The sequence below is a fragment of the Citrobacter sp. Cf136 genome (genome assembly GCF_030333815.1).
GTDB lineage: Bacteria > Pseudomonadota > Gammaproteobacteria > Enterobacterales > Enterobacteriaceae > Citrobacter > Citrobacter freundii.
Genome location: NZ_JAOWFE010000032.1, coordinates 1 through 55,410, shown reverse-complemented (window position 1 = coordinate 55,410; position 55,410 = coordinate 1). Strand labels below are relative to the sequence as shown.

At 53.7% G+C, this 55,410-nt stretch carries 59 protein-coding genes, 6 tRNA genes and 3 other RNA genes (1 of these 68 only partly in view); 25 read left to right on the top strand and 43 right to left on the bottom strand.

Going from position 1 to position 55,410, the window contains the following annotated elements:
• A protein-coding gene (gene glk, locus OGV98_RS04585) for a glucokinase (RefSeq protein ID WP_138828762.1) crosses the window boundary here: on the bottom strand, positions 1-185 show its start. Its footprint begins 781 nt before the window's first position; 185 of the gene's 966 nt are visible here — the first part of the coding sequence; the start codon lies at positions 183-185; its stop codon lies off the left edge, out of view.
• Between the two features lie 204 nt (positions 186-389).
• Between glk and OGV98_RS04580 the strand changes: the two genes are divergently transcribed.
• Complete coding sequence (locus OGV98_RS04580; protein WP_016150726.1) at positions 390-1,625, top strand: ion channel protein; 1,236 nt, start codon at positions 390-392, stop codon at positions 1,623-1,625.
• Here the strand turns inward: OGV98_RS04580 and OGV98_RS04575 are convergent, their stop codons facing one another.
• Positions 1,626-3,278: an alpha-keto acid decarboxylase family protein gene (locus tag OGV98_RS04575; protein WP_202581124.1), complete on the bottom strand. Its 1,653-nt coding sequence runs from the start codon at positions 3,276-3,278 to the stop codon at positions 1,626-1,628.
• Positions 3,279-3,459: 181 nt separating this feature from the next.
• Between OGV98_RS04575 and mgrA the strand changes: the two genes are divergently transcribed.
• Together mgrA and ypeC are read left to right on the top strand one after the other, a co-directional pair.
• Positions 3,460-4,449, top strand: coding sequence for an L-glyceraldehyde 3-phosphate reductase (gene mgrA / locus OGV98_RS04570; RefSeq protein WP_003845004.1), 990 nt, complete (start codon positions 3,460-3,462; stop codon positions 4,447-4,449).
• 137 nt (positions 4,450-4,586) lie between these two features.
• On the top strand, positions 4,587-4,919 hold the full coding sequence (ypeC, locus tag OGV98_RS04565) for a DUF2502 domain-containing protein YpeC (protein WP_003839243.1): 333 nt from the start codon (positions 4,587-4,589) through the stop codon (positions 4,917-4,919).
• 32 nt (positions 4,920-4,951) lie between these two features.
• On the opposite strand, the gene OGV98_RS04560 is transcribed toward ypeC, so the two are convergent.
• Both OGV98_RS04560 and OGV98_RS23585 read right to left on the bottom strand, forming a co-directional pair.
• Positions 4,952-6,190, bottom strand: coding sequence for an Nramp family divalent metal transporter (locus OGV98_RS04560; protein WP_003028272.1), 1,239 nt, complete (start codon positions 6,188-6,190; stop codon positions 4,952-4,954).
• On the bottom strand, positions 6,187-6,261 hold the full coding sequence (locus OGV98_RS23585; RefSeq protein ID WP_418219455.1) for a hypothetical protein: 75 nt from the start codon (positions 6,259-6,261) through the stop codon (positions 6,187-6,189). The genes OGV98_RS04560 and OGV98_RS23585 overlap by 4 nt, the downstream gene beginning before the upstream one ends.
• A 272-nt stretch (positions 6,262-6,533) precedes the next feature.
• Here OGV98_RS23585 and nupC point away from each other — a divergent pair, with 272 nt between their 5' ends.
• On the top strand, positions 6,534-7,736 hold the full coding sequence (gene nupC / locus OGV98_RS04555; protein ID WP_003028275.1) for a nucleoside permease NupC: 1,203 nt from the start codon (positions 6,534-6,536) through the stop codon (positions 7,734-7,736).
• 145 nt (positions 7,737-7,881) lie between these two features.
• Here nupC and OGV98_RS04550 read toward each other — a convergent pair.
• Positions 7,882-7,957 (bottom strand) — tRNA-Ala (locus OGV98_RS04550).
• 42 nt (positions 7,958-7,999) lie between these two features.
• Positions 8,000-8,075, bottom strand: a tRNA-Ala gene (locus tag OGV98_RS04545).
• Between the two features lie 221 nt (positions 8,076-8,296).
• Here OGV98_RS04545 and OGV98_RS04540 point away from each other — a divergent pair.
• Positions 8,297-8,659: a YfeC-like transcriptional regulator gene (locus OGV98_RS04540; protein WP_003028277.1), complete on the top strand. Its 363-nt coding sequence runs from the start codon at positions 8,297-8,299 to the stop codon at positions 8,657-8,659.
• Position 8,660: 1 nt separating this feature from the next.
• On the top strand, positions 8,661-9,053 hold the full coding sequence (locus OGV98_RS04535) for a MerR family transcriptional regulator (protein ID WP_003028279.1): 393 nt from the start codon (positions 8,661-8,663) through the stop codon (positions 9,051-9,053).
• A gap of 56 nt (positions 9,054-9,109) precedes the next feature.
• Here OGV98_RS04535 and gltX read toward each other — a convergent pair whose 3' ends face one another.
• Entirely contained in the window at positions 9,110-10,525 is a 1,416-nt protein-coding gene (gene gltX / locus OGV98_RS04530) for a glutamate--tRNA ligase (protein ID WP_003845002.1), read from the bottom strand.
• A 258-nt stretch (positions 10,526-10,783) separates the two neighbouring features.
• Between gltX and OGV98_RS04525 the strand changes: the two genes are divergently transcribed.
• The 7 genes from OGV98_RS04525 (at position 10,784) to OGV98_RS04495 (ending at position 11,652) form a co-directional block, all read left to right on the top strand.
• Positions 10,784-10,859, top strand: a tRNA-Val gene (locus tag OGV98_RS04525).
• 46 nt (positions 10,860-10,905) lie between these two features.
• Positions 10,906-10,981, top strand: a tRNA-Val gene (locus tag OGV98_RS04520).
• A 47-nt stretch (positions 10,982-11,028) separates the two neighbouring features.
• Positions 11,029-11,104, top strand: a tRNA-Val gene (locus OGV98_RS04515).
• Positions 11,105-11,108: 4 nt separating this feature from the next.
• Positions 11,109-11,184: transfer RNA gene (locus OGV98_RS04510), tRNA-Lys, on the top strand.
• Between the two features lie 29 nt (positions 11,185-11,213).
• Positions 11,214-11,340: non-coding RNA, RtT sRNA (locus OGV98_RS04505), on the top strand.
• Between the two features lie 29 nt (positions 11,341-11,369).
• Positions 11,370-11,496: non-coding RNA, RtT sRNA (locus OGV98_RS04500), on the top strand.
• 29 nt (positions 11,497-11,525) lie between these two features.
• A non-coding RNA gene (locus tag OGV98_RS04495) (RtT sRNA) lies at positions 11,526-11,652 on the top strand.
• A 137-nt stretch (positions 11,653-11,789) separates the two neighbouring features.
• Here the strand turns inward: OGV98_RS04495 and OGV98_RS04490 are convergent.
• The 3 genes from OGV98_RS04490 to xapA all read right to left on the bottom strand — a co-directional run bounded on the left by OGV98_RS04490 (position 11,790) and on the right by xapA (position 14,919).
• Positions 11,790-12,674 carry a LysR family transcriptional regulator gene (locus OGV98_RS04490; protein WP_003838579.1) on the bottom strand — a complete coding sequence of 295 codons (885 nt, stop codon included), beginning with the start codon at positions 12,672-12,674 and terminating at the stop codon, positions 11,790-11,792.
• A gap of 98 nt (positions 12,675-12,772) precedes the next feature.
• On the bottom strand, positions 12,773-14,029 hold the full coding sequence (locus tag OGV98_RS04485; protein WP_003838577.1) for a nucleoside permease: 1,257 nt from the start codon (positions 14,027-14,029) through the stop codon (positions 12,773-12,775).
• A 56-nt stretch (positions 14,030-14,085) separates the two neighbouring features.
• Positions 14,086-14,919, bottom strand: a complete 834-nt coding sequence (xapA, locus tag OGV98_RS04480) for a xanthosine phosphorylase (RefSeq protein WP_049014868.1) — start codon at positions 14,917-14,919, stop codon at positions 14,086-14,088.
• Between the two features lie 291 nt (positions 14,920-15,210).
• Between xapA and OGV98_RS04475 the strand changes: the two genes are divergently transcribed.
• Complete coding sequence (locus OGV98_RS04475) at positions 15,211-15,552, top strand: FlxA-like family protein (protein ID WP_003038109.1); 342 nt, start codon at positions 15,211-15,213, stop codon at positions 15,550-15,552.
• Here OGV98_RS04475 and OGV98_RS04470 read toward each other — a convergent pair.
• Positions 15,543-16,469 (bottom strand): LysR family transcriptional regulator, encoded by a 927-nt coding sequence (locus OGV98_RS04470; protein WP_046670126.1) that lies wholly within the window; start codon positions 16,467-16,469, stop codon positions 15,543-15,545. The two genes, OGV98_RS04475 and OGV98_RS04470, sit on opposite strands and share 10 nt — an antisense overlap.
• Positions 16,470-16,558: 89 nt before the next feature.
• Here OGV98_RS04470 and OGV98_RS04465 point away from each other — a divergent pair, with 89 nt between their 5' ends.
• Complete coding sequence (locus OGV98_RS04465; protein WP_003038103.1) at positions 16,559-17,557, top strand: bile acid:sodium symporter family protein; 999 nt, start codon at positions 16,559-16,561, stop codon at positions 17,555-17,557.
• Here OGV98_RS04465 and OGV98_RS04460 read toward each other — a convergent pair.
• The 3 genes from OGV98_RS04460 to zipA all read right to left on the bottom strand — a co-directional run bounded on the left by OGV98_RS04460 (position 17,554) and on the right by zipA (position 20,868).
• Positions 17,554-17,772 carry a DUF3820 family protein gene (locus OGV98_RS04460; RefSeq protein WP_003038102.1) on the bottom strand — a complete coding sequence of 73 codons (219 nt, stop codon included), beginning with the start codon at positions 17,770-17,772 and terminating at the stop codon, positions 17,554-17,556. The two genes, OGV98_RS04465 and OGV98_RS04460, sit on opposite strands and share 4 nt — an antisense overlap.
• A gap of 1 nt (position 17,773) precedes the next feature.
• Positions 17,774-19,789: an NAD-dependent DNA ligase LigA gene (ligA, locus tag OGV98_RS04455; RefSeq protein WP_032949736.1), complete on the bottom strand. Its 2,016-nt coding sequence runs from the start codon at positions 19,787-19,789 to the stop codon at positions 17,774-17,776.
• A gap of 71 nt (positions 19,790-19,860) precedes the next feature.
• Complete coding sequence (gene zipA / locus OGV98_RS04450) at positions 19,861-20,868, bottom strand: cell division protein ZipA (protein ID WP_048217287.1); 1,008 nt, start codon at positions 20,866-20,868, stop codon at positions 19,861-19,863.
• 230 nt (positions 20,869-21,098) lie between these two features.
• On the opposite strand from zipA, the gene cysZ reads away from it, so the two are divergent.
• The 5 genes from cysZ (at position 21,099) to crr (ending at position 25,959) form a co-directional block, all read left to right on the top strand.
• On the top strand, positions 21,099-21,860 hold the full coding sequence (cysZ, locus tag OGV98_RS04445; protein WP_171862620.1) for a sulfate transporter CysZ: 762 nt from the start codon (positions 21,099-21,101) through the stop codon (positions 21,858-21,860).
• A 163-nt stretch (positions 21,861-22,023) separates the two neighbouring features.
• Positions 22,024-22,995: a cysteine synthase A gene (cysK, locus tag OGV98_RS04440; RefSeq protein WP_003038091.1), complete on the top strand. Its 972-nt coding sequence runs from the start codon at positions 22,024-22,026 to the stop codon at positions 22,993-22,995.
• 383 nt (positions 22,996-23,378) lie between these two features.
• The gene (gene ptsH / locus OGV98_RS04435) at positions 23,379-23,636 is read left to right on the top strand and encodes a phosphocarrier protein Hpr (RefSeq protein WP_003038086.1); all 258 of its coding nucleotides are present in this window, start codon (positions 23,379-23,381) and stop codon (positions 23,634-23,636) included.
• A gap of 45 nt (positions 23,637-23,681) precedes the next feature.
• Positions 23,682-25,409 carry a phosphoenolpyruvate-protein phosphotransferase PtsI gene (gene ptsI, locus OGV98_RS04430; protein ID WP_003038080.1) on the top strand — a complete coding sequence of 576 codons (1,728 nt, stop codon included), beginning with the start codon at positions 23,682-23,684 and terminating at the stop codon, positions 25,407-25,409.
• A 40-nt stretch (positions 25,410-25,449) separates the two neighbouring features.
• Entirely contained in the window at positions 25,450-25,959 is a 510-nt protein-coding gene (crr, locus tag OGV98_RS04425) for a PTS glucose transporter subunit IIA (protein WP_000522253.1), read from the top strand.
• Between the two features lie 61 nt (positions 25,960-26,020).
• Here crr and OGV98_RS04420 read toward each other — a convergent pair whose 3' ends face one another.
• Positions 26,021-26,260: a hypothetical protein gene (locus OGV98_RS04420; RefSeq protein ID WP_049000840.1), complete on the bottom strand. Its 240-nt coding sequence runs from the start codon at positions 26,258-26,260 to the stop codon at positions 26,021-26,023.
• Complete coding sequence (gene pdxK / locus OGV98_RS04415) at positions 26,257-27,123, bottom strand: pyridoxine/pyridoxal/pyridoxamine kinase (protein ID WP_286551061.1); 867 nt, start codon at positions 27,121-27,123, stop codon at positions 26,257-26,259. Before pdxK ends, OGV98_RS04420 begins: the two co-directional genes overlap by 4 nt.
• Before the next feature lie 82 nt (positions 27,124-27,205).
• Here pdxK and ptsJ point away from each other — a divergent pair, with 82 nt between their 5' ends.
• Both ptsJ and OGV98_RS04405 read left to right on the top strand, forming a co-directional pair.
• Positions 27,206-28,498: a MocR-like B6 salvage transcription factor PtsJ gene (gene ptsJ, locus OGV98_RS04410; protein ID WP_200003016.1), complete on the top strand. Its 1,293-nt coding sequence runs from the start codon at positions 27,206-27,208 to the stop codon at positions 28,496-28,498.
• A 13-nt stretch (positions 28,499-28,511) separates the two neighbouring features.
• Positions 28,512-29,228: a type 1 glutamine amidotransferase gene (locus OGV98_RS04405; RefSeq protein ID WP_003838553.1), complete on the top strand. Its 717-nt coding sequence runs from the start codon at positions 28,512-28,514 to the stop codon at positions 29,226-29,228.
• A gap of 91 nt (positions 29,229-29,319) precedes the next feature.
• On the opposite strand, the gene cysM is transcribed toward OGV98_RS04405, so the two are convergent.
• The 10 genes from cysM to OGV98_RS04355 all read right to left on the bottom strand — a co-directional run bounded on the left by cysM (position 29,320) and on the right by OGV98_RS04355 (position 37,722).
• Entirely contained in the window at positions 29,320-30,231 is a 912-nt protein-coding gene (gene cysM / locus OGV98_RS04400) for a cysteine synthase CysM (protein WP_003838552.1), read from the bottom strand.
• A gap of 67 nt (positions 30,232-30,298) precedes the next feature.
• Positions 30,299-31,396, bottom strand: a complete 1,098-nt coding sequence (gene cysA / locus OGV98_RS04395) for a sulfate/thiosulfate ABC transporter ATP-binding protein CysA (RefSeq protein ID WP_003038066.1) — start codon at positions 31,394-31,396, stop codon at positions 30,299-30,301.
• Positions 31,386-32,261: a sulfate/thiosulfate ABC transporter permease CysW gene (gene cysW, locus OGV98_RS04390; RefSeq protein WP_003038064.1), complete on the bottom strand. Its 876-nt coding sequence runs from the start codon at positions 32,259-32,261 to the stop codon at positions 31,386-31,388. Before cysW ends, cysA begins: the two co-directional genes overlap by 11 nt.
• A complete protein-coding gene (cysT, locus tag OGV98_RS04385; RefSeq protein ID WP_003038061.1) occupies positions 32,261-33,094 on the bottom strand; it encodes a sulfate/thiosulfate ABC transporter permease CysT in 834 nt (277 codons plus the stop codon). The genes cysW and cysT overlap by 1 nt, the downstream gene beginning before the upstream one ends.
• Positions 33,095-34,111 carry a thiosulfate/sulfate ABC transporter substrate-binding protein CysP gene (cysP, locus tag OGV98_RS04380; protein ID WP_003038059.1) on the bottom strand — a complete coding sequence of 339 codons (1,017 nt, stop codon included), beginning with the start codon at positions 34,109-34,111 and terminating at the stop codon, positions 33,095-33,097.
• A gap of 157 nt (positions 34,112-34,268) precedes the next feature.
• A complete protein-coding gene (ucpA, locus tag OGV98_RS04375) occupies positions 34,269-35,060 on the bottom strand; it encodes an SDR family oxidoreductase UcpA (RefSeq protein WP_003038057.1) in 792 nt (263 codons plus the stop codon).
• A 172-nt stretch (positions 35,061-35,232) separates the two neighbouring features.
• Positions 35,233-36,132, bottom strand: a complete 900-nt coding sequence (gene yfeX / locus OGV98_RS04370; protein WP_003838547.1) for a porphyrinogen peroxidase — start codon at positions 36,130-36,132, stop codon at positions 35,233-35,235.
• 93 nt (positions 36,133-36,225) lie between these two features.
• Entirely contained in the window at positions 36,226-36,801 is a 576-nt protein-coding gene (locus tag OGV98_RS04365; protein ID WP_003838545.1) for an RpoE-regulated lipoprotein, read from the bottom strand.
• Between the two features lie 59 nt (positions 36,802-36,860).
• Positions 36,861-37,310, bottom strand: a complete 450-nt coding sequence (locus tag OGV98_RS04360; protein ID WP_003847269.1) for a DUF2919 domain-containing protein — start codon at positions 37,308-37,310, stop codon at positions 36,861-36,863.
• Entirely contained in the window at positions 37,297-37,722 is a 426-nt protein-coding gene (locus OGV98_RS04355; protein ID WP_003038048.1) for a GNAT family acetyltransferase, read from the bottom strand. The genes OGV98_RS04360 and OGV98_RS04355 overlap by 14 nt, the downstream gene beginning before the upstream one ends.
• A 212-nt stretch (positions 37,723-37,934) precedes the next feature.
• Here OGV98_RS04355 and amiA point away from each other — a divergent pair, with 212 nt between their 5' ends.
• Together amiA and hemF are read left to right on the top strand one after the other, a co-directional pair.
• A complete protein-coding gene (gene amiA, locus OGV98_RS04350; RefSeq protein ID WP_003038046.1) occupies positions 37,935-38,804 on the top strand; it encodes an N-acetylmuramoyl-L-alanine amidase AmiA in 870 nt (289 codons plus the stop codon).
• Positions 38,805-38,806: 2 nt separating this feature from the next.
• Complete coding sequence (gene hemF / locus OGV98_RS04345; RefSeq protein ID WP_003038044.1) at positions 38,807-39,706, top strand: oxygen-dependent coproporphyrinogen oxidase; 900 nt, start codon at positions 38,807-38,809, stop codon at positions 39,704-39,706.
• 122 nt (positions 39,707-39,828) lie between these two features.
• Here the strand turns inward: hemF and eutR are convergent, their stop codons facing one another.
• The 17 genes from eutR to eutS all read right to left on the bottom strand — a co-directional run bounded on the left by eutR (position 39,829) and on the right by eutS (position 54,704).
• Entirely contained in the window at positions 39,829-40,881 is a 1,053-nt protein-coding gene (eutR, locus tag OGV98_RS04340; protein ID WP_003038041.1) for an HTH-type transcriptional regulator EutR, read from the bottom strand.
• A 48-nt stretch (positions 40,882-40,929) separates the two neighbouring features.
• A complete protein-coding gene (locus OGV98_RS04335) occupies positions 40,930-41,475 on the bottom strand; it encodes an ethanolamine utilization microcompartment protein EutK (protein WP_202581122.1) in 546 nt (181 codons plus the stop codon).
• 11 nt (positions 41,476-41,486) lie between these two features.
• On the bottom strand, positions 41,487-42,146 hold the full coding sequence (gene eutL / locus OGV98_RS04330) for an ethanolamine utilization microcompartment protein EutL (RefSeq protein ID WP_003838537.1): 660 nt from the start codon (positions 42,144-42,146) through the stop codon (positions 41,487-41,489).
• 9 nt (positions 42,147-42,155) lie between these two features.
• Positions 42,156-43,046, bottom strand: a complete 891-nt coding sequence (eutC, locus tag OGV98_RS04325; protein ID WP_202581121.1) for an ethanolamine ammonia-lyase subunit EutC — start codon at positions 43,044-43,046, stop codon at positions 42,156-42,158.
• 20 nt (positions 43,047-43,066) lie between these two features.
• A complete protein-coding gene (gene eutB / locus OGV98_RS04320; RefSeq protein WP_003038029.1) occupies positions 43,067-44,428 on the bottom strand; it encodes an ethanolamine ammonia-lyase subunit alpha in 1,362 nt (453 codons plus the stop codon).
• A gap of 11 nt (positions 44,429-44,439) precedes the next feature.
• Positions 44,440-45,843 carry an ethanolamine ammonia-lyase reactivating factor EutA gene (eutA, locus tag OGV98_RS04315; protein WP_016150737.1) on the bottom strand — a complete coding sequence of 468 codons (1,404 nt, stop codon included), beginning with the start codon at positions 45,841-45,843 and terminating at the stop codon, positions 44,440-44,442.
• A complete protein-coding gene (eutH, locus tag OGV98_RS04310; protein WP_003038023.1) occupies positions 45,840-47,072 on the bottom strand; it encodes an ethanolamine utilization protein EutH in 1,233 nt (410 codons plus the stop codon). Before eutH ends, eutA begins: the two co-directional genes overlap by 4 nt.
• Positions 47,073-47,191: 119 nt before the next feature.
• The gene (eutG, locus tag OGV98_RS04305) at positions 47,192-48,379 is read right to left on the bottom strand and encodes an ethanolamine utilization ethanol dehydrogenase EutG (protein WP_057102385.1); all 1,188 of its coding nucleotides are present in this window, start codon (positions 48,377-48,379) and stop codon (positions 47,192-47,194) included.
• Positions 48,369-49,208: an ethanolamine utilization protein EutJ gene (gene eutJ / locus OGV98_RS04300; RefSeq protein WP_003838530.1), complete on the bottom strand. Its 840-nt coding sequence runs from the start codon at positions 49,206-49,208 to the stop codon at positions 48,369-48,371. Before eutJ ends, eutG begins: the two co-directional genes overlap by 11 nt.
• Before the next feature lie 12 nt (positions 49,209-49,220).
• Positions 49,221-50,624 carry an aldehyde dehydrogenase family protein gene (locus OGV98_RS04295; protein ID WP_044714144.1) on the bottom strand — a complete coding sequence of 468 codons (1,404 nt, stop codon included), beginning with the start codon at positions 50,622-50,624 and terminating at the stop codon, positions 49,221-49,223.
• An 11-nt stretch (positions 50,625-50,635) separates the two neighbouring features.
• Positions 50,636-50,923 (bottom strand): ethanolamine utilization microcompartment protein EutN, encoded by a 288-nt coding sequence (eutN, locus tag OGV98_RS04290; RefSeq protein ID WP_003038011.1) that lies wholly within the window; start codon positions 50,921-50,923, stop codon positions 50,636-50,638.
• A 114-nt stretch (positions 50,924-51,037) separates the two neighbouring features.
• Positions 51,038-51,331, bottom strand: a complete 294-nt coding sequence (gene eutM, locus OGV98_RS04285; protein ID WP_003835054.1) for an ethanolamine utilization microcompartment protein EutM — start codon at positions 51,329-51,331, stop codon at positions 51,038-51,040.
• A 37-nt stretch (positions 51,332-51,368) separates the two neighbouring features.
• Positions 51,369-52,385 (bottom strand): phosphate acetyltransferase, encoded by a 1,017-nt coding sequence (gene pta / locus OGV98_RS04280; protein WP_202581120.1) that lies wholly within the window; start codon positions 52,383-52,385, stop codon positions 51,369-51,371.
• Positions 52,382-53,185, bottom strand: coding sequence for an ethanolamine utilization cob(I)yrinic acid a,c-diamide adenosyltransferase EutT (gene eutT / locus OGV98_RS04275; RefSeq protein ID WP_003838524.1), 804 nt, complete (start codon positions 53,183-53,185; stop codon positions 52,382-52,384). Before eutT ends, pta begins: the two co-directional genes overlap by 4 nt.
• A gap of 9 nt (positions 53,186-53,194) precedes the next feature.
• Positions 53,195-53,899 carry an ethanolamine utilization acetate kinase EutQ gene (gene eutQ / locus OGV98_RS04270; RefSeq protein WP_003847253.1) on the bottom strand — a complete coding sequence of 235 codons (705 nt, stop codon included), beginning with the start codon at positions 53,897-53,899 and terminating at the stop codon, positions 53,195-53,197.
• Entirely contained in the window at positions 53,877-54,356 is a 480-nt protein-coding gene (eutP, locus tag OGV98_RS04265; protein WP_003037998.1) for an ethanolamine utilization acetate kinase EutP, read from the bottom strand. The genes eutQ and eutP overlap by 23 nt, the downstream gene beginning before the upstream one ends.
• A 12-nt stretch (positions 54,357-54,368) precedes the next feature.
• Positions 54,369-54,704, bottom strand: a complete 336-nt coding sequence (gene eutS / locus OGV98_RS04260; protein ID WP_003037995.1) for an ethanolamine utilization microcompartment protein EutS — start codon at positions 54,702-54,704, stop codon at positions 54,369-54,371.
• Between the two features lie 386 nt (positions 54,705-55,090).
• On the opposite strand from eutS, the gene OGV98_RS04255 reads away from it, so the two are divergent.
• On the top strand, positions 55,091-55,410 hold a 320-nt coding region (locus tag OGV98_RS04255), incomplete at its 3' end, for a contractile injection system protein, VgrG/Pvc8 family (RefSeq protein ID WP_286551056.1).

Genomic DNA, 55,410 nt, shown 5'->3' with positions numbered 1-55,410 from the left:
GCAATGCAGCCATCTTCGACGCTGACGCTATGCTCATCCAGGTACACGCGCACCACGTCTTCCAGACTGGGGTAATCAAGCCCGGAATAGGTTTTTGCCTGCGAAATCTCGCCGCTGGCAATATCGCACAGAGCAAGACGCGCGTTGGTGCCGCCAACATCCCCTACTAAAGCATATTTTGTCATTCTTCCACTGCTCCGCTAAAGTCAGATTAAATCTTTGCCACACTGTAAATTCATGGGGACATAACAACAACGGTCTGAAGGCTGATGCCCGTGGAAAATCGATCCAGATCACACAATTACTTTATCGTTTCAGCACCATTTGCAGCGATGCCGTCAGGCATGCTGTGCAAACTATGGCTATGACTCTGTTTTAAGGAATACAAAATGCTCCATCCGCGAGCCAGAACGATGCTCTTGCTATCAACCCCAGCGCTAATCATTGGCATAGCGTCCAGCCTGGTGTTGATCGTTGTGATGAAAGTGGCTTCCGTTTTACAGCAGTTTTTGTGGGAACGTCTGCCTGTTAGCATCGGTATAGCCCAGGACTCTCCGGTCTGGATTATCGGTATGCTGACGCTCACGGGGATCATGGTCGGGTTAGTTATCCGGTACAGCCATGGTCACGCAGGTCCGGATCCGGCCTGTGAACCGTTAATTGGTATGCCGGTGCCAACGTCAGCACTTCCGGGCCTGCTGGCAGCGCTAATCCTTGGCCTCGCGGGTGGCGTCAGTCTGGGTCCGGAACACCCCATCATGACCGTAAATATCGCTCTGGCAGTGGCACTTGGTAGCCGCATGTTTCCCCGCATTGCGAAACTGGACTGGACCATTCTCGCCTCTGCCGGCACCATCGGCGCGCTATTTGGCACCCCCGTTGCCGCTGCGCTGATATTTTCGCAAACGCTGAATAGCTCAAACGATGTGCCCTTGTGGGATCGCCTGTTCGCGCCGTTAATGGCCGCGGCCGCGGGTTCGCTAACCACCAGCCTGTTTTTTCACCCCCATTTTTCACTGCCCATCGCGCACTACACGCAGATGCACTTGATCGATATCCTCAGCGGCGCGGTTGTTGCCGCAATCGCTATTGCTGCCGGAATGGTAGCCGTCTGGTGTCTGCCACGTTTGCACCATTTAATGCATCGATTAAAACACCCGGTACTGATCCTCGGGGCAGGCGGTTTTATCCTTGGAATTTTGGGTGTTATCGGCGGGCCGCTTACCTTGTTTAAGGGACTGGACGAAATGCAGCAGATGGCGTTTAGCCAAACGCTGGGGACATCGGATTATTTCATGCTCGCCGTAATTAAGCTGGCGGCGTTAGTAGTTGCGGCAGCGAGTGGTTTTCGCGGAGGGCGAATATTCCCGGCGGTATTCGTTGGTGTCGCCTTGGGTCTGATGCTGCACGCCCATGTTGAAGCGGTGCCGGCTGCCATCACGGTTTCTTGCTCTATCCTCGGGCTGGTGCTGGTCGTCACCCGCGACGCCTGGCTGAGCCTGTTTATGGCAGCAGTGGTGGTACCAGATACCACCCTGCTGCCGCTGCTGTGCATCGTCATGCTGCCCGCCTGGCTGCTGCTGGCAGGCAAGCCGTTGATGGTCGCTGAGCGCCCTGATAAATAGCTATCCGCTGTTGCGAGATTCCAGCGCACGGGTCACCGTGCGCAATAATTCAGGAAGATCGGCTTTCGGTAGCACCACCTCAATTAACGATAATCGTTGCGGATGGGACAGCCTGGCCAAAACTTCCTCCAGCTGTACCGCCTGCCTCACCCGCCAGCATTCCGCCTGGCATTCACGACTAAACGCCTGCGGCACCAACGTCCAGCTCCAGGCGGCGATATCGTTATAGCGCTGATTTGCTCCGTGTATGGCCCGCTCCACGGTATAGCCGTCATTGTTGAGGAGTAAAATAACGGGTGATTGCCCGTCTCTGAGCATGGAGCCCAGCTCCTGAATGGTGAGCTGCGCCGCGCCATCGCCAATAATCAGGATCACCCGACGATCCGGACAGGCCGTTTGCGCGCCGAATGCCGCCGGTAGCGCGTAGCCAATAGATCCCCACAACGGTTGAACCAGTACTTCCGCCCCGCAAGGTAATGAGAGCGCAGCCGCGCCAAAGGCGGCGGTTCCCTGATCGACGAGGATAATGTCATTAGGCGCCAGATACTGCTGCACCGTATGCCAGAAGTTTTCCTGCGTCAGAGGCCCCTTCTCAACCTGAATGCACGCCACTGGCGGACGTTCTGGCGGCAGTGAAAACGACATTTCCAGACACAGCTCCCGCAATGTGGTGACCGCCTGCTCCATCGGGATGTTAAACCAGCTGGTTCCAATCCGTGAGGCATGTGGCTGAACCTCAATGGTGTGCTCCTGCGGTAGCTGTTGCGTAAACCCGGCGGTCAGGGTGTCGACAAATTGTGTGCCGACACAAAATATCGTGTCGGCATCTTCGATAGCCAGACGAACATAATCGCTACTGGCTCCGGCACTGTATGTGCCAACAAACGCCGGATGACGTTCATCGAACAGCCCTTTGCCCATCAACAACGTGGCGTGGGCCATCGGCGTTTCCGCCATCCAGCGCTGTAAAACCGGCTGCAAACCAAAACGTAGCGCGAGAAAGTCCGCGAGCAGCGCAACGCGCGGGCTGTCCAACAATCGTTCACGGGCATGGTAGCGAAACGCTTCTGCCACACTGCTCTCCGGCTCGCTCAGAGGAACAATCAGGATGTCATTCGGTGGTGTGGCGGGCTGTTTTGCCACATCTGCAGGCAACATCAGATAGCCCGGCCTGCGTTCGATGAGCATTGCTCGCAACACGCGGTCAATTTCATAACAGGCGTTTTGTTCATCCAGTACCGCGCTCGCCGTCGTCACCGCCTGCTGCATACGGTAAAAATGTTGAAAGTCACCATCACCCAGCGTGTGATGCATCAACTCCCCACGACGCTGTGCACCGCGACAGGGCGCGCCAACAATATGCAAAACAGGAACATATTCCGCATAACTTCCTGCGATACCGTTAATCGCACTTAACTCGCCCACACCAAACGTGGTGAGCAGCGCCCCTACCCCAGAGACCCGTGCATAGCCATCTGCCGCATAAGCCGCATTCAACTCGTTCGCACACCCGACCCAACATACGTTGGGATGTTCAATCACGTGGTCAAGAAACTGCAAATTATAATCGCCTGGCACGCCAAAGAGATGGCCGACGCCACAGCCTGCCAGCCTGTCCAGCAGATAATCAGCAACGGAATACGGGGTTTGCATGACAGCTATCCTTCTGACGGTAACCTCATGTTGAGTATCGAAGAACTGTGATGACTGTCCAGGAAAGTCGCTGTGAAGGGGTGGAAAGCAGGATTTACAGTTTTGGCGGTAAAAATTCATTGAAGAATAGACGGTGTAACCGTATACACTGAAAGACACACGCATTGTGGAAGGGGGTGACATGGTTTATCACGCAGATGAAAATCGTTATCAGACAATGGAGTACCGCCGCTGCGGTCAGAGCGGCCTTAAACTGCCGATTGTCTCGCTGGGTTTGTGGCACAATTTTGGCGATACCACACAGGTCGAAAACAGTCGGGCATTGTTACAGCGCGCATTCGATCTGGGGATCAACCATTTTGATCTGGCAAATAACTATGGTCCACCGCCGGGTTCGGCAGAACGGAATTTTGGTCGGATCCTGCAGGAAGATTTTTTACCGTGGCGAGATGAGCTTATTATCTCCACTAAAGCGGGCTACACCATGTGGGAAGGTCCCTACGGTGACTGGGGTTCACGCAAATATCTGATTGCCAGTCTCGATCAAAGCCTGAAGCGCCTGGGACTGGAGTATGTCGATATTTTCTACCACCATCGCCCCGACCCTGAAACACCGCTCAAAGAAACCATGCGCGCACTGGATCACATCGTCCGTCAGGGCAAAGCCCTGTACGTCGGGTTATCTAACTATCCGGCAGATCTTGCCAGGCAGGCGATTGAAATACTCGACGATTTAGGTACGCCATGCCTTATTCACCAGCCCAAATATTCCATGTTTGAACGTTGGGTCGAAGGCGGTCTGCTGTCGTTGTTACAGGAAAAAGGTGTCGGCAGCATCGCCTTCTCACCGCTGGCAGGCGGGCAGTTAACCGACCGCTACCTGAACGGCATTCCTGCGGATTCTCGTGCGGCAAGCGGTAGCCGTTTCCTGAACCCGGATCACATTACGCCAGAGAAACTGGAGAAGGTGCGGGCGCTGAATGCGCTGGCAGAACGACGCGGGCAAAAGCTTTCCCAGATGGCGCTGGCATGGGTGTTACGGGATGACAAAGTCACGTCAGTGCTGATTGGCGCGAGTAAAACGGCGCAGATTGAAGACGCTGTCGGCATGCTGGCAAACCGTCACTTTACGTCTGAAGAGTGCGCGGAGATTGATGCTATCCTGAGTTGATTGAAATAAAGACACATTTATTAACAAAAAGTGCTCTCACTTGCGATTTAAGAGTTAAGGCGATGAAACGGGGCTTTACTGCCCCGTAATATTGTATTAACAGGCCGGCTACGGCTCGATCGTGAAGGAGAGAAAACATGTTCAGGTCACTGATTCTGGCGGCAGTCTTATTGGCTTTTACACCGCTGGCCGCGAACGCCGGCGAAATCACCCTGCTGCCATCAATAAAATTGCAAATTGGCGATCGCGATAACTACGGTAACTACTGGGATGGCGGCCGCTGGCGCGACCGGGATTACTGGCACCATAACTATGAGTGGCGCAAAAATCGCTGGTGGCGTCATGACAATGGCTATCATCGCGGTTGGGATAAACGCAAAGCTTATGAGCGCGGCTACCGTGAAGGCTGGAATGACCGTGACGACCACCGCGGTCGCGGAAAGGGCCGAGGTCACGGACACCACCATTAATGTAACAAAAGGGCCCGCAGGCCCTTTTGTTTTTACAAACCGAGAGCGGTTCCTACCAACAGCCAGATATTGAGCGTCACCACCAGCACAACAATCACCCAGCCTACCTGTTTTACCCATCGGGTATTCACCAAATCGCCCATCAGCTGACTGTTGCTGGTGAAAATCAACAGCGGCACCAGCGCCAGTGCAATACCAAAACTGAGCAACACCTGGCTCATCACCAGAATACGCGTTGGATCTAATCCCATCAGAATCACAATAAAGGATGGCATCATGGTAACCGTACGGCGAACCCAAAGCGGAATGTGAAAACGGATAAACCCTTGCATCACCACCTGCCCCGCCAGCGTACCGACCACGGTAGAAGAAAGTCCCGCAGCCACCAGGCTTAAACCGAACACTGTCGCCGCAGCGTGACTCAACAGCGGTTCAAGGGTCAAATACGCTTGATCGAGATCGGCAATACCGGTATGCCCGCTAAAATGAAATGCAGCGGCAGCCGTCGCCATCATCGCCAGATTGACAAATCCGGCAATCGTCATGGCGATAGCCACATCCCATTTCGTGGCCGCATAGCGCTGTTGACGTGTTCCGCCGTGCAGATGCTGGGTTAAGGAAGAGTGCAGATAAATGACATGCGGCATGATAGTTGCGCCGAGCACGCCTGCGGCGAGGAACACCGCTTCGGAATTAGGTAGGCTCGGGATAACCATCCCCTTGCTAAGTTGCGCGAAGTTCGGCTGGGAAAAGATCAATTCCACAATGTAAGCCGCAGCCACAAACAGCAGCAAGCCGCCAATCACTTTTTCCAGCGGTTTTTGCCCGCGGCGCTGCAACATCAGAATCAAAAAAGTCGCGATACCGGTGAGCACGGCCCCCTGCAATAACGACACGCCGAGGATCAACTTAAAGCCAATCGCGGCACCAATGAATTCAGCAAGGTCTGTCGCCATGGCGATAATTTCGGCCTGCACCCAGTAGAACCACACCACCGGACGAGGATAGTGATCGCGAATTTGTTCCGCCAGATTTTTACCCGTGGCAATGCCAAGCTTTGCCGATAGCACCTGGATCAGCATCGCCATCAGATTTGCCCAGACCACCACCCACAACAGTTTATAGCCAAAGCTGGCCCCTGCCTGGATGTTGGTGGCGAAGTTGCCCGGATCGATATAGCCGATCGCCGCGATGAACGCAGGTCCCATTAATGCGAGCTTCAACTTGCGCGCTGCCCGTCCACTGCTACTCTCAACGCGATCGTTAGTCATTTTAGTGCCTCAGAAACATAGCCTTTGCTATGTTTCAAGCTACGCCTATTGAGAATGATTATCAAATTCATTTTGATGGGTGAAGTTGATTTCTCTGATAGTGTTTGTCTATGGATCGATAAGGATTCTGGGAAAAACGGTAAAATGTTTAATTATTGTTATAGATTAGCACAATGACATAACTTTTCACTTCGATACAAAGCATAACGGAAGTGTATCACCGATCACTAATTTTGAATCTCGTCACAGGTCCTTATTATAGTGTGTGTTTGATCTCGTTTTCTTTATGGTTGTTACATAGAATGTGCACGAAAACTAAACCTGCCTCATATTTGGAGCAAATATGGACCGCGTCCTTCATTTTGTATTGGCATTGGCCGTTGTTGCGATCCTTGCGCTGCTGGTAAGCAGTGACCGTAAAAAGATTCGCATTCGTTATGTTATTCAACTGCTTGTTATTGAAGTGTTACTGGCGTGGTTCTTCCTGAACTCCAACGTCGGCCTGGGCTTCGTAAAAGGCTTCTCCGAAATGTTCGAAAAACTGCTCGGTTTTGCCAACGAGGGGACGAACTTCGTCTTCGGCAGCATGAATGATCAAGGCCTGGCATTTTTCTTCCTGAAAGTGCTGTGCCCTATCGTCTTTATCTCCGCCCTGATCGGTATCCTTCAGCATATCCGTGTGCTGCCGGTTATTATCCGCGCAATTGGTTACCTGCTTTCCAAAGTGAACGGTATGGGCAAGCTGGAATCCTTCAACGCCGTCAGCTCTCTGATCCTGGGTCAGTCCGAGAACTTTATCGCCTATAAAGATATTCTCGGCAAAATGTCTCGCAACCGTATGTACACCATGGCTGCAACGGCGATGTCTACCGTTTCCATGTCTATCGTCGGCGCGTACATGACCATGCTGGAGCCGAAGTACGTTGTTGCGGCGCTGGTACTGAACATGTTCAGCACCTTTATCGTGCTGTCGCTGATCAACCCTTACCGCGTTGATGCCAGCGAAGAAAATATCCAGATGTCTAACCTGCATGAAGGTCAGAGTTTCTTCGAAATGCTGGGTGAATACATCCTGGCAGGTTTCAAAGTGGCAATTATCGTTGCGGCGATGCTGATTGGTTTCATCGCGCTGATTGCTGCCCTGAACGCCCTGTTTGCCACCGTGACCGGCTGGTTTGGCTACAGCATCTCCTTCCAGGGCATCCTGGGTTACATCTTCTATCCGGTTGCATGGGTAATGGGTGTTCCGTCCAGCGAAGCGCTGCAGGTGGGCAGTATCATGGCGACAAAACTTGTTTCCAACGAATTCGTTGCGATGATGGACCTGCAGAAAATCGCCTCTACGCTCTCTCCGCGCGCTGAAGGCATCATCTCTGTGTTCCTGGTCTCCTTCGCTAACTTCTCTTCTATCGGTATTATCGCCGGTGCGATTAAAGGCCTGAACGAAGAGCAAGGTAACGTAGTTTCCCGCTTTGGTCTGAAGCTGGTGTATGGCTCTACGCTGGTGAGCGTACTGTCTGCATCTATCGCAGCACTGGTGCTGTAAGCGTAAGACAACGTCGTAGTGATAAGGCCGGGGAATTTCCCCGGCTTTTTTTATGCCTGCTATTCAGCAGAGCAGAGAGATACCGGTAAGAATCGACAGGATGCAGAAACAAAAAACCCCCGCTTTTCAGCGAGGGTTTAAATTTTGGTGGAGCTAAGCGGGATCGAACCGCTGACCTCTTGCATGCCATGCAAGCGCTCTCCCAGCTGAGCTATAGCCCCACGATGCTTTTACGTATATACCAAATTCGTTGGGATAAAATTTGGTGGAGCTAAGCGGGATCGAACCGCTGACCTCTTGCATGCCATGCAAGCGCTCTCCCAGCTGAGCTATAGCCCCATTACGTAAAGCTTGTCGAGTTGACGGGCGGCATCATATGAATTCCCTTCGCGTGTGTCAACGGCAAAATTAACTCATAGAATTCAATCGCTGAAAAAGCAGTCAAATGAAGAACATTGCGCAACAACTCGCATTCAGTAGTTAAACGCGTCACGGTTTCTACTAAAATGGTGCTATAAAATGAGCCACTAATTAACCCCACGACTATTCAGGGAATCGTTATGTTCAAGGAACGGATGACGCCAGAAGAACTTGCTAATCTGACCGGATACAGCCGACAGACCATCAATAAATGGGTGCGCAAGGAGGGTTGGGCTACATCACCAAAACCAGGCGTACAGGGCGGTAAAGCGCGTCTGGTTCACGTCACCGAACAAGTTCGTGAATACATTCGCAGCGCTGAGCGTTCAGCCGAAGGTTTATCAGATAATTTATCGTTATCAGGCGATACCTCTATCGAAGCTCTACTGATTAGGCTCGCCAAAGAGATGACTCCTTCAGAACAGAAAATGTTTACGTCACTGATCCTGCGTGAAGGCATTACGGGTTTATTACAACGCTTAGGGATCCGCGACAACAAATAATATGAAAAAATTACGCAGCAAAATGACGACCGAAGAACTGGCGGACTGTCTCGGAGTTGCCAAACAAACCGTCAATCGTTGGATCAGAGAACAAAACTGGACCACCGAAAAGTTTCCCGGCGTTAAAGGGGGTCGTGCAAGGCTGATTCATATCGACTCCAGCGTCCGCACGTTTCTGCTCAATATTCCGGCTTTTCGCAAAGTACCTGAAATTTATCAGGCAGAGGAACCGTTGGCAGAATACAACCACGTGGTGCGTAGCCACGCCTGTCGCCAGATAATTAGCGCACTGGACAACATGTCCCCAACGGAACAAGAAAAGCTGGCAATGTATATTTCTCGCGAAGGTATTCGCACTTTCCTTACCCGTCTGGGTATTGATGAGTCTGAATAACAGGCAAAAAAAACGGCAGGATGCGCTCCTGCCGTTGTTTCATCGCTCAACCGAGCTTACTGCTGGCTTTCACGCTCAGCAATAAACGCCAGCGCTTTATTAATACGCTCAATGCTGCGGGATTTACCAATCGCATGCACTGTGACGTCTAACGCCGGAGACTGACCCGCACCGGTTACGGCTACGCGCAGCGGCATCCCAACTTTACCCATACCCACTTCCAGCTCATCAGCGGTCGCCTGAATCGCGTGGTGCACGTTTTCTGCCGTCCACTCGCTGATAGCAGCCAGTTTATCGCGAACCACTTCCAGTGGCTGACGTGCTACCGGACGCAGGTGTTTCTTCGCGGCGTCCGCGTCGAACTCAGCAAAATCTTCGTAGAAGTAACGGCAGCTCTGCGCCATCTCTTTCAGCGTTTTGCAGCGCTCACCCAGCAGTTTAACCAGCTCAGACAGCTGCGGGCCGACGCGAGTGTCGATATTTTCCTGCTCAATGTGCCATTGCAGATGCGTTGCCACATATTCCGGTGCCAGCGCATTAATGTAGTGATGGTTCAGCCACTGCAGTTTTTCGGTGTTGAACGCACTGGCAGACTTACTCACCGCACCAAGGGAAAACAGTTTGATCATCTCTTCACGGGTGAAGATTTCCTGATCGCCGCTGGACCAGCCCAGACGCACCAGATAGTTCAGCAGCGCTTCCGGAAGGTAACCGTCGTCGCGATACTGCATAACGCTGACCGCACCGTGACGTTTAGAAAGTTTTTTACCATCGTCGCCGTTGATCATCGACACGTGTGCATAAACCGGTACCGGCGCATTCAGCGCTTTCAGGATGTTTATCTGGCGCGGAGTGTTGTTGATATGGTCTTCACCACGAATAACGTGAGTGATTTCCATATCCCAGTCGTCGACCACCACACAGAAGTTGTAGGTCGGGGAACCGTCGGTACGGCGGATGATCAGATCGTCCAGCTCCTGGTTGCTGAATTCGATCGGCCCACGGATCTGGTCATCAAAAATAACGGATCCATCCTGCGGGTTGGCAAAACGCACCACGCATGGTTCATCATCAGCATGATGTTCATGACCGTGGCGGCAGCGACCGTCGTAACGAGGCTTCTCACCGTTTGCCATCTGCTCTTCACGCAGCGCGTCCAGACGTTCTTTGGAGCAGTAGCATTTGTACGCGGTACCGGCTTCCAGCATCTCATCAATCACGGCGTTGTAGCGATCAAAACGTTTGGTCTGGAAGTACGGGCCTTCATCCCATTCCAGATTCAGCCAGTTCATGCCATCCATAATGGCTTCAATAGCTTCCGGAGTGGAGCGTTCGAGATCGGTGTCTTCAATACGCAGCACAAACTCACCGTCATGGTTACGTGCAAAAAGCCAGGAATATAGAGCAGTACGCGCACCACCGACGTGCAGGTAACCTGTCGGGCTTGGCGCGAAGCGAGTTTTGATTTTCATGAAATGGCCTTACGTTTATAAAGATGCCGACAACCGGCAAATCCTGGGAAGATTATCAGGCTCGTATTCTATCACTGTGGTCTGATTCCTCAATGTTGTTCAGGTTGGAACATCACGCTTTGCCATTTTCGTATACAAATCATGCTGCATGGATTGATTTGCGATCGTTTTGTTTAAATTTACGACGAACGAACAAATTCTTTAGAAAATGCGTTGACTCATTTTCAACTCTCCCTATAATGCGACTCCACACAGCGGGGGTGATTAGCTCAGCTGGGAGAGCACCTCCCTTACAAGGAGGGGGTCGGCGGTTCGAACCCGTCATCACCCACCAACTACTTTATGTAGTCTCCGCCGTGTAGAGTAAGAAATTGAGAAGTGGGTGATTAGCTCAGCTGGGAGAGCACCTCCCTTACAAGGAGGGGGTCGGCGGTTCGATCCCGTCATCACCCACCACTTTCTCGCCAGCTGGATTTCTTACGATAAAATTGAAGTACCGAAGTGGGTGATTAGCTCAGCTGGGAGAGCACCTCCCTTACAAGGAGGGGGTCGGCGGTTCGATCCCGTCATCACCCACCACTTCGGGTCGTTAGCTCAGTTGGTAGAGCAGTTGACTTTTAATCAATTGGTCGCAGGTTCGAATCCTGCACGACCCACCAATGTAAAAAAGCGCCCTAAAGGCGCTTTTTTACTATCTGCGATTTGTAAGATTCGAACCTGCCGCAGGTTCGGTGTTGAGCGCAGCGAAACAACGGAGCCGGTTACGGCGACGGCCCGAAGGGCGAGCGAAGCGAGTCATCCTGCACGACCCACCAATGTAAAAAGGCGCCCTAAAGGCGCCTTTTTGCTATCTGCAATTTGTAAGATTCGAACCTGCGGCAGGTTCGGTGTTGAGCGCAGCGAAACAACGGAGCCGGTTACGGCGACGGCCCGAAGGGCGAGCAAAGCGAGTCATCCTGCACGACCCACCAATGTAAAAAAGCGCCCTAAAGGCGCTTTTTTGCTATCTGCGATTTGTAAGATTTGAACCTGCCGCAGGTTCGGTGTTGAGCGCAACGAAACAACGGAGCCGGTTACGGCGATGGCCCGAAGGGCGAGCGAAGCGAGTCATCCTGCACGACCCACCAATGTAAAAAGGGCGCTGGCGGCGCCTTTTTGCTATCTGCGATTTATACAACTGCCTGATGCGCTACGCTTATCAGGCCTACCGACAATACTCTCTTCGTAGGCCGGATAAGACGTTAGTCGCCATCCGGCACAGATATCACATCGTCAATGCCGCTACCAGTTTCTCCAGCGCGGGTGTAGCCTGCTGTTGGTCATACACAATATATAAATCCGCCGGAATACGTTCCTCTAACGGTCGGAATACCACGCCTGGCCAACTCATCTGCGCATAACTGTCAGCAATTAACGTAATACCAATCCCCATACTGATCATCGCCAGCACCGTTTGCGGCTCCCTCACCTCACGGATAATCATCGGGGAAAATCCAGCGCTCAGGCAAACTCGCTGCAAAAATGCCCAGTCGGTATGAATGGAGGGCATCGTGACAAAATATTCATTTCTCAACGCTTCCAGCGGTACGGATTCACAGGCGGTAAGAGCATGTTCTTCCGGTATGGCCACCAAAAATGAGGATTCATGTAAGCGCAGGCTGGTAAATCCGGGAGAGGGTTCAGTAGCCATGCGCCAAATCCCCGCATCCAGTTCACGTCTTTCCAGCATCGTCATCTGCATTGCGGGCATGTTCTCGCGAAACTGCACCTCAACGTTGGGATTTTCCTTCAGAAAACGCCGCATCACCGGACGCATTTTTCCCCACATTGCGGTACCAATGACGCCTAGCTCAATTCGCCCTGCCTCACCGCGACCAATCTGTTCCACTCGTGCCAGCGCCTGATTAGCACTGGATAACAGTCTGCGCGATTCTTCCATCAAAATTTTTCCGGCGTGGGTTAACGCCACGCTGCGGGAATGACGGATAAATAGCAACGTGCCGAGCTGTTGTTCCAGCTCTTTAATATGCGTACTGAGGGGCGGTTGCGACATATTCAGGCGAGCAGCAGCGCGTCCAAAATGCAGTTCTTCTGCGACGGCAAGAAAATAACGCAGTAACTTCAGATCGATGCGGTGCGTGCGTTCCATGGATAATGCGCTCCTGAGTGAATATTAATGCGCAAAGTTACCACATTGCATCGCAGAAAATGAAACGGCGGGTATCAGAACCCGCCGCTAAAGGAGCATTAATGTGCCAGTGATTTCTGCGCTAGTCGTTCAGGCTCATGCTTATATTTAAAGAACAATGCAAAGATAACCGCCAGGACCAGCGCGTAAGCGGCAAACACCAGCCAGATAGTTTGCCAATCCTTGACGCCATCGACAGAAAAATAGTCCACCGCCATCCCGCTCAGGATTGAACCCACCCACGCACCAATGCCATTTACCATCGTCATAAACAATCCTTGGGCGCTGGCGCGAATGCTTGAGTCAACCTCCTGCTCGACAAATACCGATCCGGAGATGTTGAAGAAATCAAACGCGCAGCCGTAAACGATCATCGACATCAGCAGCAGCACAAAGCCAAACGGAGACGGATCGCCAAAGGCAAAAAAGCCAAAGCGCAGCGTCCACGCCAGCATACTCATCAGCATCACTGTTTTAATGCCAAAGCGTTTAAGGAAGAATGGAATAGTGAGGATAAAACCCACTTCCGCCATCTGCGAAACTGACAGCAAAATGGAGGGATATTTCACCACAAAGCTGTTGGCAAACTCAGGGTTACGAGCAAAATCATGCAGGAACGGATTGCCAAAGACGTTGGTAATTTGCAGCACCGCCCCCAGCATCATGGCAAACAAAAAGAAAATTGCCATGCGCGGATTTTTAAACAAAACAAACGCATCCAGCCCCAGTTTACTGGCCAGCGTGGCGGACTCTTTTTTCTCCGCAACCGGTATTTTTGGTAACGTCAGCGCATACAGAGCCAGCAGCAGCGATGCGCCTGAAGCGATATAAAGCTGTGCGCTGCTCAGTTCCAGCCCCATTAAGCTGACCGTCCACATCGCCACAATAAAACCTATCGTGCCAAATACACGAATTGGCGGGAACGCGGTGGCCGGATCCTGACCCGATTGTGCAAGGCATGAATATGAGACGCTGTTCGATAACGCAATCGTCGGCATATACGCCATCGCGTTAACCAACATTACCCAGAACATGGTCTGTGGATCGGTAACGGTTGTGGCGTACAGCAACACGCCAGCACACACCAGATGGCACAGCATATAAGCGCGCTCGGCACGCAGCCACTTATCGGCGATGATCCCCATAATGCCCGGCATAATAATCGCTGCCAGCCCTTTCGAGCTGTAGACCATACCCACATTCGCGCCGGTAAAATCCAGGGTGTTAATCATGTAAGAACCCAGGGTTACCAGCCAGCTTCCCCAGATGAAATATTGCAAAAACGACATGAGCTTTAAGCGAGATGCGATACCCATTTTTCCGTTCCTTGCCATAAAGTAAGACCCCGCAAGCGGGGTCATGTTTTAATTATTCAGGCCAGTTTGCGCAAGAAGCCACAGATCAGATTGATGAAGTTCTGCCGGGAGAGTTCCGCTGCAGCCAACGTCTGTGCGTGAGATAACTTCACATCCCCCAAACCTTCCGCCAGGTTGGTGATGGCAGCCACCGCAACCACTTTCAGACCGCAGTGGCGCGCAGAGATAACTTCAGGCACCACCGACATCCCCACCACGTCGCCGCCAATAATTTGCATCATGCGGATTTCTGCCGCCGTTTCAAAGTTCGGTCCCGGATAAGAAACAAACACCCCTTCGCTCAGCGGAAACCCTTCTTCTGCGGCGACGGTTTGCAGGATCGCACGATAGTCAGCATCATAGGCATTCGCCAGCGAAAAGAATCGCTCACCAAAACGCTCATCGTTTAGTCCGACCATTGGTGTACCTGGCATCGTATTAATGTGATCGCTAAGCGCAACGAGACTACCTGGTCCGACTTCGGGGCGCAAAGAACCTGCGGCATTAGTACAAAATAACAGTTCGCAGCCCAGCAGCTTCAGGGCGCGAATGGCGTCGGTCATCACCGTCATGCCGCGACCTTCATAAAAATGCCCACGCCCTTTCATACAGGCCACCGGAATACCCGCCAGATTTCCCAGCACCAGCTCACCGGCATGACCATGTACAGTACTGACAGGGAATCCCGGCAATTTTTCGTAAGAGATGGCCACTGCATCCTCGATTTGATCCGCCAGAGCACCGAGGCCAGAGCCAAGAATAAAGGCTACGCGCGGGGTGAAATCGGGTTTGTAACTACGAATGATGTCGGCGCTATACCAGGGATTTTGCGAGAAAAGAGAGTGACTCATGAGATATCCTTAATACTGAGTAGTCGAAAATAATGTCGCGTACCGCACTGTTATAGCGAGACTACGCAATCGATTACCAATACCGTTTATCCCGACAACCGATAGTAAATCGGTATCGATGAGTCGCCCTAAACCAGCCTGAAATCACATTTTTTTCGGGCCAGAAATGGCACAGGAATAGAGATACATGAAGATTTGGAACTTTTATTATTAAACTCCGCTCCGCCATATTGTAACTGAAGTTCTGTTCACTAATGCCGATACTCATGTTTTATGGCGTGAGGAATCCGTATGACAACGATTAACGTTTCCACCCCAACTGTTCAAAGCAGTAGTGGTGGTGGAAAAGCCCCAGCCGGGAATGACATCTCCGCTCAGATTGCACAAGTCACCCAAAAGATAACCAAGCTAACTCAGCAGCTCAAAGATATTCCCAATAGTAGTGGCAGCGTTGAGCAGAAGCGCGAACAGCAGGAACTTATTCAGACACAAATCAAAATGTTACAAGCACAGCTGGCTCAACTGTTACGACGGCAGGCCGAGGAGTCACAGCAAAAGCAAAGCGCCGATCAGAGAAAAGCTGAGGGCATCAACACGGCTTCCGACCAACATCAGGTCGATATTTATATCTGATACAACGGATCGCGGGCACGACCAGCGGTTAATTCACTGGCCTGCATACGCACCACGTCCCACAGCGCCTGAGCCGCGGTTGATAAAGAGCGGTTTTTACGTCGAGCCAGCATCAGTTGCCGTTCAACTACCGGCGTCAGGCGCTTAACCTGCAAGTGACTGCCCTGCGGTAAGGGGAGCGCCAGCGCGGGCAGCACACTGATGCCAATCCCCGCCTCCACCATCGGGAACAGCGTGGCGGGATGACCAATCTCCTGAACGATGTTGGCATCAATGGAAAAATGGGCCAACGCCGCATCGATCAGCGGTCGACTACCGGAAGCGTAATCCTGTAACACCAAACGTTCGTGATACAAATCCTGCCAGTTCACCCACTCACGTTGGGCTAACGGATGATCCTCGCGACACAGCAGCAGGAACGGTTCGGACAGTACGGCTTCACATTGCAGGTCGGTCACAGCACCAGGATCTATCACAATGCCAAAATCCACCTCTCCCTGGCGAATACTTTCCAGCACCCACTGCTGGGGCCTGTCGTGCAGCACAAAATCGATCGCAGGATAAAGCTCATTACTCTGGGCAATACACTGTGGAATAAGGTGAGCAGAGATTGTCTGGCTGGCGGCAACACGCACCGTTCCGGTTAACTGTGTCCCCACCTGGCCTGCTTCACGCAGCGTGCTGTGCAGTTCATCCAGAATACGTTCCAGGCGCGTCGCCAACTGGTGCCCCGCTTCCGTCAGCACCACTTCCCGCGTTGTTCTATCTAACAACCGCACCCCCGTCTGAGCTTCAAGCTCTTTAACGCTGTGGCTGACCGCAGACTGGCTTAAGCCAATAATATCCCCCGCCCGGCTAAAGCTTTTGGCCTGAGCGACGGTAACAAAGATACGGAGCTGACGCAGAGAGTAATTCATCTATTCGATTCATATATGGATGCAATAAATCAATTTTATTTCTCAAATGGAAAAACGCAAAATGTTGCTACTGAATTTCAGGAGCTTTTATGAAACTTTTTCGTATCCTTGATCCGTTCACGATTACGTTGATTACGGTCGTATTACTGGCGTCCTTTTTCCCAGCCGAAGGTGGCTTTGTGCCTTTCTTTGAAGGCTTAACCACCGCCGCCATTGCCCTGCTGTTTTTTATGCACGGGGCCAAGCTCTCTCGTGAGGCAATTATTGCCGGCGGTAGTCACTGGCGTTTGCATCTGTGGGTGATGTGCAGCACGTTTGTTGTTTTCCCGGTGCTGGGCGTTCTGTTCGCCTGGTGGGCGCCGGTTAATGTTGACCCGATGCTGTACACCGGTTTCCTGTACCTGTGTATTTTGCCGGCCACGGTGCAGTCGGCAATCGCCTTTACGTCGCTGGCGGGGGGGAACGTTGCCGCCGCCGTGTGTTCAGCTTCGGCCTCCAGCCTGCTGGGTATTTTTCTCTCGCCGTTGCTGGTTGGCCTGGTCATGAATATGCATGGCGCAGAAGGCAGCCTGGAGCAGGTGGGGAAAATCATGCTGCAGCTGCTGCTGCCGTTCGTACTGGGACATCTTTCGCGTCCGTGGATTGGTAACTGGGTGTCCCGACATAAAAAATGGATTGCAAAAACGGATCAATCATCCATTTTACTGGTGGTTTACTCCGCCTTCAGTGAAGCCGTGGTTAACGGGATCTGGCACAAAGTGGGGATTGGCTCACTGCTGTTTATCGTGGTGGTCAGCATCGTATTGCTGGCAATCGTGATTGGCATCAACGTCTTTGTTGCGCGTAAATGCGGCTTCAACAAGGCCGATGAGATCACCATTGTCTTTTGCGGATCGAAAAAGAGCCTGGCGAATGGGATCCCAATGGCAAATATTCTGTTCCCGACGTCAGTGATAGGAATGATGGTGCTGCCGCTGATGATCTTCCATCAAATTCAGTTGATGGTTTGTGCGGTGCTGGCACGTCGCTACAAGCAACAGACGGACGCATTACAGGCGCAGCAGAAAAGCCGCGCCGCAAAGGCTTAAAGCGGGCGTTTCAGGGGCTGCACCAGTTGCGTCAGCCCTTCAGTTTTAATCAGCAGCGTGATTTGCATCAGTTCGCCGAGCTTGCCCGGCGGGAATTCATCCTTACGGGCAAACCACAGCAGATACTCTTCCGGTACATCAATCAGCCGACGCCCTTTATATTTGCCAAAGGGCATCACGGTATTGGCGATTTCAACCAGCTGCTCTTTTTCCATCTCAGGCACCCAGTAAGCGGATCATTTCAGCTTCGTCGATCACTTCAATGCCCAACTCCTGCGCTTTTGCCAGTTTAGAGCCCGCCGCTTCCCCCGCAATCACTAGATCGGTTTTCTTCGACACGCTACCGGCCACTTTTGCCCCCAGCTCGGTCAGTCGTGCTTTGGCATCATCGCGTGACATCAGGCTCAGGCTCCCGGTCAGCACCACCGTCTTACCCGCAAAGGGGCTGTCGATTTCTTCAGCGTTGATAACCACCGGCGCTGGCCAGTGAATCCCCTGCTCCAAAAGCTGGACGATCACCTCGCGGTTACTCTCTTCGGCAAAGAAATTAAACACGTGGGTCGCCACCACGATGCCGACATCCGGCACTTTTTGCAGCTCTTCAACAGAGGCGGCTTCCAGCGCGTCGAGCGTGCCGAAATATGCAGCCAGACCTGCAGCCGTCGCTTCGCCGACTTCACGAATACCCAGCGCATAGAGGAAACGGGCAAACGTGGTCTCTTTCGCTTTTTCCAGCGCATTCACTACGTTTTGCGCCGACTTCGGCCCCATGCGATCAAGACCGGTCAGCTTACCTGCGGTCAGCGTGAAGAGATCCGCTGGCGTATGGACATACTCTTTCTCGACCAGTTGATCGATAATTTTGTCGCCCATGCCGTCGACGTCCAGCGCACGGCGGGAAACGAAGTGTTTCAATGATTCCTTCCGCTGTGCCCCGCAGATTAAACCTCCGGTACAACGAGTGACCGCTTCGCCTTCCACACGCTCAACGTCAGAGTTGCATACCGGACAGTGGGTGGGAAACTCGATTTCGCGGGTATTGTCCGGGCGCTCGGAAAGCACGACGTTCACTACCTGCGGGATGACATCGCCCGCACGGCGAATGACGACTTTATCGCCAATACGCAAACCAAGACGCTCAATTTCATCCGCATTGTGCAAGGTGGCGTTACTGACCAACACCCCGGCAACCTGAACTGGCTCAAGGCGGGCGACAGGCGTAATCGCCCCTGTACGTCCAACCTGAAACTCAACATCGCGGACAAAGGTCATCTGCTCCTGCGCCGGGAACTTAAAGGCCACCGCCCAACGCGGCGCGCGGGCAACAAAACCCAGTTGTTCCTGCAAGGCCATAGAGTTGACTTTGATCACCACACCATCGATATCGAATCCCAGCGTCGGTCGGTCTTCTTCAACCTTATGATAGTAAGCAAGTACTTCCTCCGGAGAGTCGCAAAGCGCCACTCTGTCGCTCACCGGCAATCCCCACTCTTTAAATTGCAGCAGACGGCCCAGATGGGTATCGGGCAACACACCACCTTCCAGCACACCAACGCCATAGCAGAAGAAAGTAAGCGGTCGCTTCGCAGTGATACGCGGATCGAGCTGGCGTAATGACCCAGCCGCCGCATTACGCGGGTTAGCAAACACTTTGTTGCCAGTACGGCGGGCCTCTTCGTTGATTTTTTCAAACCCGGCCTGCGGCAGGAACACCTCGCCGCGCACTTCCAGACGCGTCGGAATGTTATCGCCGCGCAGTTTTAACGGGATCGCACGAATGGTGCGCACGTTCGAGGTAATGTCTTCCCCGGTGGTGCCATCGCCGCGCGTTGCGGCGCTAACCAGCACGCCGTTTTCATAGAGAATACTCACCGCCAGCCCGTCAAGCTTCAGCTCACAGCACCAGGTTAGTTTGTCCGTACTCTTCAGTCGGTCCTGTACGCGCTTGTTAAAGGCGAGAAAACTCTCTTCATCAAACACGTTATCCAGCGACAGCATCGGCACTTCATGGCGAATCTGACTGAAAGCCGTTAACGGGGCGGCGCCAACGCGTTGGGTTGGCGAGTCAGGGGTAATAAGGTCCGGATGCTGCGCTTCCAGCTCGCGGAGTTCGCGCAGCAGACGATCGTATTCCGCATCGGGAATTTCCGGCGCGTCCATCACATGGTAGAGATACTCATGATGGCGAAGCGTGGTTCGCAGTTCTGTCAGTTGTTGTTCGATTGATTCCATATCGCACCATCAATGATAAAAAACCCCCGACAGGCGGGGGTTTAGCAAGGAGATGTCACGCCAAAGGAGAATCAGGCGCGAGATTCTTTAACTTCGCGGATGCGGTCCTGATACTCGCGCAGTTTCTGCGGCGTCATCATGCGACGTTGATCGTCAAGCACCACACCACCCACTTCATCGGCGATGTGCTGTGCGGACTGCAGCATCAGCTTAAAGTTTTGCAGCTCGTCCCCATAGGACGGAACCTGCATAAAAATAGTTACGCCAGGGGTGCTGAAATCACCCGTCATTTCGGGGTCAAACGTTCCTGGGTTAACCATATTGGCAAGGCTGAACAGCGACGGACCGCTGCCATCCGGGCTCAAATGACGATGGAAAATATTCATATCGCCAAATTTAAAACCGGCTTGCTGAATGCTATTGAGCAGCACTTCACCGTTGAGCTCGCTACCGTGATGCGCCGCAACGTTCATAATAATGACCGCTTCTTTACGCTGAGGTTTTTCAGCAGCAGGCGCTTCTTCAACTACCGGCTCAGGCTGCGGTTGATGTTCAACGGCAGGCTCTGCGGGCTGGAAAGTCTGCGTCGCAGGTTGCGGTGCTTGCTGCACGGGCTGCTGAACCTGCGGAGCAACGGGCTGATGCTGCATCGGCTGCTGTACAGGTTGTTGCTGAACAGGCTGATGTTGCACCGGCTGCTGCGGTTGTACAGGCTGCGGCTGAGCATGCGGCGGCGGTACCGGCGCTTGTGCAGGCTGCTGCGCGGGTTGACGCGGCTGAGCCGACGCATAAGGCGGCTGGTACTGGTGTTGCGGCGACTGAGGAGGAACACCATGTTCCTGCGCGTTACCGGGAGCATGATTCACACGATGAACGCGAACTTCGCCCACGCCTTCGTCTTCCTCGACGTTGTCGTCGAACGAATCCTCGTCTTCACGTTTAGACTTCATGCGTTTCAGTGGGCGATCGCGGAATATAGAAGACCGCTCTTTACGGCTAGTCCAAAAACCATGTACCAGTAAAGCGATTATGGCGATCGCGCCAACAATGATTAATATCAGACGCAAATCCTGCATCATTATATTCTCTGTTGTTCTAACACCTTGCCACCACGGCAAACATTTACTCACTAAGAGTATTTGTCGATTACGCCAAGTGCAAGTGCACTCTTGGCTTTCACGGCATAAAGATGAACAAAATTGTGCTTTTTGCTGTTTTTTCGAACATTTCTGAACAGCTTAACGCTCAACAACCCGGTAAGATACGCAAAGTTTACCAGAGCTTATATAACAAGGAGCATGTCCTGACCATGGTTTCATCATCTGCAGTCGTACCTCGCAGTGGCCTTTATTACTTTTCACAGGGATGGAAGCTCATCACCCAACCGGGCATTCGTCGCTTTGTCATCCTGCCTTTGCTGGTGAATATCCTGCTGATGGGCGGCGCATTCTGGTGGCTATTCACACAACTCGATAGCTGGATCCCCGCGCTGATGAGTCACGTCCCTGACTGGCTTCAGTGGCTCAGCTACTTGCTGTGGCCGATTGTCACTATCTCCGTACTACTGGTGTTCGGCTACCTGTTTTCCACCATAGCCAACTGGATTGCCGCGCCGTTTAACGGTCTGCTGGCTGAACAACTGGAAGCGCGCTTAACGGGCGCAACACCGCCTGACACCGGTGTTCTCGGCATCATGAAAGATATTCCCCGTATTATGAAACGTGAATGGCAAAAGCTGGCGTGGTATCTCCCGCGCGCCATCGTGTTGCTGATCCTCTATTTCATTCCGGGTATTGGGCAGACCTTCGCCCCGGTGCTGTGGTTCCTGTTCAGCGCATGGATGCTGGCCATTCAGTACTGCGATTATCCGTTTGATAACCATAAGGTGCCTTTTAAGGAGATGCGCGTCGCGCTGCGTACACGCAAAGTCACCAATATGCAGTTCGGCGCGCTGACCAGCCTGTTCACCATGATTCCGGTGCTCAATCTGTTCATCATGCCGGTCGCGGTTTGTGGTGCCACGGCGATGTGGGTAGACTGCTATCGTGCTAAGCACGCGTTATGGAAGTAATGCAAAAATGTGTAAAATCGGGCTGGCTTATGCCCGCTCTTATTCCATACTGCAAGGCATTATTTCCCATCAGCATATAGATATGCGATTTCCTTACTTCCCCATACTTTCTCAACAGGTATGCTGAAGCGGTATCCCAATTTCATACAGTTAAGGACAGGCCATGAGTAAGATTTTTGAAGACAACTCGCTGACTATCGGTCATACGCCGCTGGTTCGACTGAACCGTATCGGTAACGGACGCATTCTGGCGAAGGTGGAATCTCGTAACCCGAGCTTTAGCGTCAAATGCCGTATCGGTGCCAATATGATTTGGGATGCCGAAAAACGTGGTGTACTGAAACCGGGTGTTGAGCTGGTAGAACCGACCAGCGGCAACACGGGGATTGCGCTAGCCTACGTTGCCGCAGCCCGCGGTTACAAACTGACTCTGACCATGCCGGAAACGATGAGCATTGAGCGCCGCAAGCTTTTGAAAGCTCTGGGTGCGAACCTGGTGCTGACCGAAGGCGCAAAAGGGATGAAGGGTGCAATCCAGAAAGCGGAAGAAATTGTCGCCAGCGATCCGGAGAAGTTCCTGCTGCTGCAGCAGTTCAGCAACCCGGCGAACCCGGAAATTCACGAAAAAACCACCGGCCCGGAAATCTGGGAAGATACCGATGGCCAGGTTGATGTCTTTATTTCCGGCGTAGGTACCGGCGGTACATTGACTGGTGTGACCCGTTATATCAAAGGCACTAAAGGCAAAACCGATCTGATCACCGTCGCGGTTGAACCTACCGACTCCCCGGTTATCGCCCAGGCGCTGGCGGGTGAAGAACTTAAACCGGGCCCACATAAAATTCAGGGGATTGGCGCGGGTTTCATTCCAGGCAACCTTGATCTGAAACTTATCGATAAAGTCGTCGCCATCACCAATGATGAAGCAATCTCTACTGCGCGTCGCCTGATGGAAGAAGAAGGTATTCTGGCGGGCATTTCTTCCGGCGCTGCTGTTGCTGCCGCGCTTAAGCTGCAGGAAGATGAAACCTTTACCAATAAGAATATAGTGGTTATTCTACCGTCATCGGGTGAGCGTTATCTGAGCACTGCACTGTTTGCCGATCTCTTCACAGAGAAAGAACTGCAACAGTAATGCCAGCATGTTAAAAACGCGTAAAAAAGCACCCATTTGGGTGCTTTTTTGTGGCCTGCTTCAAAGTTTCAACTCGCCTGGCATTGATTCAACCCACCAGAACTGGTATTTAACCAAGCTAATTATTTTGATGCGCGAAATTAATCGTTACAGGAAAAGCGCTAGCTGAATCGATTTTATGATTTGGTTCAACTCTTCCTTTCGCGGCATAATGTTTAATGACGAACGAAACGTCAGCGGCAAGAAGTTGCCAGCAACGGATTGCACCGAACTCCTTTTGTGTCGCGTCCAGTTTACGCCGATGCTAACAATACAGGCTAAAGTTGAACCGCCAGGCTAGACTTTAGTTCCACAACACTAAACCTATAAGTTGGGGAAATATAATGTTCCAGCAAGAAGTTACCATTACCGCTCCGAACGGTCTGCATACTCGCCCTGCTGCTCAGTTTGTTAAAGAAGCAAAAGGCTTTACTTCTGATATTACTGTGACTTCCAACGGCAAAAGCGCTAGCGCCAAAAGCCTGTTTAAACTGCAGACTCTGGGCCTGACTCAGGGTACCGTTGTTACCCTGTCCGCAGAAGGTGAAGACGAGCAGAAAGCAGTTGAGCATCTGGTTAAACTGATGGCTGAACTCGAGTAAGTTCAACGAGTTCTTTTAAATATCAGTCACAAGTAAGGTAGGGTTATGATTTCAGGCATTTTAGCATCCCCGGGTATCGCTTTCGGTAAAGCATTGCTACTGAAAGAAGACGAAATCGTCATTGACCGGAAAAAAATTTCTGCCGACAAGGTTGATCAGGAAGTTGAACGTTTTCTGAGCGGTCGTGCCAAGGCATCTGCGCAACTGGAAGCGATCAAAACCAAAGCTGGTGAAACGTTCGGTGAAGAAAAAGAAGCCATCTTTGAAGGGCATATCATGCTGCTCGAAGATGAGGAGCTGGAGCAGGAAATCATAGCCCTGATTAAAGATAAGCACATGACGGCTGATGCAGCCGCGCATGAAGTTATCGAAGGTCAGGCCACAGCCCTGGAAGAGCTGGATGATGAATACCTGAAAGAACGTGCGGCTGACGTACGTGACATCGGTAAACGCCTGCTGCGTAACATCCTGGGTCTGGCAATTATCGACCTGAGCGCTATTCAGGAAGAAGTTATCCTGGTAGCCGCAGACCTGACCCCGTCAGAAACCGCACAGCTGAACCTGAACAAGGTGCTGGGTTTCATTACTGACGCGGGCGGACGTACCTCCCATACCTCTATCATGGCGCGTTCTCTGGAACTGCCTGCCATCGTCGGTACGGGTAGCGTCACCTCTCAGGTTAAAAACGACGACTATCTGATTCTGGATGCCGTAAACAATCAGGTTTACGTCAATCCGACCAACGACGTTATCGAGCAACTGCGTGCCGTTCAGGAGCAGGTTGCAACCGAGAAAGCGGAACTCGCTAAGCTGAAAGATCTGCCGGCTATCACGCTGGACGGACATCAGGTTGAAGTTTGCGCCAATATCGGTACCGTTCGTGACGTTGAAGGCGCTGAACGTAACGGCGCTGAAGGTGTGGGTCTGTACCGCACCGAATTCCTGTTCATGGACCGTGAATCGCTGCCAACTGAAGAAGAACAGTTTGCTGCGTATAAAGCCGTTGCTGAAGCCTGTGGCTCTCAGGCGGTCATCGTTCGCACCATGGACATCGGCGGCGATAAAGAACTGCCGTACATGAATTTCCCGAAAGAAGAGAACCCGTTCCTGGGCTGGCGTGCCGTGCGTATCGCCATGGATCGTAAAGAGATCCTGCGTGACCAGGTTCGCGCGATTCTGCGCGCCTCTGCTTTCGGTAAACTGCGCATCATGTTCCCAATGATCATCTCTGTTGAAGAAGTGCGTGCACTGCGCAAAGAGATCGAAATCTACAAACAGGAACTGCGCGACGAAGGTAAAGCATTTGACGAGAGCATTGAGATTGGCGTGATGGTGGAAACACCGGCTGCGGCAACAATTGCGCGTCATTTAGCCAAAGAAGTTGATTTCTTTAGTATCGGCACCAATGATTTAACGCAGTACACCCTGGCAGTTGACCGTGGTAATGATATGATTTCACACCTTTACCAACCGATGTCGCCATCTGTGCTGACGCTGATCAAGCAAGTTATTGATGCTTCTCATGCTGAAGGCAAATGGACTGGCATGTGTGGTGAGCTTGCAGGCGACGAACGTGCTACACTTCTGTTGCTGGGGATGGGTCTGGACGAATTCTCTATGAGCGCCATTTCTATCCCGCGCATTAAGAAGATTATCCGTAACACGAACTTCGAAGATGCGAAGGTGTTAGCAGAGCAGGCTCTTGCTCAACCGACAACGGACGAGTTAATGACGCTGGTTAACAAGTTCATTGAAGAAAAAACAATCTGCTAATCCACGAGATGCGGCCCAATTTACTGCTTAGGAGAAGATCATGGGTTTGTTCGATAAACTGAAATCTCTGGTTTCTGATGATAAGAAAGACACCGGAACTATTGAGATTGTTGCTCCGCTCTCTGGCGAGATCGTCAACATCGAAGACGTGCCGGATGTAGTTTTTGCTGAAAAAATCGTTGGTGATGGCATCGCTATCAAACCAACCGGTAACAAAATGGTTGCTCCTGTTGACGGCACCATCGGCAAAATCTTTGAAACCAACCACGCTTTCTCTATCGAATCCGACAGCGGCATTGAGCTGTTTGTTCACTTCGGTATTGATACCGTTGAACTGAAAGGCGAAGGCTTCAAACGCATCGCTGAAGAAGGTCAGCGCGTGAAAGTGGGCGACCCGGTTATTGAATTCGATCTGCCGCTGCTGGAAGAAAAAGCCAAGTCTACCCTGACTCCGGTTGTTATCTCCAACATGGACGAAATCAAAGAACTGATCAAACTGTCCGGTAGCGTGACCGTGGGTGAAACCCCGGTTATCCGCATCAAGAAGTAATTCTTGCCGCAGAGAAAAATGGCGCCGATTGGCGCCATTTTTTTATACACTTCATCCGCCATTAAATGTGTACAGTCACCGGGCGATAACACGCCTCGCGCATCAGGATCTTCATCCCTTCCGGCCCGCTCTCCAGCATCCGTCGTTCCGAATCCGCCACTAACAACTCACAGTCGTAACCACCCGCAATGCCGAACATAGCCCGCGCCACGCAGATATCTTCCAGTGCCGCTGTCCCGCAGGTATCAAAGTGTCCAACCATACGCCCATTCTGGCGAACTACCAGCCGGTAACTCTTCATCGCGCCTCCCCTGCCGGTGGCAGAATTAATTCATCACAACCGCACTGGTGCGTCCACGTCATCACATCCAGCACCCGCTGTGCAGCATCGTGCGTCGCGGTCGTCAGCGCTTTCCCCATCACAAGGCCGCTCACCAGCTCGGCACAGAACAGATCGCCAGTCCCCTTCAGATCCGTTTTCACTCGCGGGTGAGCTAACACCTCAACCGTTTCAGCCGTCACCACCGCAACATGAATAATCTCTTCCGTATCCCCCGGCGCACTGGTGATCACCACCCATTTCAGGGTGTCAGTGAGCAGTGATTGTGCCGCCGTAATGGCTTCGTCAAGCGTACGACACGGCTTTCCGCTCAGCATTTGCAGCTCGAACACATTTGGAGTCAGCCCCTGAGCCAGCGGCAGCAGGTGCTGACGATAAGCCTCCGGAATTTCGGCTTTAACATACATACCGCTATCCGTATCGCCAATCACGGGGTCGACCAAAATGCACAGGTCCGGATGCGTGGTCAGAACGGTTTTCAGCCACTGTGCCAGCAAGGCGATTTGTTCCGCGCTGCCCATGTAACCTGTCGTCACCGCCTTTAGCTCGCGCAAGGCATCACGCTCGTTTAAGGCGCGGAGATAACCGCTAAACCAGTCTGCTGGAATAACGCCGCCGTAGAAGGTTTCATAATGCGGGGTATTACTGAACAGCACCGTAGGTACTGCCGTCACGCGTAATCCCTGCGCTTTAATGGCCGGGACGGCGATGCTGTTACCTACGCTGCCATAAACCACCTGTGACTGAACGGCGACGATATCGGTCTGTAACGCCCGATGCGTGTCGTCGAAGAGCACTGACTGGATATCACTCTCCTTCTCCATAAATTTCTCCTCTCGCTGGACAGCGGGACTACGCCTCACTATTATCGTCATATGCTAAAATTCATTTTGTCATAGGTCAATAATGATCGACGGAAAAACCGCTAACGAAATTTTTGACAGTATCCGTCAACATGTCACTACAGGCACGCTGGCAGTGGGAGAAACGTTACCGCCAGTGCGGGAACTGGCAACGGAATTAAACGTGAACCGCAATACTGTCGCGGCGGCTTACAAACGCCTGGTCACCTCCGGGTTGGCACAGAGCCTGGGACGCAACGGTACGGTGATTAAGGGGATTACTGCCCCCGTAGCACTGGAAGGTGGTAATCCGGATACCCCGCTTATCGATCTTTCCGGCGGTAATCCAGCGCCCTCGCGACTTCCTGACCTGAGTAATTATTTTGCGAAGATAAATAAGAGTCCGCGCTTGTACGGCGATGCCGCTGTGTCACCTGGACTTAAGGCGTGGGCATCAGAATGGATGCAAAATGCAATGCCCGGCAAAGGGGAAATTGATATTACCAGCGGTGCCATTGATGCTATCGAACGGCTACTGTGCGCCCATTTGCTGCCTGGTGATAGCGTTGTCGTAGAAGATCCATGCTTTTTAAGCAGCATCAACATGCTGCGCTATGCCGGGTTCTCAGCAAACCCGGCCAGCGTTGACCGCGAAGGCATGCTGGCGGACCAGCTGGAACTCGCGTTACAGAAAGGCGCGCGGGCAGTAATTCTGACACCGCGCGCGCATAACCCGACAGGATGCAGCCTGAGCGCCTCACGCGCGGCGCAATTGCAGGAAATTCTGGCCCGCTATCCGCAGACGCTGGTGATTGTCGACGACCACTTTGCGCTGCTATCTGCTTGCCACTGGTATCCGGTGATTGCGAAGGAAACCACGCACTGGGCGGTTGTCCGCTCGATGTCAAAAACGTTAGGACCAGATTTACGCCTGGCCATTGTGGCCAGCGATCCGCTCACTTCAGGGAAGCTACGTTTAAGGCTTAACTCCGGCAGTCAGTGGGTCAGCCATCTGCTGCAGGATTTGGCCTGCGCCTGCCTGAATGACGAGACTTACCAACACACGCTGGCGCAAACTCAGCAATTTTACGCCGCCCAGCAGCAAAAGTTGACGGCAGCTCTGCGGCGACATGGCATTGAGTTACCCGTTGGTGACGGTCTGAATATGTGGCTACCGCTGGAAGATAACAGCCAGGCGATCGCTTTTGCGCTGGCAAAGTCCGGCTGGCTGGTACGCGAAGGCGAAGTGTTTGGCGTCAATACGTCTGCGCACGGCCTGCGCATTACGCTGTCAACATTATCAGACAGCGACATTGATAAGCTGGCGACTGATATCCATCAGGCGCTAAAGCGCTAACAGGAGAGAAAAAGTGCGAGTTCATTTTGTTATTCATGAGTCTTTTGAATCTGCTGGCGCGTATCTGCCGTGGGCTGAATCACGCGGCTATACCATCACCTGGTCGCACGTTTACGCCGGGGAAGCGGTCCCTGCGAACGCAGATGGCTTCGATATGTTGGTGGTGTTTGGCGGTCCGCAGTCACCACGAACCACGCTGGCAGAGTGTCCGTACTTTGATTCTCAGGCCGAGCAGCATCTGATCAATCAGGCGATTGCGGCACGTAAAATTGTGGTGGGGATCTGCCTGGGTTCACAGTTAATCGGCGAAGCGCTGGGTGCGAAGGTGTGCCAGAGTCCGGAAAAAGAGATTGGTCACTACCCGATCACCCTGACCGAAGCAGGCCAACAGCATCCGTTGTTCAGCCATTTTGGTTCACCGCTTACCGTCGGTCACTGGCACAACGATATGCCTGGATTAACCGACCAGGCGACAATTCTCGCCACAAGCGAGGGCTGCCCGCGACAAATCGTACAATACGGTAATTTCGTCTATGGTTTTCAGTGCCATATGGAATTTACGGCTGATGCTATAGAAGGGCTTATTCAACACTCCGAACAAGAACTGGCGGAAGCTAAAGGCAAGCGCTTCATCCGCTCCGTTGAAGAGATGCGCGCATGGGATTATCAGCAGATGAATGAGAAGCTGTGGCAATTCCTTGATAAGCTTGTGGAAAAACGTAACGATTGATTATGGCAGGCCGGATAAGACGCTTTGCGTCGTCATCCGGCGATCGTGTCGTACGTTTGCCTGATGCCACTATGCTTATCAGGCCTACAAACTAAATCCCTGATCCCTGGTTAAAGTGCTCTTCGCCAAACACGCCGGTTGAAAGGTAGCGATCGCCGCGATCGCAGATGATCGCCACCACCACCGCTCCCGGATTTTGTTCGGCCACGCGAATCGCTCCGGCTACTGCGCCGCCGGAACTGACGCCGCAGAACACACCCTCTTTCACCGCCAGCGCGCGCATGGTGTTTTCCGCATCGTTCTGATGAATATCCAATACCTCATCCACCAGCGAGGCGTTAAAAATGCCCGGCATATATTCCGCAGGCCAGCGGCGAATTCCCGGAATACTACTGCCCTCTTCCGGCTGCAGGCCAACGATGGTAACCGCTTTTTCTTGCTCACGCAGAAAACGCGACACACCGGTAATGGTGCCTGTTGTTCCCATACTGGAGACAAAGTGGGTAATACGACCTGACGTCTGCTGCCAGATTTCCGGTCCTGTGGTGGTGTAATGCGCGTATGGGTTATCCGGATTATTAAATTGGTCGAGAAGTTTACCTTCTCCGCGCTGCGCCATTTCAAGAGCTAAGTCACGCGCGCCTTCCATCCCCTGCTCTTTCGTCACCAGAACCAGTTCAGCCCCGTAAGCACGCATCGCCGCTCGGCGCTCCTGGCTCATGTTGTCTGGCATCAGCAGCTTCATGCGGTAGCCCTTCAGCGCGGCGATCATTGCCAGAGCAATTCCGGTATTACCGCTGGTAGCCTCGATCAGCACATCACCAGGCTTAATTTCTCCACGTTTTTCCGCTTCGACAATCATCGACAGCGCAGCCCGGTCTTTCACCGAACCCGCGGGATTATTCCCTTCCAGCTTGACCCAAATTTCACTACCGTTATCCGGCGCCAGACGTTGTAGTTTCACCAGAGGCGTATTGCCAATTGTTTGTTCTAATGTGTTCACGTTTTGAGCTCGTAAAAAAGCCCGGGGGCGCAGCGCTTACCGGGCGATAAACATACTTTTTAACCTATCAGGCACTTTGCGCCAGAGCAAGTTCCTCTTCACGCGTTTCAATGCGCTGGTCGCCGTTATACAGACGCGCATTTTGCAGCCCGACAAACAGCCGCTCGCCGCGGCTCGGGGAATCATCGCCCTGCATGATGACCGTCAGCGGTTCGTTATACCACCCCAGCGGTTGCACAACTAATTGGGTGTAGTGTCCTTTCGGGCTGGCTTCCAGTACCTGTACCGGCAACGGCGAATCCAGGCTGGTACGACGGCTCACGTCCACTTCCCACGGACGCAGGAACAGATCAACCGGTCCCTGATAACCAGGCGTATAACCCAGTGGCCAGCGGTGTGCGCCCACGTGGAATTGGCCGCCGCGAATCGTCCCCTGCAGGCGGTTAACCTCCCCCATAAATTCCAGCACAAAACGGGTAGCCGGTTCGCGCCAGACTTGATCCGGCGCATCAGCCTGCTCGATATGACCCTGACTCATCACCACCACGCGATCGGCAACTTCCGTCGCTTCTTCCTGGTCGTGGGTAACAAACACGCTGGTGAACTTCAGCTCTTCATGCAGCTGACGCAGCCAACGACGCAGCTCTTTACGCACCTGCGCATCGAGCGCGCCAAACGGCTCATCGAGCAGCAGGATCTGCGGCTCTACCGCCAGCGCACGCGCCAACGCCACACGCTGCTTTTGCCCACCAGAAAGCTGCGCCGGGAAGCGGTCCGCCAGATGAGCCAATTGAACCATCTCCAGCAGTTTGGTGACTTTTGCTTTGATGGCCGCCGCATTTGGACGCTCACGCCGTGGCAGGACCGTCAGACCAAACGCGATATTGTCGAAAACGGTCATATGACGAAACAGCGCATAGTGCTGGAATACGAATCCCACTTTACGGTCGCGAGCATGCAAACGACTGACGTCGGTGCCGTGAAAACGGATATGCCCGCTGGACTGATGCTCCAACCCGGCAATAATGCGCAGCAGCGTGGTTTTGCCCGAGCCGGATGGCCCCAGCAGCGCGACCATCTGACCTGAAGGAATATCCAGCGAGATATCGTTCAGCACCTGGGTGCGACCAAAAGACTTCTTAATATTGGCAATCTCAATGCTCATGATTTTCCTCCTGCTGCGCGCGTTTCTCCTGGTTCTCCAGACGCCATTGCAACATGCTCTTCAAAAACAGGGTAATAATCGCCATCAGCGTTAATAGCGCCGCGGCGGTAAAAGAGCCGACCGTGTTGTAGTCCTGCTCCAGTAATTCAATTTGTAGCGGTAGCGATAGGGTTTCGCCGCGAATCGAGCCGGAAACCACCGACACCGCGCCAAACTCGCCAATCGCACGGGCGTTGGTCAACACCACGCCGTACAGCAGCGCCCAACGAATATTCGGCAGCGTAACGCGGCGGAACATCTGCCAGCCGGACGCGCCCAGCAACACAGCCGCTTCATCTTCATTACTGCCCTGGCTTAACATCACCGGCACCAACTCTCGCACCACAAACGGACAGGTCACGAATACCGTCACCAGCACCATCCCCGGCCAGGCAAACATAATTTGCAGATTATGCTCATCCAGCCATCCACCCAGCGGACCGTTAGAGCCGTAAAACAGCAGATACACCAGGCCGGCAACCACCGGCGAGACGGCAAACGGAATATCCAGTAACGTCAGCAGAAGTTGGCGTCCTGGGAAGTTAAAACGGGTCACCAGCCAGGCCAGCAACACACCAAACACCAGGTTCACCGGCACCGCAATCAGCGCAATCAGCACCGTCAGCCAGATGGCATGCAGCATGTCCGGGTCTGCCAGGTTCTGTAATACCGGCATTAATCCCTTGCTGAACGCCTGCACGAAGATGTAAATCATCGGCACCAGCAAAATAAACGCGGAGACCAGCATGCCTGTGCCGATCAAAAACCATTTCCCCCAGTTGATGCGGGGCGCGCCATAGCGTTTCAATTGGGTAATGTCTGCCATCAGTGACCTACCACACGTCGACCAAAGCGACTTTGCAGGGTGTTAATTGAAAACAGCAGCAACAACGAAGCCCCGAGGATCACAGAAGCAATCGCGCTGGCGGCCGGGTAGTCAAACTCCTGCAAGCGAACAAAAATCATCAGCGAGGTTACTTCCGTTTTCCATGCGATGTTCCCAGCGATAAAGATAACCGCGCCAAACTCACCGAGGCTTCGGGTAAACGAAAGCGCAACGCCCGCCACCAGCGCGGGGGACAGCTCCGGCAGCACCACTTTACGGAAACTCTGCCAGCGCGTAGCACCGAGCGTTTCTGCGGCTTCTTCATATTCGGGACCTAATTCTTCCAGCACCGGCTGGACGGTACGCACCACAAACGGAATGCTGGTAAACGCCATCGCCACCGCGATACCAAGCCAGGTGTAGGTCACCTTGATATCCAGCTTCGCCAGCCACTCGCCGTAGAAGCCATTAACCGAAAACAGCGACGCCAGCGTCAGACCCGCCACCGCTGTAGGCAGCGCAAACGGCAGATCCATCAGTGCATCCAACAGCGTACGGCCCGGAAAGCGATAGCGGGTTAAGATCCACGCCATCAGCAAACCGAACACGCCGTTGAAAATCGACGCCACAAACGCCGACAGCAGCGTCACTTTATAAGCCGCCACCACCTGCGGATTGGTAATCACATCCCAGTATTGCGCCCAGCTCATTTGCGCCAGTTGCATCACCAGCGCGCTCAGCGGCAGCAGCAATATCAGGCAGACAAACAGTAAGCTTGTGCCCAGGCTTAAAGTGAAGCCGGGCAGCACGCGTCGGGAAGAAACAGCAAACATTTACTTACGCCCCGCCGCCAGCAGTTTGTCCAGCTCTCCACCGCTGACAAAGTGTGTTTTCATCACTTCAGGCCACGAACCAAACTTATCCTCCACACGGAACAATTCAGTCTGCGGGAATTTATCTTGCTGTTTGTCCATCACCTGCGGGTTATTCACGCGGTAGTAGAAATCGGTAATAATGGTTTGCGCCTGTGGGCTGTACAGCCAGGTCAGGTACGCTTTAGCTGCTTTTTCAGTACCGTTGGCTTGCACATTTTTATCTACCCAGGCTACCGGGAATTCAGCGAGAATATTGGTTTTCGGGATAACCACTTCAAAACCCTGCGCTTCATACTGTTTACGAATGTTGTTCACTTCTGATTCGAAGCTGATCAGCACATCGCCCAGACCGCGCTCTGCAAAGGTGGTGGTAGCACCGCGACCGCCGGTATCAAACACTTCGACGTTTTTCAGAAACTGGGTCATGAACTGTTCGGTTTTGGTTTTATCACCACCGTCAGCTTTATCCGCAGCACCCCACGCCGCCAGATAGGTATAGCGCGCGTTACCGGAGGTTTTTGGGTTCGGGAAAATCAGTTTCACATCAGAACGCACAAGGTCATTCCAGTCATGAATGTTTTTCGGGTTCCCCTTACGCACCAGGAAACCCATAGTGGAATAGAACGGCGAGCTGTTATTCGGCAGACGGCTTTGCCAGTCGGCGGGGATCAGTTTGCCTTTGTCATGCAGGATCTGCACGTCGGTGACCTGGTTATAGGTCACCACATCGGCTTTCAGCCCCTGCAGAATCGCCAGAGCCTGTTTTGATGACCCGGCATGAGATTGTTTAATCGTCAGTTTGTCACCGCCGTTATCCTTCGCCCATTGCTGTTCAAACGGCGGATTAAGGGCGGCAAAAAGCTCACGGGAAACATCGTATGAACTGTTCAGCAGTTCCGTTGCCTGCGCCTGCCCCACCAGCAACAGCATGGCTGCCAGCGTCAGTGTTCTTTTTTTCAGTAAGTTAACGGCCATTGCGCACCCTTATAAATTTAATGACTTTCTTATGGTCATCATATTTATAACCAGTGCTAAAGGAGTAACGGTTTTATATACCGTTTGATGATTTGAAAGTTGAAAAGAGAATAAGAGAATCCCTCCCCACATCGAGTGAGGAGGAGACCGGCATCAATCAGACGCCGACGCTAACGCTTTCTGGCAGGGTGCTACCGCCATCAATCACGTTTTGCGTGCCAGTTAAGTAACTGGACTCATCCGACGCCAGGAACGCCGCCAGTTCACCGACCTCAAGCGGACAGGCCAGACGACGCATCGGGATCGCTTTCGCCATTTCGACTAATACGGATTCAGGATCTTCCGGGTTAGATTGACGCGCAATGCTTTCCGCCATCGGCGTACGAACGTAGCCTGGGCAAATGGCATTAACGCGAATGCCTGACTGCGCATATTCTACCGCCAGGGATTTGGTCAAACCGATGATTGCGGCTTTCGACAGTGCGTAGGCCGTTTCGCCCGGGTCGGCAACCATATCGCCGGTCACCGATGACATCATCACGATGCGCCCATCTTTGCGCGCAATCATCTCCGGCAGAACGGCTTTCGTCACATTCCAGACGCCTTTAATGTTGATATCAATGTGAAAATCGCGATCTTCATCGCTCATATCAAGGAAGTTGCCGAGGCGGCATACGCCGGCATTGTTCACCAGAATATCGATTTTGCCTTCAATCTGCTTCGCGCGCATCACCGCTTCCTTGACCGACGCAAAATCTCTGACGTCAGCGTGAACGGCTGTGCAACGGTGCCCTCGCCCAGCCAACTCATCCGCCAGTTTTTCAATCTCATCGGAGATATCCAGCAGAATTAAGTTCGCACCATGGCGGGCAAACGTTCTGGCGATACCCTCGCCAATACCCTGAGATGCGCCCGTAATCAATGCTGTTTTGCCCGTGAGTTTTCCCATTTCAATATTCTCCTTTTGAATATGAAGCCTTCGCTTCATTCACGCAGAAGATACAGCAATAACAAATTAGTGCTGAGGAATAGCTCACTAAATCAGGTTAATCTCAGGTAAAAAAAATCCCCGACGATGCGGGGATGTCTATTTCGTGGCCGATAACAGGATCAGATCGCCATTACAGCGCCATTAAACGGTCCAGCGACGGTGCAAAGTAATAGCCGCCGGTTACCGGTTTGGTGAAGCGCAGCATTGCATCACGCTTACCGTCGGTGTCACCAAACATGCTCAGCAACTGTTGTTCAATGTTGTGCAGACGGGCGCAGTAGGCGCAGAAATAGAGACCATGCGTGCCGCTGGCAGTGCCGTATGGCAGGCTCTGGCGCACAATTTTCAGCCCTTTACCGTCTTCTTTGAGGTCAACACGGCTCAGGTGAGAGGTGACCGGACGGTCATCACCGTCGATCTCTTCGTTGGCTTCCTTGGTGCGGCCAATCATCATTTCCTGGTCATGGATGCTCATGCGATTAAGCTGCTTCAGGTTATGTTCCCAACGCTGCACAAACACATAGCTGCCACCGGCATCCACACCATCTTTGATAACGGCGACTTCACGGCGCGTTTCTTCGCCTGCCGGGTTTTCTGTACCGTCAACAAAGCCGCTGAGATCGCGCTCTTCGACCCAACGGAAACCGTGGATTTCTTCTTTGACTTCAATACAGTCGCCAAATGCTTCCATTGCCGCCTGCGCAACGGAGAAATTCACGTCATGACGCAAAGATAGAATATGGATCAACACGTCATATTGGGTTGCTGGTGCCAGACCTTTACCGTAAGGGATAAAGTCTTTTAACTCTTCAGCACCGACGCCGCCGCTCAATGCACGCCAGGTGTTGTTGCCAAAAGCGACAACCGCGCCCAGATGCGCATCCGGGAACTTAGCTTCAAAGGTCGCCAGCTTATCGGCGAAGGTTTTGCTGGCCGCACGCAGGGCCTCAACGTCGCCTTTAACATTGGCTTCAATCCAAATCGCCGCACGGCAATGTTCTGGCAAAATGCCACTCTGAACCTGAGACATTGTTCCTCCTGAAAAAAAGATGCCACGACATCGTGGCATTGATGGGCGCTATTCTACCTGTTTTTTTAACAAGCCGATTTGTTCAGACGCAAATTAACGCCGCCAGATAATTTTGCTTACTTTCCACGCTTTCAGCGTGTCGTCAGATGGCATTATATCTTCAGGCCCGCTCCATTCACCGGAAAAAATATAGCTAATATGTTGACTTCCTTCAGCTTTACACTCAACGTCCGCGCTGTCATCGCCGGTTGCCTTTTGGCAATTACCGAAAGCTTTAGTGTAAAGGTCGCTAAACGGTGTACCGATTTCGACACCCGCGACTGACGAAATATCGTGGTCTAACACATCAATACGACTAATGGTTCCCTGGCTGCCATTGATGACTATCGCCAGCTTGTCGTCTTTCATCGCTTCATAGAAGCGCACCACATTTCCGTTATCAGTCTTCATCCCGCTACGCAGGCGGTAATCACCGTCCAGCGCATCAGCAATGGCTTTTTCATCCAGCGGTGTCGCGCCCGTTAACGCTCCGACGCCCTGCTCTGTGACCTGCGTTGAAGAACCAAACCAGTTCCACGGATTAGCGGCAGACCAGTTCACCGAGGACAACGTTGAACATCCGGCCAGTAGCAGCGGCATCGCGCATAAAGTCAAACGCAGTGATTTCATTTCACTTCCTTCCTTATTTATCAACGTTGCTTGGAGTCCGGTTTCCCCAAAAAGTGCCGTCATTCTTTCTCAAGGGAAAAACAGGCCCGCAGACGTTGATTGGTTAACAGCCAGATCAGTGCCACGATATCCGCCACCAGCAGCGCCAGCCCGACACCGTTGAGCGGATCGCCTGCCAGCCACATCACCGGCTGCCAGCACAGCAGCACCAGTTGAGCGAGAATCAATAATCCGCGCAGCCAGCGCCAGATTCCCGGAAACGCAAAGCGTCTCCCGCTGAGTAAAAACGCCAACACGGCGGGAACGCCGGGGAGCAAACCCAGCCAGAATGCGTCATGATCGGGATAAAACAGATTCAGCAATGTGTTGCCCTGCTCACGGGAAGAACCGGCAATCACAAACAAAACCCAGGTGCGTGCCTGCAACAACAGTACGCACCAGAAGAGAAAAGGCAGGCGCAGACGCCCATGACCGTCATAGTCGGCCGGATGAAACTCAGTACTCTTCATCTTCAATCAAACGCTTGCCCAGATTGAGTACATCCGCATGTTCATAGCCCAGACGTTCATACATGCCCTGTACGACGTCGTTATCATCACGCACCATGATTTGAATCTTCGGACAACCGCGGGCAATGAGCTTTTTCTCCAACCGGTTGAGTAGCGCATTAGCGATACCGCGACCGCGAAACTCAGGATGCACGCCCAGGTAATAGGCGGAACCGCGGTGCCCGTCGTATCCGCCCATCACCGTACCGACCACCTCACCGTTCACTTCAGCGACGAGGAATAAGCTGACGTCATGATTGACTTTACGTTCGATGTCCATTTCAGGGTCGTTCCATGGACGCAGCAAATCACAACGCTCCCAGAGGGTGATCACCTCTTCGAAATCTTCCTGGCGAAAAACGCGTATTTCCATGGTATTGGTTACCTTTTCAGGACGTTAAAAAGCGATTATGGCGCGAACGGCTGATTTAGCCAATATCTGACGCGAAGCGGCGGAAAAAATGGCATAATACGGAATTGTCACGTATTGAAATGAAAAGTAAAACAATTCTTATCTCGATCCGTCGCAACGGACTACGCGATACGATATAACGTTTAGAACCTTTTTTTTACAACTCAGGCCGTATGAGCACTTTTAAACCACTAAAAACACTCACATCGCGCCGCCAGGTGCTGAAAGCCGGGCTGGCCGCCCTGACGCTGTCAGGCATGTCGCAAGCCATCGCTAAAGAAGAAGCGCTAAAGACCAGTAATGGACACAGCAAACCGAAAGCGAAAAAATCAGGCGCTAAGCGCGTTGTTGTTCTTGATCCGGGGCACGGCGGGATTGATACCGGTGCAATTGGTCGCAACGGATCGAAAGAAAAGCACGTGGTGCTGGCGATTGCCAAAAACGTGCGCTCAATCCTACGCAACCAGGGGATTGATGCACGCCTGACCCGCTCCGGCGATACGTTTATTCCGCTCTACGATCGCGTCGAGATCGCCCACAAACATGGCGCAGATCTTTTCATGTCGATCCACGCCGACGGTTTTACCAATCCGAGCGCTGCGGGTGCTTCGGTCTTTGCCTTATCCAATCGCGGTGCCAGTAGCGCCATGGCGAAATATCTGTCCGATCGTGAAAACCGGGCCGATGAAGTCGCCGGGAAGAAGGCCACCGACAAAGATCATTTGTTGCAGCAGGTGCTGTTCGATCTGGTGCAAACTGACACCATTAAAAACAGCCTGACGTTAGGCTCGCATATTCTTAAGAAGATCAAGCCGGTACACCGTCTGCACAGTCGTAGCACGGAACAAGCCGCCTTCGTGGTGCTAAAATCACCTTCGATTCCGTCGGTCCTGGTCGAAACCTCGTTCATCACCAACCCGGAAGAAGAACGATTACTGGGGACGGCTGCGTTTCGTCAGAAAATCGCCACCGCTATCGCCAATGGCATCATCAGCTATTTCCACTGGTTTGATAACCAGAAAGCACACTCGAAGAAACGTTAACCATGAAGCCCGATGTACAACGCGTAAAACAGTTCCTGCTCAACCTGCAGGATGAGATTTGTCAGCAGTTATCCACCATAGACGGCACCGAATTTGTTGAGGATAACTGGCAACGCGCAGCGGGCGGCGGCGGGCGCAGTCGAGTGTTGCGTAACGGCGGTATTTTCGAGCAAGCAGGCGTCAACTTCTCTCATGTCCATGGCGATGCAATGCCGGCCTCGGCTACTGCACATCGCCCGGAGCTTGCCGGGCGTAGCTTTGAAGCGATGGGCGTCTCGTTGGTGGTGCATCCGCAGAATCCTTACATTCCGACCAGCCATGCCAACGTACGTTTTTTTATCGCGGAGAAACCGGGCGCCGACCCGGTGTGGTGGTTTGGCGGCGGCTTTGACTTAACGCCCTACTACGGCTTTGATGAGGATGCAGTTCACTGGCACCGCACGGCGCGGGATCTATGCCAGCCGTTCGGCGAAGATGTTTATCCCCGTTACAAAAAGTGGTGCGATGACTACTTCTTCCTCAAGCACCGCAACGAGCAGCGCGGCATTGGCGGGCTGTTCTTCGATGATTTGAATACGCCAGATTTCGAGCACTGCTTCGCCTTTATGCAGGCTGTTGGAAAGGGTTATACCGAGGCGTATTTGCCCATCGTTGAGCGCCGCAAAGCAATGAGCTGGGGCGAGCGTGAACGCAATTTTCAGCTTTATCGTCGCGGACGCTATGTGGAATTTAACCTGGTGTGGGATCGCGGCACATTATTCGGTTTGCAAACCGGCGGGCGCACGGAATCGATTCTGATGTCGATGCCGCCGCTGGTACGCTGGGAGTATGACTGGCAGCCAGAAGCGAACAGCCCGGAAGCCGCCCTTAGCGAGTTTATTCAGGTCCGCGACTGGGTGTAATGGCCTGATAGCGACACAATTCGTAGGCCGGATAAGACGCAAGGCGTCGCCATCCGGCAGCGCAGCAAGCACAATTGCCTGATGGCGGCTAACGCCTTATCAGGCCTACTCAAGCTATACCATCACGCCCACTGGCGCATACGCTGATGCAGCGTCAACGAAGGTTTCTCCGCAAACAGTTGCTGGTAGTCGGTAGCAAACTGCCCTAAATGCCAGAATCCCCACTGCATGGCGGCGTCTTTCACCGTCGCACTCTGCGACCACGGGCTTATCAACTCACGGCGCACGGCGTTCAGGCGAATACGTTTCAACCAGGCATTCGGGCCAATACCGAGGATCGCGTGAAAGGCGTTTTGCAACGTCCGGCGGCTAACGTGCAGTTGATTGCATAAGTCGAGCACAGTCAGCGGCTCTGACATATTTTCCAGCACATATTCGCGCGCACGCGACAGCAAGCGACGATAGCTCTGATGGCTGATGCTCTCCGCAGTCATAATCGGCTGCGCTTCTTCCAGCATAGTCCCCATCGCCAGCAGCAGGTTATCGCCCAACACTTTGCGTACCGCAGGTTGGCGAAGGTTTTCCGGGTTTTCGCTAAACGTCGCCAGCGCCTGCTGCACAAAGCCCCATAGCGCGGCTTTGTGTTGTTCTTTCACTTCCAGCGCCGACTGGTTGCGCAGCATATGCAACACCCTTTCCGGGTTATGCAGGAAGTTGGCCTGACGGGCAATGGCCTCTTCAGAAATGACGACACCCAGAATGGTGTAGTCATCCGGCGTACTTAGTTCAAACTCCGTCCCGCCTGGGCGGGTGGCAATTTCAGCGTTACCCAAACACTGGGTACCAATAAATCCCTGCTCGCCGCGCGTGGCCGGAATGCCAAACCAAAATGAGTTTGGCCAGACAAGGCATGACTGACGCAGCGCCAGTCCGGTGTATTCACGGAACACCTGAATATCATCGAGCAGGATTTCCGTGAACTCGCCATGAAATTTTCCCGGATGCAGCTGGTCGTAGATCTGCTGCCAGGCTGTAATCGTCAGCGCGTGCTCATACACATCCGTTGTTCGCCGTTGATGAACGTTGTCCACTTCCACTTTCGGCGTCAATTTAACGTCTTCGGGTAATACTTCATGATAAAGATGGTGCAAGTTTGCAGTACGGTTCTTTTTCATGATCTTTTAAGCCGGAAGCTTCAACGAAGCCCCCGGCCCTCCGACAGGTTAATTTTTTAAGCGATAGCGACTACTGCGTTTACGCAACGCTCCGTCAGAAAAGAGCTGTTCCAGCGCATTTCTGGCTTCATCAAGTGACCAGCCAAAGTGGGCAGCCACTTCCCCTGCCGTCATTCCTTGACGGACCGATGTTAACAGCGCCAGCAATTCATCAGAGGATTCAGATGACACAGGTGCTTCCTGCGTCTTCTCTGGGGCCACATCTGACTTCACTTCAGGCTTCTGCTCTGGTTTCTTCGGTTCTGGTTTCTTCGGCTGGCGTTTAAAACCGCCGATCAGCCACTGGGTGTCATCGTCCGGCCGGCCTATTTCCTTACGGCTGATAACACTGCCTGTACGCGCTGCAGCTGCACTGCCAGCATCCAGCGCTGCTCGGCATGCCGCCAGATCGCCTTCCACCACCAGCGTCAGCCGACCAGGATCGAGCACTTCGTGGCTAAGCAGGCGCACATTCGCGGCTTTCAGCATGGCATCGGCCGCGTCCACGGCAGCCACCATGCCATCCACTTCCAGTAATCCCAGTGCATTGATCATCACTACCTCTCTTACGCGCGCTGGATTGGATTACGGGCAATATCCAGAACGGCATCGGCAAAGGCGTTACATGCGGCTTTACAAGCGGCCTGGCTACCGGTCAAAAACGCTGCTGAATAGTTGGTTTCTGACGGCGGTGGTACATAGGTTACCAGTTGTACATCGGCAGATTTCAGCGCGGCATCAATACCAAATGTCGCTTCCAGCGGCGGTGCTACCAGATACGCCATCGGATCGCCCAGTCGGCATCCCGCGGTCGCGGAAAGATACGAACCGGTACGCGAAACCACATGCGCCAAGAAGGCGGTATCTTCTGCGTCATTCGCCCACTGGAATGCCGCACCGCTTTCAATATTGGCCACCATCGCGTCCAGACCCGCGCGAACTTCGGCCGGGTTTGGTCCACCGAGCATAATCAGCACTTCGCCCGAGGTTGGAGAGGGACTGTGCGCCGCACCGGCATACAGCGAGCGGCCATAAACCACTTCCACCATCGCCTGTTTTGTCGCTTCATCTGCGGCAATATACGCCACGTCATCAGAGTCTGCTGTGATGAGTCCGAGGCTACGTATATGTGGCGGTAATTTAAGTTCGCGGGCAAAACCGTCATTTACCGAGGCAATCACACGCATCGCGGTGACTGAAGGTCTAATCAAATCTAATGCTGGCATGATGCCTCCTTAACGGGTCATATTGATGCCGGATGCTTTTTTCTCCAGCATGCGCTTGGCCAAATCCACAATCACCGCCGCCGCTTCAACCGGTGGCGTACCGCCCTGGTGAATGTTCGAGATGCAGGTACGGTCAGCCTCAACGGTGGTTGCCACACGCGGCGAATAGACGGCGTAGCAAGAAAGACTTTCCGACTGGCCGAGGCCCGGACGTTCACCAACCAGCAGGATCACCGCTTTTGCACCCAGCAGTTCGCCGATCTGATCTTCAATTTTCACGCGCCCATAGCGAACAAAGAACGGCGTCCCGACCTTCAATCCGGCCTGTTTTAAACCCGACAACAGCGGCGGCAGGATCTCTTCGTAGTTGGCGGTGATGGCGTCAGTAGACAGGCCATCAGAAATAATCACCTGCACATCCGGATTCATTACACACTGTGATTTCAGTGCTTCAATGGCTTCCGCACTCAGACGACGTCCCATGTCCGGGCGCGTCAGATACAGGTTTTTGTCGCTGATTTCCGAGCGCACTTCCAGTAGTCCCTGGGCTTTTACCCACTCTTCCGGCACTTCTTTCAATACCGTATCTTTCGAACGCGAGTGGTCAGCAAGGAAGCGCAGCAGCGCCTGGGTACGCGGACGTGGACCGGCACGACCGGTACATACACGCGCAGCGGTGCTACGGCGCAGTTCGGTCAATACCTCTGCACGATGCGGATTCTCAACGCCAATCCACGCTTTCGCTTCAGCTGAACCTAAGTCCATCGCACAGCTTTCACCGGTCGGCGCGGCGCACTGCGTAGTGCTGCATTTCACTTCCGCTGATGGCGCTTGAACCTGCGGCTCTCCCATTGACGCCATTACGCTGCGTACAATTTCTTCAATCTGTTTTTGATCCATCGTGTGTCATCCCCGCGTCATCAGAAGAACAGTGACGGATCGCCCGCCCGTTTGGTCAGGCGACCGTTTGCCATAATGCCCATGGTTTCCAGCCAGCGTTCAAACTCCGGCGACGGGCGCAGGTTCAGCAACTGGCGCACGGTCGCGGTGTCGTGGAAGGCGGTGGTCTGGTAGTTGAGCATGATGTCGTCACCGAGCGGCATGCCCATGATGTAGTTGCAGCCAGCGGTGGCGAGCAGAATCATCAGGTTTTCATTGAGGTTCTGGTCAGCATCAGCATGGTTGGTGTAACAGCAGTCGCAGCCCATTGAGATGCCGCTCAGTTTGCCCATGAAGTGATCTTCTAAGCCCGCGCGAATAATCTGACGGTCGTTGTAGAGATATTCCGGCCCGATAAAGCCCACCACGGTGTTCACCAGGAACGGATCGTAGTGACGCGCCAGCCCGTAGTTACGCGCTTCCATCGTCACCTGATCGGCACCAAAGTTAGCGCCAGCGGAGAGCGCAGACCCTTGCCCGGTTTCAAAGTACAGGCAGTTTTCCCCGGCGATACGGTTGAACTCAGCGCCCACTGCACGCGCTTCATCCAGCATGGCCAGCTCAACGCCAAACTCTTTTAAGCCTTTTTCGCTACCGCAGATACTCTGGAAAATCAGCCCGCCCGGCGCACCGCGACGAATCGCTTCAATCTGGGTGGTGACGTGCGCCAGTACGCAGCCCTGGGTCGGAATATTGAACTTGTCGATAACGCCATACACGGTATCGAGCACACGGCTTAAGTTTTCCACGTCATCTGTGACCGGGTTGACACCGATCACCGCATCGCCCGCACCGAAAGACAGTCCTTCATAGATTTGCGCCGCAATACTCTGTACATCGTCACGGGTATCGTTCGGCTGCAAACGGCAGCTAAAGGTGCCCGGTAGACCGATGGTGGTGTTAGCCTTTTTGATCACCGGCATTTTCTTACCGCCGTAGATCAGGTCCGCGTTAGAGCAGATTTTTGCTACCGCAGCGACCACTTCCGACGTTAACCCTTTACGCGTAAACGCAATATCATCAACAGAGGTTTCATCGCTCAGCACGTACTCGCGCAGCTCGCTGATACTCCAGTTTTTGATGCGGTTATAGGCCGTTTCGTTGACGTCATCCTGAATCAGACGCGTCACGCAGTCCTCTTCATAGGAAATCACCGGGTTATTACGGATATCCGCTACCGTCATTTCCGACAGCACCTGCTTGGCCGCCACGCGTTCCTGCGAACTGGTTGCAGCGACACCTGCCAGCACATCCCCCGAACGCAGTTCGTTGGCTTTTGCCAGCACCTCTTTAACATCCTTAAACTGATAAACATTGCCGAACAATGTGGTCTTTAGTTTCATAAGTCGTTCCCTCAGGAAGGAAATGCGAGTGATTTCACCGTCACCGGCACAACCGATCCGCCAAAAAGAGGCGTACCAATGTCGATATAGTCCCCCGCCCGGACAACCACCTCATCGATGACCGCCAGCGGGTGTTGCTGTAACTGTGGGCGTAACAGCATGCCCAGGGCCTTACCAAAATCCTGCTCGGCTACCACCAGCAGGGGATGCGGATTCGGATAGCGCGCGACAAAGGCCAGCAGCGCATCAATCACCGTTAACAGCGCGGCGTAGCGCACCGGCAGAGAACCGGGCAGCGCCAGCACGTAGGCGTCCGTTTGCGGGTCCAGATCGAGCTGCATTAGCGCCTGTTGCCAGGCGGCCACCAGATCAGCCTCATCAACCGGAATCGCCACCGGCAGATTGCGCAGCGGAAGCGCCACACCTTCCAGCCAGATAGTGCTGCCCGAAAGCGACAGCGTATGCGCACCGGCGCCAATCACCGTGGCGCGCACGGTTTGCGCCGGGAACTGCACGTTCATCTCACGCAGGCGCGGATGTTCATGCAGCGCCGTCGCTAACAGCGGCCCAATGTCGGAAAAACAGAACGGATCGGCAGGTTGGTTGCGGTAGCACTCGCCCACCCCGCCGGACAACGTAATCACTTCCGGCTTCACGCCCGCCGGTAACAGAGTGGTTTGCATCAGCGCCTGTGCCAGCGGTGAAAGCGTGCCGTCAATCACCTCCACAATCAGCGCCGCCATCCGTCGGGCCACCTGAACAAGCTGCGCCGCATTGAGGGTTCGGGCATCAGTGCCTGGACCAAATACGTCATCCACAATCATTTGTCCCGGCTGATGCGCATGCACCACGCGCCCCTGACCGTCCGTTTCCAGTAACCGTCCGCCGACATTCAGACAGGCCGATCCGCTGACTTTTCCGGCATCGAACAGAACGTAGTTCGACGTACCGCCGCCGATGTCGATATTCAGTACGCGGCACAACTTCTGCTCGGAAAGGGTTTGCGCCCCCGCACCGTGACCGGCAATCACTGATTCCAGATGCGGACCGGCGCTGGCAACCACGAAATCCCCCAGCGACTGGGAGAGCGCCATCACCGCCGGGCGCGCGTTGCGCGTTTTGGCACTTTCCCCGGTAATGATGATCGCGCCGGAATCGACGGTCTCTGGCGCAATCCCCGCCGCCTGATACTGGGCGAGGATCAGTGCTTTCAGTTCGGCCTCTTTCAACCCGCCCTGCTTATCAACGGGGGTAAAGAACACCGGGCTTTGCCAGCTAATTTCGCGTTTGATGAATTCGTAGCGCGGCACCTGCGACACTGCCGCACGGTTAACCAGCTCAAGGCGCGAGAAGATCACCTGAGTGGTGGTGGTGCCGATATCGATACCGACGCTGAGTAGCTGGCGAGTATTCACGATTGCGCCTCCGGATTGGTTTCTGCTGGTGCCGGAACATCTTCGTCTTTCGGTACTAACAGCATAGCCACGCCAATCGCCGTCACGCCGCCGATCAGCTTGCCGACAATCATCGGGAAGATCATGGCGTTCATGTTGGCAGCGGCGAAACCTAAGTGGTCACCCAGAGCGAAGGCCGCGGAAACCGCAAAGGCGCAGTTGATCACTTTGCCGCGGGTATCCATGTTTTTCATCATGCCGAACATTGGGATGTTGTTGGCAAGCGTTGCCACCATACCCGCAGCCGCAATGTTATTGACTTTTAACAGGTTGCCGACGCTCATCAGCGGTTTTTCAAACCAGCGAGTCAGCAGCAGCACCATCGGGTAGGCACCCAGCAGCACACAGGAGATAGAACCGATAACTTCGATGGCGCGCATCACTTCACCCGGCTTGTCGCCTGGCGCCATGAAAATAGGATCAAGACCTGGGATCAGCTCCCAGCCGAGCAGGAACTTGATGACTGCCGCAGCCAGACCGAGGGTGATCAGCGCTACCAGGAACTTGGCGAAGATCTGGAAACCGTTGATCATTTTTTCCGGGATGAATTTCAGTCCCAGCGCCACCAGCACGGCTACGATCAGCACCGGGATCATGTTCATCAGGATCAACGCAAAGGTGAACTCCACCGGCTGACCGTTGATTTCCACGCCGGAGTACATCGCGACCAGACCACCCGCAATACAGCCAATCGGAATGGTGACAATACCGGCCAGCACGCCCAGCGCCAGATAACGACGGTCAGACGGTTCAATAATTCCCAGCGCAACCGGAATGGAGAACACCAGCGTCGGCCCCATCATCGCGCCGAGAATCAGGCCAGAGTACAACCACGCCGCCACATCGCCGCCCGCCAGCTCTTTCGCCAGGAAGAAGCCGCCCATATCGCACGCCAGCAGCGTTCCGGCAAACATCGACGGGTTCGCGCCCAGCATTTCGTACAGCGGAATAATTACCGGCCCGAGCACATGCGCCAGTACCGGCGCCAGCGCGGTCATACCGACCATCGCCAGACCCAGTGCGCCCATTGCCATAAAGCCTTCTTCAAACTGACCGCCCGATCCCTCAATGCTCTTACCGAACTTACCGAGGAAGCGCGCCGAACCGCCGAACTGCGACAGGATCCTGTCCACGGCGGCAATCAGCATAAAGAACATCATGATGTACATGATGATTTCGTTAATTCCCATAGCCCCTACTCCCTGTCATTTGTGATTTGTAGGCCGGATAAGACGTTTACGTCGCCTCCGGCATTAACGCCGTGTTATTGCCGGATGGCGGTGCGAGCACCTTATCCGGCCTACAGGCATTACCCGGCAGCCGCGTACAGGTCGATAATCTGTTCCTGCGTGGCGGTGCGTGGGTTACTGCGAATACAAATATCCTCCAGCGCGGCGTGTGCCCATGCGCTGTAATGCTCGGGTTTTGCTCCAACGTCTGAGAGTCGTTTGGTCTGGCCCACTTCGCTAATCAACTCGCTGACCGCGTTGATAGCATCACGATCGTCCGATTTCTTGTTGGTTAACGCGCGTCCGATATGGCTGAAGCGCTCACGACACACCATGCGGTTGAACCCCATTACCGTAGGAAGCAGCATGGCGTTAGCCTGTCCGTGTGGGATATGCAACGTCGCTCCCGGCTGGTGCGCCATCGCATGGCACAGGCCCAGCCCTGCGCTGGAAAACGCCATCCCGGCCATACAGGAAGCCAGCAGCATGCTTTCGCGCGCCGCCAGATCCTGACCGTAGCCGACGGCCTTCGGCAACGATTTACCTATCATCGCAATCGCGCCAATCGCCAGACTGTCGGTAAACGGCGTCGCGTTCAGCGCGCTATACGCTTCAACGGCGTGCGTCAGTGCATCAATCCCGGTCATTGCCGTTACATGTGCAGGCACGCCTTCCGTCAATGCAGCGTCCAGGATCGCCACATCCGGCATCAGGGTTGGATGGGCCAGCACTTTTTTGAGTCCAGTCGCGGCGTCGATTATTACCGTGACGTTGGTGGTTTCTGAGCCCGTTCCGGCGGTAGTCGGTACGGCAATCAGCGGCAGACGTGGGCGTAACGCGCTGCGCTCGTCCATGTCTGCCAGCGTCTGAGTGGGGTTGGTCACCAGCAACGCCACTGCCTTGGCGGCATCCAGTACGGAGCCACCACCAAAGGCCACAACGCCATCGCACTTCGATTCACGCAATTGCGCGACCGCCGCGCAGACGTCCGTAATACACGGTTCGCCTACCGGACATGGCCACAGCGTCATCGCCACGCCTTTCATCGCCAGACTGCGTTCCAGCGCGGCGGTCATCCCCGCCTGATGCAGGAAGCTGTCCACCATGACGAACATATGCGTCAATCCGCGCGTTTGTGCTTCCTGTCCGCAGGTACTGAGCGCTCCCAGCCCACAAAGGGTGACCGGTGGAACGCTAAACGTTTTTACGCGTTGCAGATTCAGGGTATCGAATGCCTGAAAGAGCGCGGTCTGCAATTCAGCTTGCATAGATTCCTTCCGCTTTTTCTTTTCCGCTGTTGGCAATCGCCAGCGGGGTCATAAACAGGCTGTGCTGGGGTAAATGCACCTGCAGTTCCGGGAAACGCTTACGGAACAGCTCATCAACGCCCGGCTGCATGCAGGAACCACCGGCCAGCCATAAATCGGTAACGCCCTGACCCGCAATATGATGAGCGACGATTTCCGCCATTTTTTCGTAGACAGGCTTCACCACCGGCCAGATTTCTTTGCCGTTGCTACGCTTGTACTGCTCGGCTTCTTCTAACTGGATACGACGGTTCCCGGCCAGCGTCAGAGAGATATGATGCCCACCGGTTGCTTCATCAGCGGAGTAGGTCACCTTGCCTTGTTTAACGATCGCAATCCCGGTAGTGCCACCACCAATATCCACCACGCCGGCGTTATCGAGCTGCAACAGATCCGCCACCGCTGTCGGTTCGTCGAGCACATGGCTCACTTCAAGCCCGGCAGACTCCAGCACGTTAATAGAGATGCGAGGGTCAGTTCCCGGTGGAAATGAGGTTGCCGCATGGGTAAAGCGGCAACCCAGCTGTTGTTCGAGCGTATCGAGATGGCGACGAACGATGGTCACCGCACCAAAGAAATCCCAGACGATGCCATCGCGCACGACATCGGCCCAGTCCAGGCAAACCGCGACCGGCTGTCCGTCACTGTCCACAACCATCGACACCACATCACACGTTCCCAAATCAATGCCCAACCACAGCGGTGAATCGCTCTTTGTGGGCGTCTGGTTACATAGCGTTGCCGCTTTTAGCAGTCTGGGTGTCAACCAACGTTGTTCGTCGTGCGCCATCTCATTTACTCCTTATACAATTCTGAAGGCGTCTACCAACACACAGCGACGCAGACGCACAAACGTACGCGCACTGGTCACCCCTTCCCCGGTTGGTGTGGTAATGGTCATCGTGGTCCAGCCTTCGCCGCCGAGTCCAAGACCGGCAATGCACGGTCCGTTCTTAACGAAGATGCTGGTATCAATGGCGTTTGCCATACGGTTCATGTTGTCGATATTGCGCGAGTGCATCGCCGCCGTATGGTGGCAACCGCCTTCAAGCTTGACCGCCAGTTCAATGGCTTCATCGACGTTAGCGACCCGCACGACTGGTAGAACCGGCATCATCAGTTCGGTGACGGCAAACGGATGCGTCGCGGAGGTTTCGACGAATAACAGACGGGTTTGATCCGGTACGTTCAGACCAATCGCCGCAGCGATTTTGCCTGCGTCACGACCTACCCAGTCACGACTGACCGTGCCTTTACCGCGCTCATCGATATTTTTCAGCAGCACCGGCTGCAGCTGTTCGGCCTGGGCCGTGGTGAGTTTCACCGCATGCTGGCTTTCCATCAGACGCATCAGTTCATCAGCGACGCTATCGACCACGATCAGCACTTTTTCGTCAGCGCAGATGATGTTGTTGTCAAACGATGCGCCTTTGACTACCGACTGCGCCGCGCGTGCCAGGTCAGCCGTTTCATCAACCACCACCGGCGGATTACCTGCGCCAGCGGCAATCAAACGTTTGTTGGTGTGCTTACGCGCGGCATCTACTACGGCTTCACCACCGGTCACCACCAGCAGGCCGATACCAGGGTACTTGAACAGACGTTGGGCAGTCTCGATATCTGGGTTGGCAACCGTCACCAACAGGTTTGCCGGACCGCCTGCGGCAACTACCGCCTGGTTAAGCAGAGTGATAGCGCGCTGAGAGACTTTTTTCGCCGCCGGATGCGGTGCGAAAACCACGCTGTTACCAGCGGCAATCAGGCTGATGGCGTTGTTAATAACGGTCGCGGCCGGGTTGGTGGATGGGGTTACCGAGGCCACCACGCCCCACGGCGCGTTTTCAATCAGCGTCAGACCGTTATCGCCGGTCAGAACCTGTGGAGACAGGCATTCCACACCCGGAGTGCCGCGCGCCTGCGCCACGTTTTTGGCAAATTTATCTTCGACGCGTCCCATGCCGGTTTCAGTGACGGCAAGTTCCGCTAATTCTCTGGCGTGCTTTTCGCCCGCCTCACGTAGCGCCGTGATAGCCAGTTGGCGCATGGCGACGCTTTTCAGCCCCTGCTGGGCCAGTTTTGCTGCCGCCACTGCGTCATCCAGGGAGGCAAAAACGCCCATTTCTTGAACGGCACTGACGGGTTGGCTGCTGTCTTTCATTTTCAGCAGTACCGCTTTCACGACCTGTTCAATATCCTGTTGATTCATGATTTTCTGCCTTATTTATGGAAGATCACCTGACCACCTGCCACCACTTCATCGACAATGCCAATCACGCACAGATCGACAGGCGATGATTCATTCCGGTGCGCCTGACGGGCGGAGCTTCCGCTGACCAGCAGCACCCACTCTCCGGTTCCCGCCCCGATGCTGTCGATAGCAACAGCACATTGCCCGTCGGGATTTCCCTGGGCGTCAATCATTTCCACCATCAGCAACTTGTCGTGCGCGAGCCCCTGATGGCGTACGGTACAAACAATTTGTCCTGTAACGATTGCCAGTTTCATACGCGCCTCCGTGGCATATTTCAGGTAAAACCTCCCCCTACCCTCCGCAGAAGGTAATGTGAAAAGGAGAGAGGGTGACGCCAGCAATGAAGTCTGTGGCGTCACATGGACGACTTACATGTCGTTGCTGTCGCCTTTAAAGCTGATCGGGAACACTTCTTCCAGATCGCCGTGCGGACGCGGGATCACGTGCACTGAAACCAGCTCGCCAATACGCTGTGCTGCCGCAGCACCTGCGTCCGTTGCAGCTTTACATGCCGCTACGTCGCCACGGACCATGGCAGTGACCAGACCGCCACCGATCTGCTTCACGCCAACCAGTTTCACGCGTGCCGCTTTAACCATTGCGTCAGAAGCCTCAATCAGTGCAACCAGGCCCCGGGTTTCAATCATTCCTAATGCTTCCATTGTGTTTTCCTCTCATTAAGGGGTCCTGAACGGGACCTTATACAACCAGTGTGTGCGAGGCGTTTTCACGACTCATGTCAGTCTGGCGCGGCACTGCTGCCACCAACGCCAGTTCGATAATTTCCTGTACGCTACAGCCACGAGAGAGATCATGAAGCGGTGCGGCAAGCCCCTGAATCAATGGCCCTACTGCGCGATACCCTCCCAGGCGCTGAGCGATTTTGTAGCCAATATTGCCCGCCTCCAGCGATGGGAAGACCATCACATTGGCATTGCCCTTTAACGGACTTGCGGGCGCTTTTTGCGCAGCGACATCCGGAACAAAGGCGGCATCAAATTGCAGTTCACCGTCCACGGTAAGCTGCGGGGCACGCTCACGAACGATCTCGGTCGCCTGCTGCACGTTAGCGACGTTAGGATGGCGAGCACTGCCATTACTTGAAAACGACAGCATGGCCACACGCGGCTCTTCACCTGTGATCGCCTTCCAGGTTTCAGCGCTGGCGATGGCGATATCCGCCAGCTGTGCAGCAGTGGGCTGCGGCACAACGCTACAGTCTGCAAATCCTAATGACGGCCCGAGATACTGCGGCAGCATCAGGAAAATTGACGACAGCGTTTTGCAACCAGGCTGTAATCCAATAATGCGCAATCCTGCACGCAGCACGTTTGCCGTTGATGACAGGTTGCCCGCAATACACACATCGGCTTTACCGGCACTGACCATCGCGGCGGCAAACATCAGTGGATCGTTGAGCTTCTCCCGCGCATCCGGCGGCGTTTTTTCACCCGCCGTTGCCCGCCAGCGCAGGGCAAACTCTTCACGCATCTGTACATTGCTTTGTGGATCAATAACCTGAATAGCATCCATGGCTACGCGATGGCTGAGCGCAAACTGGCGTAGCGCAAACGGGCTGGCGACGAGAATGGGGCGTGCCAGACCGTGCTGATGCAGGTAATTCGCCGCCTTCAGCACCCGGACATCCAGCGCATCCGGGAACACTACTCGTGCAGGTGAGCGTTGGGCGAGTTGACGAGCACGTTCAATGATCATTGCTTCTCCCCCAGTCTCTGTTGAATTTGACTAACCGTCAGCGGATGCTTTGCAACACTCAGAATCATCATCACGTAGACCGTACTGGAAAGGCGGTTGAGCGCCTGCATAATGTCCGGTCGTATAACCTCAAAACTGCGAGTGATGAATACCTGGGCCGCCACCGTCTCCGTTTCACGGACTTTGGTACGCAGCAGATTAAGCAGCGCGCAATCACGTCCATGGCTGGCTTCAGGCACCAGATGGTCGTGGTCCAGATAGCGCAGCGGTTGATGCGAAAGACGGTGTAAATCTTCGTCACTTAAACCCACGACAGCTTGTGCTGCCAGCGGCTCATCCATGGCGTCTGCGCGCATAATATTGCCCAGGCGCGAGCGGATATCCGCCAGCCACGGCTGCCACGGTTCTGCCATCTCAATCTGCAACCACACGGCCAGGGCGATGGTGCTGTCCAGCGCGGCGCGAAATCCCAGCCGAGGGTCACTTTTGGCGACCATCTTGTCCGCCGTCAGATGCGTCAGGGTGTCCGGTTTCTTCGCCACCGGTTGATGGCACAGTTCGCAGCTGGCCTGTGGATGCGTATCACTGCTGGTTAACCCATGCACCGGCTGCGGCTGCTGTTCTTCGTCATCAATAAACAGGCTGCCCTGCTCGTCAATAAACTTAATGCGCAGATGTCGGCTTTCCAGTAATTCCCGGGCAGACGGCGTCAGGCGAGCGTCAGCGGGGAGATGAATTTCAGCCCCTTCGCTGAGCGTATGATTCGCTCTGAGCCATGCTTCGGTAATGAAATCCTTCATACATCCGCCTTAGCAGGACTGCCAGTTCGCAGGCCAGGCCACATACAGAAACTTCACCGTCGATGGCGTACCAAATTCGATGCTGGAGCCTTTCGGGATAAACATCACGTCCCCGGCTTTTGCAATCATGGTTTCGCCTTCGTGGCGAACATGCAGCTCTCCTTCCAGAATCATGTCGATTTCGTCGTAGTTCAGCGTCCATGGGAAAAAGGCGTTATCCCACTGCATAAACCCGGCGGCCATGCTGCTACCGTCCTGGTCGGTCACCAGATCGGTTAAGCCCACGCAGTGCGGCTGCGCGCCGTCAAAACGACCAAACTTCACGCTGCTGCCGTCGATGACTTTCACACCGCCTTTGCCGGTCACCGAGTTAAAGCTCGGCTGCATTCCGCCCTGCTCCAGCGACTGCTTTTCCTTCATGACTTTGTCCATCAACTGCGCGACCAGGCTTTCGGTAAACTGCCCTTCCGGTAACTGCGCAATGATGGTTTCGCGAATGCGCTGGCTTTCCGTTTTGCCATCAGTCACCGCTGCCGGAGCAGCAGCGACGGCTCCTGGCGCGGATTCATCGCATTCACTGATGGTAACGCCCAGCAGCTCCGCAACTTCGCGCGCCTCCGGGGTGATGATGCTGGCGCGCAGAACAACCGACATTTCCTGTTCGCCGCGTGCGTGGGCCGCACGAATATCGTTAGCTGTGATGAGTTTTTTCACCTGCCCTTTCCTCCTTTTGGCTGAGCTCAGTCAGATAATCCACCAGGTGCTGCACACTGCGCGGGTCATGGCTATTGAGCTCAAAAATCGGCTCCTGAAACCCCATCCCGCGAAGTAGTTGTCGCGTTGCGGCGACGTCGGCATCCGGCATGTCCGTTTTACTGATAACGGCGATTTGTCGTTTACTGGCACCGATATCCAACAGCCCGGCAGGTAAGCGACTTTCTTTATCATTTGCCGCGTGTATATAAATCAACGTATCAACATCCTGCAGCGTGGTAATTAAGGCGTGATACCAGCGCGGATGGCTAAAATATTCCCCTGGCGTATCGATATCGCCATTTTCATTAAACTCCACGGCCTGTGTTTTTCTGGCGAGGGAATAATTCCCCTGTAGCGCATTAAAGAGCGTTGTTTTCCCCGCCCCCACCGTACCGACAAACGCAATACGTTTCATCGCCGCCTCTGATTAACTTTTTGTCAGGTTGCACAAAGTGAAATTTAATAATCGACCCAGACCGCTTACCGTCTGTAATAACGCTTCTTCTACTGCGCCTACCGAGCCGTAGATCACCAGTGCGCCGCTGAATCTATCGAGAAAACCGATATGTACATCCGCCGCCTTCATGGCTAAGTCACCGGCAATCATCGCGGTTTCGCCTGGCGTCAGCGTCATGATGCCGATAGCGCCCGCTTCGGGAACGCCGATCTTTTTCGCTAATTCCTCGCCGGGGTGCGCAATGAGATGCGCCAGCGTGACCTGTTTCCCCGGCACAAATTCCTGAATAATGCGTTCTTTTTCCATTGCTCACCGCCTCCGCTAAAACTGCCCTCATCGTGGCAATTTTTTGTCAGAGTAAATAACAAAATTCGGCAACCAGGTTTAAAAGGTGAAGTAGATCACTAAGAGAAGGGGTAATAAAAAGTGAAGCGCATGAATTTGATGTAGAAATCAAAGAAGTTCATTTGCTTTAAATGGAATCATTAGCTTTTAAATAAGTTTAATCAAAACATCTATCATAGATTGTGTAAAAGGTTGCTTCCGCCGCGAGTAGCGACAAACTGATGATAGTTTTTTATCTCCAGACCTAAACGTTTTCTGAATCTCATTCAACCCCCCCTTCAGTTCTACCTGTGCTGACTTTACTGGCGTATGGTGACTTTCGGATGATATATCATGGAGATAAACTCATGTCACAGCAGGGACTGCGCTTTACGCTCGACGTGGATGGGTTACTGGCGATGAGCACCGCCGTCGTCAGCTTCACCCTCAGCCAGAATCTCTCCACCCCCTTTTTGCTCTGCGTTGATATCGCCAGCGGCCTGCCTGACCTCACCGCCACAGATTTTCTCGAGAAAAGCACCACCCTCACTGTCTGGCAGGGGGCTGTTGCGCTGCGTTATCTTCACGGCATCATCACCGGCGTGGAGCTCAGGGAGAACAACGACTGGCAGATGAATTACCAGCTGACTGTTTCGCCCCCGCTCTGGCGGGCAGGGCTGCGGCAGAA

What these genes read in the sequence shown, in the direction of transcription:
- OGV98_RS04580 (WP_016150726.1), top strand. Translation starts at nt 390, where the DNA reads ATGCTCCATCCGCGAGCCAGAACGATGCTCTTGCTATCAACCCCAGCG.
- OGV98_RS04575 (WP_202581124.1), bottom strand. Translation starts at nt 3,278, where the DNA reads ATGCAAACCCCGTATTCCGTTGCTGATTATCTGCTGGACAGGCTGGCA.
- mgrA (WP_003845004.1), top strand. Translation starts at nt 3,460, where the DNA reads ATGGTTTATCACGCAGATGAAAATCGTTATCAGACAATGGAGTACCGC.
- ypeC (WP_003839243.1), top strand. Translation starts at nt 4,587, where the DNA reads ATGTTCAGGTCACTGATTCTGGCGGCAGTCTTATTGGCTTTTACACCG.
- OGV98_RS04560 (WP_003028272.1), bottom strand. Translation starts at nt 6,190, where the DNA reads ATGACTAACGATCGCGTTGAGAGTAGCAGTGGACGGGCAGCGCGCAAG.
- nupC (WP_003028275.1), top strand. Translation starts at nt 6,534, where the DNA reads ATGGACCGCGTCCTTCATTTTGTATTGGCATTGGCCGTTGTTGCGATC.
- OGV98_RS04540 (WP_003028277.1), top strand. Translation starts at nt 8,297, where the DNA reads ATGTTCAAGGAACGGATGACGCCAGAAGAACTTGCTAATCTGACCGGA.
- OGV98_RS04535 (WP_003028279.1), top strand. Translation starts at nt 8,661, where the DNA reads ATGAAAAAATTACGCAGCAAAATGACGACCGAAGAACTGGCGGACTGT.
- gltX (WP_003845002.1), bottom strand. Translation starts at nt 10,525, where the DNA reads ATGAAAATCAAAACTCGCTTCGCGCCAAGCCCGACAGGTTACCTGCAC.
- OGV98_RS04490 (WP_003838579.1), bottom strand. Translation starts at nt 12,674, where the DNA reads ATGGAACGCACGCACCGCATCGATCTGAAGTTACTGCGTTATTTTCTT.
- OGV98_RS04485 (WP_003838577.1), bottom strand. Translation starts at nt 14,029, where the DNA reads ATGGGTATCGCATCTCGCTTAAAGCTCATGTCGTTTTTGCAATATTTC.
- xapA (WP_049014868.1), bottom strand. Translation starts at nt 14,919, where the DNA reads ATGAGTCACTCTCTTTTCTCGCAAAATCCCTGGTATAGCGCCGACATC.
- OGV98_RS04475 (WP_003038109.1), top strand. Translation starts at nt 15,211, where the DNA reads ATGACAACGATTAACGTTTCCACCCCAACTGTTCAAAGCAGTAGTGGT.
- OGV98_RS04470 (WP_046670126.1), bottom strand. Translation starts at nt 16,469, where the DNA reads ATGAATTACTCTCTGCGTCAGCTCCGTATCTTTGTTACCGTCGCTCAG.
- OGV98_RS04465 (WP_003038103.1), top strand. Translation starts at nt 16,559, where the DNA reads ATGAAACTTTTTCGTATCCTTGATCCGTTCACGATTACGTTGATTACG.
- OGV98_RS04460 (WP_003038102.1), bottom strand. Translation starts at nt 17,772, where the DNA reads ATGGAAAAAGAGCAGCTGGTTGAAATCGCCAATACCGTGATGCCCTTT.
- ligA (WP_032949736.1), bottom strand. Translation starts at nt 19,789, where the DNA reads ATGGAATCAATCGAACAACAACTGACAGAACTGCGAACCACGCTTCGC.
- zipA (WP_048217287.1), bottom strand. Translation starts at nt 20,868, where the DNA reads ATGATGCAGGATTTGCGTCTGATATTAATCATTGTTGGCGCGATCGCC.
- cysZ (WP_171862620.1), top strand. Translation starts at nt 21,099, where the DNA reads ATGGTTTCATCATCTGCAGTCGTACCTCGCAGTGGCCTTTATTACTTT.
- cysK (WP_003038091.1), top strand. Translation starts at nt 22,024, where the DNA reads ATGAGTAAGATTTTTGAAGACAACTCGCTGACTATCGGTCATACGCCG.
- ptsH (WP_003038086.1), top strand. Translation starts at nt 23,379, where the DNA reads ATGTTCCAGCAAGAAGTTACCATTACCGCTCCGAACGGTCTGCATACT.
- ptsI (WP_003038080.1), top strand. Translation starts at nt 23,682, where the DNA reads ATGATTTCAGGCATTTTAGCATCCCCGGGTATCGCTTTCGGTAAAGCA.
- crr (WP_000522253.1), top strand. Translation starts at nt 25,450, where the DNA reads ATGGGTTTGTTCGATAAACTGAAATCTCTGGTTTCTGATGATAAGAAA.
- OGV98_RS04420 (WP_049000840.1), bottom strand. Translation starts at nt 26,260, where the DNA reads ATGAAGAGTTACCGGCTGGTAGTTCGCCAGAATGGGCGTATGGTTGGA.
- pdxK (WP_286551061.1), bottom strand. Translation starts at nt 27,123, where the DNA reads ATGGAGAAGGAGAGTGATATCCAGTCAGTGCTCTTCGACGACACGCAT.
- ptsJ (WP_200003016.1), top strand. Translation starts at nt 27,206, where the DNA reads ATGATCGACGGAAAAACCGCTAACGAAATTTTTGACAGTATCCGTCAA.
- cysA (WP_003038066.1), bottom strand. Translation starts at nt 31,396, where the DNA reads ATGAGCATTGAGATTGCCAATATTAAGAAGTCTTTTGGTCGCACCCAG.
- cysW (WP_003038064.1), bottom strand. Translation starts at nt 32,261, where the DNA reads ATGGCAGACATTACCCAATTGAAACGCTATGGCGCGCCCCGCATCAAC.
- cysT (WP_003038061.1), bottom strand. Translation starts at nt 33,094, where the DNA reads ATGTTTGCTGTTTCTTCCCGACGCGTGCTGCCCGGCTTCACTTTAAGC.
- cysP (WP_003038059.1), bottom strand. Translation starts at nt 34,111, where the DNA reads ATGGCCGTTAACTTACTGAAAAAAAGAACACTGACGCTGGCAGCCATG.
- ucpA (WP_003038057.1), bottom strand. Translation starts at nt 35,060, where the DNA reads ATGGGAAAACTCACGGGCAAAACAGCATTGATTACGGGCGCATCTCAG.
- yfeX (WP_003838547.1), bottom strand. Translation starts at nt 36,132, where the DNA reads ATGTCTCAGGTTCAGAGTGGCATTTTGCCAGAACATTGCCGTGCGGCG.
- OGV98_RS04365 (WP_003838545.1), bottom strand. Translation starts at nt 36,801, where the DNA reads ATGAAATCACTGCGTTTGACTTTATGCGCGATGCCGCTGCTACTGGCC.
- OGV98_RS04360 (WP_003847269.1), bottom strand. Translation starts at nt 37,310, where the DNA reads ATGAAGAGTACTGAGTTTCATCCGGCCGACTATGACGGTCATGGGCGT.
- OGV98_RS04355 (WP_003038048.1), bottom strand. Translation starts at nt 37,722, where the DNA reads ATGGAAATACGCGTTTTTCGCCAGGAAGATTTCGAAGAGGTGATCACC.
- amiA (WP_003038046.1), top strand. Translation starts at nt 37,935, where the DNA reads ATGAGCACTTTTAAACCACTAAAAACACTCACATCGCGCCGCCAGGTG.
- hemF (WP_003038044.1), top strand. Translation starts at nt 38,807, where the DNA reads ATGAAGCCCGATGTACAACGCGTAAAACAGTTCCTGCTCAACCTGCAG.
- eutR (WP_003038041.1), bottom strand. Translation starts at nt 40,881, where the DNA reads ATGAAAAAGAACCGTACTGCAAACTTGCACCATCTTTATCATGAAGTA.
- OGV98_RS04335 (WP_202581122.1), bottom strand. Translation starts at nt 41,475, where the DNA reads ATGATCAATGCACTGGGATTACTGGAAGTGGATGGCATGGTGGCTGCC.
- eutL (WP_003838537.1), bottom strand. Translation starts at nt 42,146, where the DNA reads ATGCCAGCATTAGATTTGATTAGACCTTCAGTCACCGCGATGCGTGTG.
- eutC (WP_202581121.1), bottom strand. Translation starts at nt 43,046, where the DNA reads ATGGATCAAAAACAGATTGAAGAAATTGTACGCAGCGTAATGGCGTCA.
- eutB (WP_003038029.1), bottom strand. Translation starts at nt 44,428, where the DNA reads ATGAAACTAAAGACCACATTGTTCGGCAATGTTTATCAGTTTAAGGAT.
- eutH (WP_003038023.1), bottom strand. Translation starts at nt 47,072, where the DNA reads ATGGGAATTAACGAAATCATCATGTACATCATGATGTTCTTTATGCTG.
- eutG (WP_057102385.1), bottom strand. Translation starts at nt 48,379, where the DNA reads ATGCAAGCTGAATTGCAGACCGCGCTCTTTCAGGCATTCGATACCCTG.
- eutJ (WP_003838530.1), bottom strand. Translation starts at nt 49,208, where the DNA reads ATGGCGCACGACGAACAACGTTGGTTGACACCCAGACTGCTAAAAGCG.
- OGV98_RS04295 (WP_044714144.1), bottom strand. Translation starts at nt 50,624, where the DNA reads ATGAATCAACAGGATATTGAACAGGTCGTGAAAGCGGTACTGCTGAAA.
- eutN (WP_003038011.1), bottom strand. Translation starts at nt 50,923, where the DNA reads ATGAAACTGGCAATCGTTACAGGACAAATTGTTTGTACCGTACGCCAT.
- eutM (WP_003835054.1), bottom strand. Translation starts at nt 51,331, where the DNA reads ATGGAAGCATTAGGAATGATTGAAACCCGGGGCCTGGTTGCACTGATT.
- pta (WP_202581120.1), bottom strand. Translation starts at nt 52,385, where the DNA reads ATGATCATTGAACGTGCTCGTCAACTCGCCCAACGCTCACCTGCACGA.
- eutT (WP_003838524.1), bottom strand. Translation starts at nt 53,185, where the DNA reads ATGAAGGATTTCATTACCGAAGCATGGCTCAGAGCGAATCATACGCTC.
- eutP (WP_003037998.1), bottom strand. Translation starts at nt 54,356, where the DNA reads ATGAAACGTATTGCGTTTGTCGGTACGGTGGGGGCGGGGAAAACAACG.
- eutS (WP_003037995.1), bottom strand. Translation starts at nt 54,704, where the DNA reads ATGGAAAAAGAACGCATTATTCAGGAATTTGTGCCGGGGAAACAGGTC.